This is a genomic window from Aeromonas sp. PrichA-15 (assembly GCF_017939245.1).
Classification (GTDB): Bacteria; Pseudomonadota; Gammaproteobacteria; order Enterobacterales; family Aeromonadaceae; genus Aeromonas; species Aeromonas caviae.
In genome coordinates, this window is sequence record NZ_JAGKRH010000072.1 from 1 (window position 1) to 42904 (window position 42904).

37 protein-coding genes, 2 pseudogenes and 1 riboswitch are annotated in these 42904 nt (G+C 62.2%); of the genes and pseudogenes, 22 read left to right on the forward strand and 17 right to left on the reverse strand.

Features of this window, described 5'->3' with window-relative positions; translation table 11 throughout:
• The first annotated feature begins 236 nt into the window (after nt 1-236).
• The 3 genes from J9889_RS11500 (at nt 237) to J9889_RS11510 (ending at nt 4654) form a co-directional block, all read left to right on the forward strand.
• Entirely contained in the window at nt 237-2384 is a 2148-nt protein-coding gene (locus J9889_RS11500) for an adenosylcobalamin-dependent ribonucleoside-diphosphate reductase (protein ID WP_010673143.1), read from the forward strand.
• A 9-nt stretch (nt 2385-2393) separates the two neighbouring features.
• Complete coding sequence (locus J9889_RS11505) at nt 2394-3077, forward strand: hypothetical protein (RefSeq protein ID WP_010673144.1); 684 nt, start codon at nt 2394-2396, stop codon at nt 3075-3077.
• Nucleotides 3078-3283: 206 nt separating this feature from the next.
• Nucleotides 3284-4654: a PhoH family protein gene (locus J9889_RS11510; RefSeq protein ID WP_201920663.1), complete on the forward strand. Its 1371-nt coding sequence runs from the start codon at nt 3284-3286 to the stop codon at nt 4652-4654.
• A 66-nt stretch (nt 4655-4720) separates the two neighbouring features.
• Here J9889_RS11510 and J9889_RS24090 read toward each other — a convergent pair.
• From J9889_RS24090 to thiB, 4 genes and pseudogenes are all read right to left on the reverse strand, one after another.
• Nucleotides 4721-4831 (reverse strand): annotated as a pseudogene (locus J9889_RS24090) (thiamine ABC transporter ATP-binding protein); the annotation flags it as partial.
• A gap of 43 nt (nt 4832-4874) precedes the next feature.
• Nucleotides 4875-5585, reverse strand: coding sequence for a thiamine ABC transporter ATP-binding protein (gene thiQ, locus J9889_RS11515; protein ID WP_049637131.1), 711 nt, complete (start codon nt 5583-5585; stop codon nt 4875-4877).
• Between the two features lie 141 nt (nt 5586-5726).
• Nucleotides 5727-7355: a thiamine/thiamine pyrophosphate ABC transporter permease gene (gene thiP / locus J9889_RS11520; protein WP_042016674.1), complete on the reverse strand. Its 1629-nt coding sequence runs from the start codon at nt 7353-7355 to the stop codon at nt 5727-5729.
• Nucleotides 7331-8311, reverse strand: a complete 981-nt coding sequence (gene thiB, locus J9889_RS11525; protein ID WP_210556736.1) for a thiamine ABC transporter substrate binding subunit — start codon at nt 8309-8311, stop codon at nt 7331-7333. The genes thiP and thiB overlap by 25 nt, the downstream gene beginning before the upstream one ends.
• Nucleotides 8312-8394: 83 nt before the next feature.
• Nucleotides 8395-8485, reverse strand: a riboswitch (TPP riboswitch).
• A 91-nt stretch (nt 8486-8576) separates the two neighbouring features.
• On the opposite strand from thiB, the gene J9889_RS11530 reads away from it, so the two are divergent.
• The gene (locus J9889_RS11530; protein WP_010673149.1) at nt 8577-8867 is read left to right on the forward strand and encodes a PilZ domain-containing protein; all 291 of its coding nucleotides are present in this window, start codon (nt 8577-8579) and stop codon (nt 8865-8867) included.
• 51 nt (nt 8868-8918) lie between these two features.
• Here the strand turns inward: J9889_RS11530 and J9889_RS11535 are convergent, their stop codons facing one another.
• The 5 genes from J9889_RS11535 to leuA all read right to left on the reverse strand — a co-directional run bounded on the left by J9889_RS11535 (nt 8919) and on the right by leuA (nt 14766).
• Nucleotides 8919-9848, reverse strand: a complete 930-nt coding sequence (locus J9889_RS11535) for a hypothetical protein (RefSeq protein ID WP_042016676.1) — start codon at nt 9846-9848, stop codon at nt 8919-8921.
• 112 nt (nt 9849-9960) lie between these two features.
• Nucleotides 9961-10560, reverse strand: coding sequence for a 3-isopropylmalate dehydratase small subunit (leuD, locus tag J9889_RS11540; RefSeq protein ID WP_210556737.1), 600 nt, complete (start codon nt 10558-10560; stop codon nt 9961-9963).
• A 16-nt stretch (nt 10561-10576) separates the two neighbouring features.
• On the reverse strand, nt 10577-11974 hold the full coding sequence (gene leuC, locus J9889_RS11545; protein ID WP_041211113.1) for a 3-isopropylmalate dehydratase large subunit: 1398 nt from the start codon (nt 11972-11974) through the stop codon (nt 10577-10579).
• Nucleotides 11975-12006: 32 nt separating this feature from the next.
• Nucleotides 12007-13092: a 3-isopropylmalate dehydrogenase gene (gene leuB, locus J9889_RS11550; protein WP_210556739.1), complete on the reverse strand. Its 1086-nt coding sequence runs from the start codon at nt 13090-13092 to the stop codon at nt 12007-12009.
• Between the two features lie 111 nt (nt 13093-13203).
• Nucleotides 13204-14766, reverse strand: a complete 1563-nt coding sequence (gene leuA, locus J9889_RS11555) for a 2-isopropylmalate synthase (RefSeq protein WP_010673154.1) — start codon at nt 14764-14766, stop codon at nt 13204-13206.
• A gap of 405 nt (nt 14767-15171) precedes the next feature.
• Between leuA and J9889_RS11560 the strand changes: the two genes are divergently transcribed.
• From J9889_RS11560 to ilvN, 6 genes are all read left to right on the forward strand, one after another.
• Nucleotides 15172-15795, forward strand: a complete 624-nt coding sequence (locus J9889_RS11560) for a TetR/AcrR family transcriptional regulator (protein WP_010673155.1) — start codon at nt 15172-15174, stop codon at nt 15793-15795.
• Between the two features lie 125 nt (nt 15796-15920).
• On the forward strand, nt 15921-16424 hold the full coding sequence (locus J9889_RS11565; protein ID WP_039041177.1) for a phosphatase PAP2 family protein: 504 nt from the start codon (nt 15921-15923) through the stop codon (nt 16422-16424).
• Nucleotides 16421-17530 carry an MJ1255/VC2487 family glycosyltransferase gene (locus J9889_RS11570; protein WP_210556741.1) on the forward strand — a complete coding sequence of 370 codons (1110 nt, stop codon included), beginning with the start codon at nt 16421-16423 and terminating at the stop codon, nt 17528-17530. Before J9889_RS11565 ends, J9889_RS11570 begins: the two co-directional genes overlap by 4 nt.
• Nucleotides 17531-17565: 35 nt before the next feature.
• The gene (locus J9889_RS11575) at nt 17566-17718 is read left to right on the forward strand and encodes a hypothetical protein (RefSeq protein WP_010673158.1); all 153 of its coding nucleotides are present in this window, start codon (nt 17566-17568) and stop codon (nt 17716-17718) included.
• 390 nt (nt 17719-18108) lie between these two features.
• The gene (locus tag J9889_RS11580) at nt 18109-19827 is read left to right on the forward strand and encodes an acetolactate synthase 3 large subunit (protein WP_010673159.1); all 1719 of its coding nucleotides are present in this window, start codon (nt 18109-18111) and stop codon (nt 19825-19827) included.
• Complete coding sequence (gene ilvN, locus J9889_RS11585) at nt 19827-20321, forward strand: acetolactate synthase small subunit (RefSeq protein WP_010673160.1); 495 nt, start codon at nt 19827-19829, stop codon at nt 20319-20321. Before J9889_RS11580 ends, ilvN begins: the two co-directional genes overlap by 1 nt.
• Nucleotides 20322-20800: 479 nt before the next feature.
• Here the strand turns inward: ilvN and pta are convergent, their stop codons facing one another.
• Together pta and J9889_RS11595 are read right to left on the reverse strand one after the other, a co-directional pair.
• Complete coding sequence (gene pta / locus J9889_RS11590; protein WP_041211116.1) at nt 20801-22954, reverse strand: phosphate acetyltransferase; 2154 nt, start codon at nt 22952-22954, stop codon at nt 20801-20803.
• Between the two features lie 71 nt (nt 22955-23025).
• Complete coding sequence (locus J9889_RS11595) at nt 23026-24228, reverse strand: acetate kinase (RefSeq protein ID WP_041211117.1); 1203 nt, start codon at nt 24226-24228, stop codon at nt 23026-23028.
• 301 nt (nt 24229-24529) lie between these two features.
• Here J9889_RS11595 and yfbV point away from each other — a divergent pair, with 301 nt between their 5' ends.
• Nucleotides 24530-24970 (forward strand): terminus macrodomain insulation protein YfbV, encoded by a 441-nt coding sequence (gene yfbV, locus J9889_RS11600; protein WP_039040944.1) that lies wholly within the window; start codon nt 24530-24532, stop codon nt 24968-24970.
• 52 nt (nt 24971-25022) lie between these two features.
• Here yfbV and J9889_RS11605 read toward each other — a convergent pair whose 3' ends face one another.
• The 3 genes from J9889_RS11605 to J9889_RS11615 all read right to left on the reverse strand — a co-directional run bounded on the left by J9889_RS11605 (nt 25023) and on the right by J9889_RS11615 (nt 26740).
• The gene (locus J9889_RS11605; protein ID WP_210556743.1) at nt 25023-25523 is read right to left on the reverse strand and encodes a YfbU family protein; all 501 of its coding nucleotides are present in this window, start codon (nt 25521-25523) and stop codon (nt 25023-25025) included.
• Between the two features lie 195 nt (nt 25524-25718).
• Nucleotides 25719-26183, reverse strand: coding sequence for a thioredoxin-dependent thiol peroxidase (gene bcp / locus J9889_RS11610; protein ID WP_201995996.1), 465 nt, complete (start codon nt 26181-26183; stop codon nt 25719-25721).
• 23 nt (nt 26184-26206) lie between these two features.
• Complete coding sequence (locus J9889_RS11615; RefSeq protein ID WP_010673166.1) at nt 26207-26740, reverse strand: ACT domain-containing protein; 534 nt, start codon at nt 26738-26740, stop codon at nt 26207-26209.
• 188 nt (nt 26741-26928) lie between these two features.
• Here J9889_RS11615 and dapA point away from each other — a divergent pair, with 188 nt between their 5' ends.
• The 3 genes from dapA (at nt 26929) to J9889_RS11630 (ending at nt 30200) form a co-directional block, all read left to right on the forward strand.
• Nucleotides 26929-27816, forward strand: coding sequence for a 4-hydroxy-tetrahydrodipicolinate synthase (dapA, locus tag J9889_RS11620; RefSeq protein ID WP_201995998.1), 888 nt, complete (start codon nt 26929-26931; stop codon nt 27814-27816).
• Nucleotides 27809-28927: an outer membrane protein assembly factor BamC gene (gene bamC / locus J9889_RS11625; protein ID WP_128273725.1), complete on the forward strand. Its 1119-nt coding sequence runs from the start codon at nt 27809-27811 to the stop codon at nt 28925-28927. The genes dapA and bamC overlap by 8 nt, the downstream gene beginning before the upstream one ends.
• A gap of 169 nt (nt 28928-29096) precedes the next feature.
• Nucleotides 29097-30200, forward strand: a complete 1104-nt coding sequence (locus J9889_RS11630) for a phosphoribosylaminoimidazolesuccinocarboxamide synthase (RefSeq protein WP_210556745.1) — start codon at nt 29097-29099, stop codon at nt 30198-30200.
• A gap of 123 nt (nt 30201-30323) precedes the next feature.
• Here the strand turns inward: J9889_RS11630 and J9889_RS11635 are convergent, their stop codons facing one another.
• Nucleotides 30324-30926 carry a short chain dehydrogenase gene (locus tag J9889_RS11635; protein ID WP_210556746.1) on the reverse strand — a complete coding sequence of 201 codons (603 nt, stop codon included), beginning with the start codon at nt 30924-30926 and terminating at the stop codon, nt 30324-30326.
• A 97-nt stretch (nt 30927-31023) separates the two neighbouring features.
• On the opposite strand from J9889_RS11635, the gene J9889_RS11640 reads away from it, so the two are divergent.
• From J9889_RS11640 to J9889_RS11655, 4 genes are all read left to right on the forward strand, one after another.
• The gene (locus J9889_RS11640; RefSeq protein WP_210556748.1) at nt 31024-31926 is read left to right on the forward strand and encodes a LysR family transcriptional regulator; all 903 of its coding nucleotides are present in this window, start codon (nt 31024-31026) and stop codon (nt 31924-31926) included.
• A 74-nt stretch (nt 31927-32000) separates the two neighbouring features.
• The gene (locus J9889_RS11645) at nt 32001-32624 is read left to right on the forward strand and encodes a DUF2057 domain-containing protein (protein ID WP_210556750.1); all 624 of its coding nucleotides are present in this window, start codon (nt 32001-32003) and stop codon (nt 32622-32624) included.
• Nucleotides 32625-32697: 73 nt separating this feature from the next.
• Entirely contained in the window at nt 32698-33144 is a 447-nt protein-coding gene (locus J9889_RS11650; RefSeq protein ID WP_048208798.1) for an HIT domain-containing protein, read from the forward strand.
• Nucleotides 33145-33262: 118 nt separating this feature from the next.
• Nucleotides 33263-33955, forward strand: a complete 693-nt coding sequence (locus J9889_RS11655; protein ID WP_029313837.1) for a DUF3334 family protein — start codon at nt 33263-33265, stop codon at nt 33953-33955.
• Between the two features lie 61 nt (nt 33956-34016).
• On the opposite strand, the gene J9889_RS11660 is transcribed toward J9889_RS11655, so the two are convergent.
• Nucleotides 34017-35015: a DUF2860 family protein gene (locus J9889_RS11660; protein ID WP_143238030.1), complete on the reverse strand. Its 999-nt coding sequence runs from the start codon at nt 35013-35015 to the stop codon at nt 34017-34019.
• Between the two features lie 202 nt (nt 35016-35217).
• Between J9889_RS11660 and arcB the strand changes: the two genes are divergently transcribed.
• The 4 genes from arcB to J9889_RS11680 all read left to right on the forward strand — a co-directional run bounded on the left by arcB (nt 35218) and on the right by J9889_RS11680 (nt 42784).
• On the forward strand, nt 35218-37530 hold the full coding sequence (gene arcB, locus J9889_RS11665) for an aerobic respiration two-component sensor histidine kinase ArcB (RefSeq protein ID WP_210556752.1): 2313 nt from the start codon (nt 35218-35220) through the stop codon (nt 37528-37530).
• Between the two features lie 29 nt (nt 37531-37559).
• Entirely contained in the window at nt 37560-38936 is a 1377-nt protein-coding gene (gene dgt, locus J9889_RS11670) for a dGTPase (RefSeq protein WP_210556755.1), read from the forward strand.
• Between the two features lie 293 nt (nt 38937-39229).
• Entirely contained in the window at nt 39230-39433 is a 204-nt protein-coding gene (locus tag J9889_RS11675) for a hypothetical protein (RefSeq protein ID WP_041211124.1), read from the forward strand.
• A gap of 144 nt (nt 39434-39577) precedes the next feature.
• Nucleotides 39578-42784, forward strand: coding sequence for a transporter substrate-binding domain-containing protein (locus tag J9889_RS11680; RefSeq protein WP_246878076.1), 3207 nt, complete (start codon nt 39578-39580; stop codon nt 42782-42784).
• A 4-nt stretch (nt 42785-42788) separates the two neighbouring features.
• On the opposite strand, the pseudogene J9889_RS11685 reads toward J9889_RS11680, so the two are convergent.
• Nucleotides 42789-42904: pseudogene (locus J9889_RS11685) on the reverse strand (ISAs1 family transposase); the annotation flags it as partial.

Here is a 42904-nt window from a genome sequence, read left to right on the forward strand (position 1 = left end):
AGTGTGCTAACGCCAGGAATCGCATGCGTTTCCTGGCGTTGGTTTCTGCCTTGGCGAGGGCCAAGAAATCGATTGGATCGGACATACTGAGTACAGTGAAACCAGAATAGAGCAATTAGATCACATCTTTAATCTGATTGGTATAAATCACAATATATAGTTTTTTAAATTCTTAAATTTACTACTGGTAGTATTCTTGTCACGATATTGCCCCATTCACAGGAGGTTGATTGACCATGGCTAAATCCATTCCGGTACTGGAGGGCGTCACCGCCAGCCGCCAGATCCCTCTGCAGGAGACGTCTCTCGAGATCTGGGACAGCAAGTATCGTCTCAAGAGCAAGGATGGCGCCCCCATCGACGGCTCCATCGACGAGACCTACCAGCGTGTCGCTCGCGCGCTGGCTGCGCAGGAGCGCGAACCCGACACCTGGTATGAACCCTTCCTGTGGGCCCTGCGCAATGGTGCCATTCCGGCGGGCCGTATCACTTCCAACGCCGGGGCGTTTGAGCACAAGCCGGCGACCTCCACCATCAACTGCACCGTCTCCGGCACCATTGAGGATTCGATGGACGATATCCTCGGCAAGGTGCACGAGGCGGGCCTGACCCTGAAGGCGGGTTGCGGCATCGGTTACGACTTCTCGACCCTGCGACCGCGCGGAGCCTTCGTCTCGGGAGCGGGAGCCTATACCTCCGGGCCGCTCTCCTTCATGGATATCTACGACAAGATGTGCTTTACCGTCTCCTCTGCCGGTGGCCGTCGTGGCGCCCAGATGGGCACCATGGATATCCGTCACCCCGATGTCGTCGAGTTCATCCAGGCCAAGCGGGAGGATGGTCGCCTGCGTCAATTCAACCTCTCCCTGCTCATCACGGAAGAGTTCGTCAGTGCGGTGAAGGAGGATGCCCCCTGGCAACTGATCTTCCCCTACACCGCCAAGGAGGTGGAGCAGGATGGCATCGCGCTGGATGACCCAGCGAGGGTGGTCTGGGCGGACTGGCCCAACAAGGAGGGTGTGGTGATCAACGAGCTGGGCCAGGTGGCCTGCAAGGTCTACAAGACCCTGCCCGCGCGCAAGCTGTGGAACGTCATCATGACCTCTACCTACGACTATGCGGAGCCCGGTTTCATCCTGATCGACAAGGTGAACCAGATGAACAACAACTGGTTCTGCGAAGAGATCCGTGCCACCAACCCTTGCGGTGAACAGCCTCTGCCGCCCTATGGGGCCTGCCTGCTGGGCTCGGTCAACCTGACCACCTTCGTGCGCGATCCCTTCACCGAGCAGGCCGCCTTCGACTGGCCCGCGTTTCGCAAGGTGGTGGCCATCTTCACCCGCATGCTCGACAACGTGGTGGAGATAAACCAGCTGCCGCTGGCCAAGCAGCGCGAGGAGATCACCGCCAAGCGTCGCCACGGCATGGGCTTCCTGGGGCTGGGCTCGACCCTCACCATGCTGCGCATCAAGTACGGCTCTGCGGCCTCCGTCGCCTTCACCGAACAGGTCTCCCAGGAGCTGGCGATGACCGGCTGGCAGGAGTCTCTGCGTCTGGCGAAGGAGAAGGGGCCGGCCCCCATCATGGAGCAGGAGTTCGAAGTCACCGGCAAGATGCTGCGTCTGCGCCCCGAAATGGCGGCAGATGGCATCAAGCTCGGCGACAAGGTGAAGGGCAAGGTGTTGCATGCCCGCTACAGCCGCTATATGCAGCAGGTGGCCGAGGTGGATCCCGCTCTGGTAGCCGAGCTGGCCGAGGTGGGCGGACGCTTCACCCACCACAGCAGCATAGCGCCGACCGGCACCATCTCCCTGTCGCTCGCCAACAACGCCAGCAACGGCATCGAGCCGAGCTTTGCCCACCACTACAGCCGCAATGTCATCAAACCGGGCAAGAAGAGCAAGGAGAGCGTGGATGTCTACTCCTTCGAGCTGCTGGCCTATCGCGAGCTGGTGAACCCGGCCGCCATGCCCTATGCCGAGGAGGAAGGTAGCCGCCTGCCGGATTACTTCATTACCGCGGACGACATCACGCCGACCGGGCACGTGGATATCCAGGCGGCGGCCCAGCGCTGGATCGACTCCTCCATCTCCAAGACCGCCAACGTGCCGACCGATTTTCCGTTCGAGCAGTTCAAGGATATCTACCTCTATGCCTCGGACTCCGGTCTCAAGGGCTGTACCACCTTCCGCTTCAACCCGGCCGCCTTCCAGGGCGTGCTGGTGAAGGAGAAGGATCTGGAGAACACAAGTTACGAGTTTACCTTGGAAGATGGCACCGTCATCACGGCGAAGGGGAACGAGGAGATCGAATACGATGGCGAGCTGCACACCGCCGCCAACCTTTATGACGCCTTGAAAGAAGGCTATTACGGCAAGTTCTGAGGACGAGACATGGTCAAGAAGATCGACAGAAAAATCGTCGCCTACAAGGTAAAAACCCGGGATGAGCCGCAAGATGCGCCGACGCCCCAGGATGACGTGGTGCACATGCATGAAACCGTGCTGCGCCCGGAACGGTTGATGGGCACCACCTACAAGCTGAAGACGCCGGAGCACGTCTCCGAGCACTCGCTGTTCATCACCATCAACGACATCATTCTTAACGAGGGCACGGTGCACGAGACCCGGCGCCCGTTCGAGATCTTCATCAACTCCAAGAGCCTGGAGCACTATCAGTGGATAGTGGCGCTGACCCGCATCATCTCGGCGGTGTTTCGCAAGGGAGGGGACGTCACCTTTCTGGTGGAGGAGTTGCGCTCCGTGTTCGATCCCAAGGGGGGCTACTGGAACAAGGGCAAGTACGTGCCTTCGCTCATCGCCGAAATTGGCAACGTGATCGAAACCCATCTCACCGAGATCGGCATGCTCAAGGTGCCTGGGCTGGACGAGCACCAGCAGGCGTTCCTGGCCGAGAAGCAGGCGCAATTGCAGGCACAGCAACAGGCAGAAGAGCAGCCGGCGGGCAGCGGTTTCCCACCCAGTGCCGCGCTCTGCTACAAGTGCCACACCAAGGCGCTGGTGCAAAAGGATGGCTGCATGACCTGTCTCAACTGCGGGGATTCCAAGTGCGGTTGAGGGGCTGATTGCCACCAAAGGCCGGCGACATGCCGGCCTTTTCGTTGCTGATTTTATATTCGAACGACGCCCATGATGGCAGCGATTTGTTGCGCACAGGTAAATTCGGGCGTAGCGTTGGGGGTAATAAAACTGTCACGGCCGTGTGGTTTCAATGACATCTGAGATTCACACACGTGGCACCTTCAGTGCCAAGGAGGATGCTTATGGACAACACGGACCGAAAGCTGTTTATCCTGGATACCAACGTTCTGCTTCACGAACCCCTCGCCATCTACTCCTTCAAAGAGCACGACGTGCTCATCCCCATGACGGTGCTCGAAGAGCTCGACAACATCAAGGATCGCCAGAAGGACGTCAGCCGTGATGCCCGCATCGCCATCCGTGCCCTGGAAGATGTCTTCCGCGATGCGACTCCGGAGCAGATAGTGCAAGGAGTGGCACTGGCCGGCGAGGCGAGCGGCCGTATCTCCATCTTCAGCGATCACCATCTGCCCCAGGATGCCGAGGTGTTCACCGACAAGGAGGCGGACAACCGCATCATCAACGCTGCCCTCTATCTGCAGAAGCACGAGATGAAGCGTCAGGTGGTGCTGGTCACCAAAGACATCAACATGCGCCTCAAGGCCAAGGGAGCAGGTCTTGCCCATGTGGAGGATTACCGCAGCGACCAGCTCATCGACGACATCCGCCTGCTCGCCAAGGGCTTCCAGGTGGTGCCCGGCAGCTTCTGGGAGCGGGTCGGCGAGTGCGACAGCGAGACCCATGGCCGCGACACAGTGCATGTGATCGACTCGAACCTGCTGGAGGGGGTGCACGTCAACCAGTACCTGCTGGACGAGGAGAACTTCTTTGCCGCGCGGGTACTGAGCCACGACGGCAACAAGATCTGCCTGAAAGATCTCGGCCGCGAGCGGCTGATGTCCCGCAAGGCCTGGGGGGTGCATCCCAAGAACGTCTATCAGGGCATGGCGCTGGATGCCCTGCTGGATCCGCACATCGACCTGGTGATCCTGACCGGCCCGGCGGGCTGCGGCAAGACCCTGCTTGCCATGGCGGCGGCGCTGGAGCTGGTGATCGAGAAGGGGATCTACGAGAAGGTGATCGTCACCCGCAATACCCCGGAAATTGCCGAGAGCATCGGCTTCCTGCCCGGGACCGAAGAAGAGAAGATGATGCCCTGGCTGGCGGCGGTGACCGACACCCTGGAGGTGCTGCACAAGCAGGACGAGAACATGAGCGGGTCGCTCAGCTACATCATGGAGAAGGCCAATATCCAGTTCAAATCGGTCAACTTCATGCGCGGGCGCAGCATCCAGAACACCTTCGTGCTGCTGGACGAGTGCCAGAACCTGACCGCGTCCCAGATCAAGACCATCATCACCCGCTGCGGGGAGGGGACCAAGATCGTCTGCTCTGGCAACCTGGCTCAGATCGACTCCAACTACCTGAGCCCGGTGACCTCGGGTCTGACCTACATCGTCGAGCGGTTCAAGGACTTCGACGGCAGTGCCAACATCTTCCTGAACGGGGTGGTGCGCAGCAGGCTGGCTTCGTTCGCCGAGGAAAATCTCTGATTTGACGGGATCTCTGCATGAGAAAGGGGAAGCCGGACGGCTTCCCCTTTTTTGATCCCGCCTATCTCATGCCTCTCTCGGTCGGCCCAGGTAGCGCAGCAGCCCGGGGTGATCGCTGCTGTGCAGGATATCCGGCTTGCCCTGCAAGGCGATGCGCCCCGCGTCGATGAAGGGCATCGTCCTAGGAACGACAGGGAGAGACCATCTGCTTGTCAGCCCTTCACTGTGGCGCCAGAGCGCGGCCCAGGTAGCGCAGCAGCCCGGGGTGATCGCTGCTGTGCAGGATATCCGGCTTGCCCTGCAAGGCGATGCGTCCCGCGTCGATGAAGAGCACCTGATCGGCGATGAGCTGGGCATCCTCGGGGTTGTGAGAGACCATCAGCACGGTGATGCCCTGCTCGCAGGCGAGGCGGGCGACCTCCGCCAGCATCTCCCGGCGCAGGGCCGGATCGAGGGCCGAGAAGGGCTCGTCCAGCAGCAGCAGCGGCCTGCCCCGCACCAGGGCGCGGGCCAGCCCCACCCGCTGCTGCTGGCCGCCGGAGAGCTGCTCCGGCAGGCGCGTCAGCATCTCCCCCAGGCCCACCTTGTCAGCGGCCTCCTGCACCTGCCTTTTCTGGGCCGGATTCAAGCGCAGGCCGGGATGCAGGCCGATGGCGATGTTGTCGAACACCGACAGGTGCAGGAAGAGGTTGTGATCCTGGAACAGGGTGGTGACCGGGCGCTCGGCGGGGCCCAGTGACAGCAGATCCTGGCCGTCGAAGGTGAGGGTGCCCGACTCCACCGGCACGAAGCCCGCGATCATGCCGAGCAGGGTGGACTTGCCGGCGCCGCTCGGACCGATGAGGGCGGTGATCTCCCCCTTGGGCAAGGTCGCACTGAAGGTCACCTGCCAGTCGGGATAACTGGTGACCAGTTCCTCAATTACCAGCATGTTTGGCTCCTGAATGTCGTTTTATAGAACAACAAGTAAGAAAAATTGATGGAAAGCAGCGTGAGTGACTGCTCCAAGTGGCGCCCCAGGGGCGTGCCCGGCCGGATCCTGGGGGCTGGGGGGCGGCAATGCCGCCGGGGATCAGTGATCCACATGTCTGCCTCCCAGTCCCCGCTCCACCAGCCAGAACAGGGAGAAGCAGAGGGTGAGCAGCAGCAGGGCGGTGGCGGCCGCCTCGGTCAGCCGGTAGCTACCGAGCTGCTGATAGAGCAGCCAGGGCAGGGTAGTGAGGGTCTGGCTGCCGAACATGGCGATGGCCCCGAGATCCCCAAGGGACAATATCATCGAGAGCGCCATGGCCAGGGCCAGCGGGCGGCGCAGCAGGGGCCACTCCACCAGGCGCAGGCGATGCAGGCCGCGCACCCCCAGGCTGTCCGCCAGCCGATCGTACTGGCGCACCACCAGTTGCATGGGGGCCGAGAGGGTGCGCAGCACATAGGGCAGCGCCATCAGGGCGTTGACCAGCACCACCAGCCAGGGGCCCAGGGCAAAGACGTCGGTGAAGGGCATGAACAGGATGAAGAGGCCGGTGGAGAGCACCACCGCCGGGATCATCAGGATCATGGAGCCGCTGGCCTCCCACAGGGCGGCGGCCCGCCGTTTGCGATCCCGCACCCTCAGATGCCGGCTGGTGAGCAGCAGCCCGGCGCCGAGCAAAGTGGCCAGGGAGCCCGCCGCCAGGGCTATGCCCAGGGACTGTCCCCCTGCCTGCCACAGCCGGGGTGAGCCGAGCGCCGCCAGCAGACCGGGGTTGAACCCGGCGACCACGATGGCCAGCAGGGGCGGCAGGAAGATGGCGAGCCCCATGGTCAGGGCAAGGCCATCTACCAGAGCGCTGCCCTTCTGGTGTCTGTCGGGACGCAGGCAGGGGCGACGGCTGGTGAGGCGACTCGCCGGGGTGGTCTGCAGCTTGTGTTGCAGCAGGAGCAGGGCCAGGGTCAGCAGTAGTTGCACCAGGGCGAGCCCGCCAGCGGTGGCGAGATCGAAGTCAAAGCGCAGCGCCTGGTAGACGGCCACCTCCAGTGTGGTGGACTTGGGGCCGCCCCCGAGCGCCAGCACTGTGGTGAAGCTGGTGAAGCAGAGCATGAAGATGAGGCTGGCGAGCCCCGGCAAGATGCCGCGGATGAGCGGCCACTCCAGCAGCCGGAAGATGTGGGAGGAGCGCATGCCGAGCTGGCTGGCGAGGCGCCAGGAGGACTCGGGGATGCTCTCTATGCTCTGCAGGATTAGGCGGGCGGCCAGCGGCATGTTGAAGAAGACATGGGCCAGCAGGATGCCGAACAGGCCATAGAGGTAGTTGCCGGGGTCCAGGCCCAGGCCGTGCAGCAGTTGCGGCAGCCAGCCCTGGCGACCGTGCACCGCCACCATGCCGAAGATGGCGATGATGACCGGCAACACCAGGGAGAGGCCGAACAGCTTGAGCAGCAGGCGGCGTCCGGTGAAACGGCGTCGCGCCAGGGCCCTGGCCACCGGGATGGCAAGCCCCAGGCTCAGCAGGGTGGAGAGCAGTGCCTGCCAGAGGCTGAAACCCAGCACGTGGCGCAGGTAGGGATCGCCTAGCAGGGCGCGGGGGGAGAGGGCCCCCGCCTGCCACAGCAGGGCGACCAGCGGCCCAATGGAGAGCAGCAGGATGACCAGGGTGGCTGCACTGCCGGGCAGCCACCAGAGGGTGCGACGACCTGAACTCACTGGGTGACGGCTTGCAGCCATTCGCGGATCCACCCCTTGCGGTTGGCGGCCACCTCGTCAGAGCTGAAGGTGAGTGGCTTAGCTACGGTGATCATCTGTTCGAACCCCTTGGGCAGCGCCACGTCTGTCACCGGATACATCCAGTTGCCGCCGGGGATCTCGTTCTGGAAGGCGGGGCTCACCATGAATTGCAGGAACTGGTCAGCCAGTTTGCCCTGTGTGGCGCCCTTGAGCTTGGCCGCTACTTCCACCTGGCGGTAGTGACCCTCCTCGAACGCGGCCGCCCGGTACTGGGGTTTGCTCTCGGCGATCAGGTGATAGGCGGGGGAGGTGGTGTAGGAGAGTACCATGTCCGCCTCGCCGTCGAGGAACATGCCGTAGGCCTCTGACCACCCCTTGGTGACGGTGACCGTCTTTTTGGCCAGTTGCGCCCAGGCGGTCGGTGCCTCATCCCCGTAGACCGACTTCATCCAGAGCATCAGCCCCTGACCCGGGGTGGAGGTGCGGGGATCCTGATAGATCACCTTGATATCGGGGCGCGCCACCAGCTCCTTCAGGCTCTTGGGGGGCTGCTTGAGCTTGTTGCTGTCATAGACGAAGGCGAAGTAGCCGTAGTCATAGGGGACAAAGGTGTCGTCCTGCCAGCCACCCGGCACCTTGAGGCCATCGAGCCTGGTGGAATGGGAGGCGAACAGGCCGCTCTGCTTGGCCTCGCTGATGAGGGCATCGTCCAGCCCCAGCACCATGTCGGCCTTGCTGTGCTGGCCTTCCAGCCGCAGCCGGTTGAGGATGGCGACGCCATCCTCGAGGGGCACCAGATTGAGGGTGCAGCCGCACTCCTTCTCGAAGGCCTGCTTGATCTTGGGACCGGGTCCCCATTCGGCGGCGAAGGAGCCGTAGGTGTAGACGGTGAGGGTGTCGGCGGCAAACGCCTGGGCAGAGAGCAGGCTGGTGGCGATCAGCAGCAGGGTCTTCATCAATGGCACTCCTGTGGGTATCGGGGTGCTCATCAATGGCACCTCGCGTGTGGTGAGCGCCGGCGGATGAGGGCACAAAAAACGCGCGCCATGCCTCAAATTCCTCCGCCAGCATTATCTGGATCAGGTTCACGGGTATAATCTCAGCGGTAAACCGCACCCCGTTTGAGCAACGCATCGCATTGTATTGGCGTTCCTGGGGGGAGGCCAGCACTATGTTTCACGGGCCGCATCGTGCGAGCCACCACCAAGGAGGAAGTCCCCAGTGATCACCAGCACCAAGGAAAGACGTGCCTTCCAGCGCATGGTCATCAATGCCCCCGTCACCCTGTTCCAGCATCAGCAGGTGCTGGAGGGGGTCTGCCGGGATCTCAGCGCCAACGGCATGGGCGTCGAGGTGAACAAGCACGAGTTCGATCTGGCCCAGCCCATCCGGGTGAGCCTGGCGACCAGCAGCAATCTTCTGCCTCCCTTCGAGGCCCAGGCTCGCATCGTGCGGGTGCTGGAGGAAGAAGACGGTCTCCTGCTGGCGCTGGAGTTTCTCTCCCTCACCTGAGACCCGGGCGCCCGTCCTCCTCGAGACAGGCCAGCCATGGGCTGGCCTGTCTCATTTCCCCTCATCCTGCACCGGCTGCACGCTCAACTGGCCGCTGTCGACCAGCGTCTTGCTGGTGGGCGCGAGCTGGCCCATGGGCAGCTGGGCCGGGCCGGTCGGCTCCATCAGGAGGTAGGTCTCCCCCGCCCGGCTCAAGGTGGCCTCCCCCGGTTTGGCTGGCAGGGCCACCCCCAGCAGGGCGTGTCCCGGCACGAACACCATGGCCTGCTTGAGATCGGGATACCCCTGGGCCAGCAGGGCGGCCATCAGGGTCACCTTGCTGTCGCAATCCCCCCGGTTCTGCTCCAGCACCTGGCGCGGGCTCAGAAACCCCTTGCCAGAGCGGCCCGACTGGCTGTCGAGCAGTTGATAAGGGATGGCCTGGATGAAGTCGAGCATGTGGGCCACCGTCTTTTGGCGCGCCTCGGTCTCGGTGGCCCCTTCCTGCTTGAGCTGCTCCATCAACGGGGCCAGCTCGTCCCGACTCTCCAGGGCGATGCGCACATGATCCTGCTTGATGGCGGGAGCGCCGTCGGGGGCAGTGAAGGGCTGGAAGTAGTGCTGCGTGAGCCAGGCGGCCTCCAGTTTGGCCTGCTCGGGCTTGACCCATTGGGAGGCTTCCCGCGCCTTGTCGGCGTTGCGGCTCTTGATGCTGAGGCTCATGGCGGGGCGAACGAGGGAGAACTGCACCTCGGGGAACGCCAGGGGGGCCTGTTGCAGCAGGCTTTGCAGTACGTCTTCCTGCATCCTGGCCGGACGGTAAGCGATGAGAGGGGGCAACTTGCCCGCCTCCAGCCGGTAGCTGAGCTGCTGCGCCTTGCCCTCTCTGTCCTGCCAGCCGACATTGAGCTGACCGCCACTGTTGGTGAAAGAGGTCTGTCCGCCCAGGGCCGGGAGGCTGAGCAGCAGGCAGAGCAATGAAAGGGCGCCCCTTGCGGACATAGGTGTCTCCTGTCGGACATGCAGAGGTGGCGGGCTTTGTACAGCGACCCGACAATAAAACAGGGAGCCTCGGCTCCCTGTTGATTCTACTCGCTTTCTTGTCGCAGGCTCGTCAAATCCAGCTTGGCTGCTTCGCCTCGAAGGCGCTGATGGCGGCCTCGTGCTGCAGGGTCAGACCGATGGCATCCAGCCCGTTGAGCAGACAGTAGCGACGGAACTCGTCGATTTCGAAGCCGAACGTGAGGCTGCCTGCACGCACCTGGTTGGCCTCCAGATCCACTTCGATCTCGATGCCCGGCTGGGCGGCGACCAGCTGGAACAGGGCGTCGACCTCCTCCTCCTTCAGACGAACCGGCACCATGCCGTTGTTGATGGCGTTGCCGTAGAAGATGTCGGCAAAGCTCGGGGCGATCATGGTCTTGAAGCCGTAGTCCGCCAGCGCCCAGGGGGCGTGCTCGCGACTCGAGCCGCAGCCGAAGTTCTCGCGGGCCAGCAGGATGCTGGCACCGGCGAATTGCGGCTTGTTCAGCACGAACGCCGGGTTGGGCTGCTCCCCTGCATCGTCCAGAAAGCGCCAGTCGTGGAACAGGTGCTTGCCAAAGCCGATGCGGTTCACCTTCTGCAGGAACTGCTTGGGAATGATGGCGTCGGTGTCGACGTTGGCGCTGTCGAGGGGAACGGCGAGCCCTTTATGCTGTTTGAAACCTGTCATCATGTTCTCCTTGTCGTTACAGCGCACGAATATCGGCGAAGCGGCCGGTGACGGCGGCGGCGGCGGCCATGGCCGGGCTCACCAGGTGGGTGCGACCGGCACGACCCTGACGCCCCTCGAAGTTGCGGTTGCTGGTGGAGGCGCAGCGCTCCCCCGGTTGCAGCCGGTCGTTGTTCATGGCCAGACACATGGAGCAGCCGGGCAAGCGCCACTCAAAGCCTGCCTCGATGAAGATCTTGTCCAGCCCCTCGGCCTCGGCCTGGGCCTTCACCTGCTCGGAGCCCGGCACCACCAGGGCCTGTACCCCTGCGGCGACCTTGCGGCCGCGGGCGATGGCGGCAGCCGCGCGCAGATCCTCGATGCGGCTGTTGGTGCACGAACCGATGAACACCTTGTCGATGGCCACGTCGGAGAGCTTCTGGCCCGGTTGCAGGTCCATGTAGGCGAGGGCCTTGCGGGCGGACTGCTGCTCCACCGGATCGGCGAAGGATTCCGGTGCAGGGATGGGCTCATTGACGGCAATCACCTGGCCCGGGTTGGTTCCCCAGGTCACTTGCGGGGCGATGTCGGCTGCGTCGAGCACCACTTCGGCGTCGAAGTGGGCACCTTCGTCGCTTTTGAGGGTCAGCCAGTAGGCGATGGCCTGTTCCAGCGCTTCCCCCTTGGGAGCGAACTCCTTGCCACGGATGTAGTCGATGGTGGTCTGGTCGGGAGCAATCATGCCCGCTTTGGCGCCGAGCTCGATGGCCATGTTGCACACCGTCATGCGCCCTTCCATGGTGAGCCCCTCGATGGCTTCACCGGCGAACTCCACCACGTAGCCGGTCCCGCCTGCATGACCCACCTTGCCGATGATGGCGAGCACCACGTCTTTGGCGCTGATGCCTGCGGCCAGCTTGCCGTTGACAGAGATACGCATGGTCCTGGCGCGGCCCTGTTTCAGGGTCTGGGTGGCCATCACGTGTTCCACTTCGGAGGTGCCGATACCGAATGCGAGCGACCCGAAGGCGCCGTGGGTGGCGGTGTGGGAGTCACCGCAGACGATGGTAGTGCCGGGCAATGTGATGCCGAGCTCCGGGCCCATCACGTGGACGATGCCCTGGTACTTGTGGTTCAAGTCATAGAGACGAACCCCGAACGCCTTGCAGTTGGCGGCGAGAGTCTCCATCTGGATGCGGGCCATCTCGCCGGAGGCGGCGATGTCCTTGGTGGTGGTGGAGACGTTGTGATCCATGGTGGCCCAGGTCAGATCCGGGCGACGCAGCTGGCGGTTCATGGCGCGCAGGCCGTCGAATGCCTGGGGGCTGGTCACTTCATGCACCAGATGACGGTCGATGTAGATGAGAGGGGTTTCCCCTTCCACTTCCCGCACCACGTGGGCGTCGAACACTTTCTGATAGAGGGTCTTGGACATTGCTCGGTTTCCTTGTTATCGATGCCGTGGGATCAGATGCGCGCGGCGATCTGGCTGCCCATGTCGGCCGTGCTCTGCACCGGGTGCGTGGCGCTGGCCTGATGCAGGTCGGCGGTGAAATAGCCTTCTGCCAGGGTCTGGGCTACGGCCTGCTCGATGGCCTGGGCGGCGGCTTCCTGGCCGAGACTGTAACGCAGCATCAGGGCGGCGGAGAGGATCTGGGCGATGGGATTCGCAATCCCCTTGCCGGCGATATCTGGGGCCGAGCCACCGGCCGGCTCGAACAGGCCGAAGCCGGATTCGTTCAGGCTGGCTGAGGGGAGCAGGCCCATGGAGCCGGTGATCATGGCGCACTCGTCGGAGAGGATGTCACCGAACAGGTTGGAGCAGAGCAGCACGTCGAACTGGGACGGATCCTTGATGAGCTGCATGGTGGCGTTGTCGATGTACATGTGGTTCAGGGCCACGTCCGGGTAGGACTTGGCGACCTCGGTCACCACCTCGCGCCACAGGATGGAGGAGGCGAGCACGTTGGCCTTGTCGATGGAGGTGACCCTGGCCTTGCGCACCCGGGCCGATTCAAACGCTATCTTGGCGATGCGCTCGATCTCGAAGCGTTGGTACACCTCGGTGTCGAAGGCCTTCTCGGTGGCGCCTTCCCCTTCACGCCCCTTGGGCTGGCCGAAATAGATGCCGCCGGTCAGCTCGCGCACGCAGGCGATGTCAAAACCGCGATCGGAGATGTCGGCACGCAGCGGGGAGAACTGCTCCAGACCGGTGTAGATGCGGGCCGGGCGCAGGTTGCAGAACAGTTTGAAGTGGGCACGCAGGGGCAGCAAGGCGCCGCGCTCCGGCTGATCGTTGGGCGGTAGGTGCTCCCACTTGGGGCCGCCCACCGATCCGAACAGCACCGCATCGGCCGCTTCACAGCCTGCAATGGTGCTCTGGGGCAGCGGTGTGCCGTGGTTGTCGATGGCGATGCCGCCGACGTCGTGACGGTCATAGTCGAGGGAGAAGCCGAATTTGGTCTGCACCTTTTCCAGTACCTTGACGGCCTCTGCCATCACTTCCGGGCCAATGCCGTCACCCGGCAATACTGCGATCCGATAACTGCTCATACTCTCTCCGTCTTGATAGTGTGATTCCGTTTCATCCGGGAGGCCGGTCCGGGCCACGGCCCTGGCCCCGGTCCTCCCCATGTCATGTTGTCATCTTGTCCGGCGGCGGGCTCAGACGGTTTCCGATTTGATGGTGTGGTTGCGCTCCATCTGCTCGGCGACCTGGTCCGCGCGCCAGATGCTGTTGATCACGTGGACCAGGGCCTGGGCCGAGGATTCGATGATGTCAGTGGCCAGCCCCATGCCGTGGAACTTGCGCCCCTTGTACTCGGCGACGATGTCCACTTGGCCGAGGGCGTTCTTGCCCTCGCCCTTGCCCTTGAGTTCGTATTTATCGATGCGGATCTCGTAGCCGGTGATACGGTTGATGCACTGGTAGACCGCATCCACCGGGCCGTTGCCGGTGGCGGCCTCGCACACCAGATCCTGGCCTACCTTGAGCTTGACCGAGGCGGTGGCGAGCACCGAGCTGCCGCTCTGCACGCCGAGGTACTCCAGCTTGAAGTGCTCAGGCTCCTCGTGGATCTGGCTGAAGAAGGCGAGGGCCTCCAGGTCGTAGTCGAACACCTGGCCCTTCTTGTCGGCCAGGGTGAGGAACTTGGCGTAGAGATCGTCGAGGTCGTAGCTGCTCTCGGCGTAGCCCATGGACTCCATCCGGTGCTTGATGACGTGGCGGCCGGAGCGGGAGGTCATGTTGAGGTTGTTCTGGGTGAGACCGATGCTCTCGGGGGTGATGATTTCATAGGTGTTCTTCGCCTTGAGCACGCCATCCTGATGGATGCCTGAGCTGTGGGAGAAGGCGTTGGCGCCGACGATGGCCTTGTTGGGCTGCACCGGCATGTTGCAGATTTGACTGACGAGGGTGCTGGTGCGGTGGATCTCGCTGTGGCGGATGTTGGTGTGTACCCCGAGCAGGTCGGCGCGGGTCTTCAGGATCATCGCGACCTCTTCCAGAGAGCAGTTGCCAGCACGCTCGCCGATGCCGTTGATGGTGCACTCGATCTGGCGGGCCCCCATCTGCACGGCACTGATGGAGTTGGCCACCGAGAGGCCCAGATCGTCGTGGCAGTGCACCGAGATGATGGCCTTGTCGATGTTGGGTACCCGGTTGAACAGGGTGTGGATGATGCCGGAGAATTCGGTCGGCACCGTGTAGCCCACGGTGTCAGGAATGTTGATGGTGCGGGCGCCGGCCTTGATGGCGGCTTCCACCATGCGGCACAGGTTGTCTATCGGGGTGCGGCCCGCATCTTCGCAGGAGAACTCCACGTCATCGGTGTAGCGCAAGGCGTGCTTGATGGCGCCGACCCCCATCTCCAGCACGTCTTCGAAGCTCTTTTTCAGCTTGCTCTCCACGTGGATGGAGGAGGTGGAGATGAAGGTATGGATGCGAAACGCCTCTGCCACTTTCAAGGCTTCGCCGGCGGCATCGATGTCTTTTTGCAGGGCGCGAGCCAGGGCGCAGACCCGGCTGTTCTTGATGTGACGGGCGATGGTCTGAACCGATTGAAAATCGCCGGGGGAGGAGACGGGGAAACCCACTTCCATGATATCGACACCGAGCCGCTCCAGCGCCTGGGCGATCTGCAGCTTCTCCTTGACCGTCAAGCTGGCCGACAGCGCCTGCTCACCATCACGCAAGGTGGTGTCGAATATGATGACCCGATCTGACATGTGACTTCCCTCTTCCTAAGTTCGCTGCGTGCATCCTGCATGGCATAAAAAAACCCGTGCGGGGTGCACGGGTTTCTGTAAATTCCGGCTATGCCTTAGCCCGGCTACAAGGATCCCGCGCGAGGAGTCGCGATTAGGGAGAGCAGTAGTAGCGGAGCGGCAATACGCATGATGTCTCAATCCTTCCAGTCGATAACGCTACTACCAATAACGAGATTTTTATGCTGTGTCAACCGGAATGGACAGGTTCAATCCACTGGTTTATTTAATCGGATTGTAAAGGAGTGCAAATTCTCTTGTCCCATATTCGGTTCATGCCTGATTATCTGGTCATTCCTGCTGTACTCGATCACCCGCACAATCAGATCGACTTATCAGCCCTTGCTGAATTATCTGAGGTATTCCATGGAAAAACGCAGACCTGGCCGTCCAGTCGGACGTTCCGACATTCGTGACAAGCTGCTTGCCGCCGCACGCGAACGTTTTCTCAACACCCCCTACAGCAAGGTGACGACCCGCGAGATTGCCGAGCTGGCAGGCTCCAATCTGGCGATGATCCACTACTACTTTGGCAGCAAGGAAGGCCTCTACAAGGCGGTGCTGGGGGATGTGGCCGAGCCCCTTGAGCAAGCCTGGCACGACGAGAGCAGCAACCGCAGCCTGACCGATCTGCTCAATACCTACTATCAGGTGATGGCGCCCAACAGCGAGCTGACCTCCGCCATCTCCAGCGCATTGTCCACTGAAAAGAGCCCGGGGCGTGATTTTGTGCTGAGCCGCCTGCTGGATCGCCAACTTCCCCAGTTCGATGCCCTGCTCGAATCCATGCGCTCCAACGGCCAGCTGGCGGACAACCTGGACCCCGAGATGCTGAAGATCTCCTTCCTCAGCATGATGTGGCAGCCGTTCGTGATGAAGGATCTCTACGAGCAGGTGTTTGGTCTGACGGTGGACGAGCACTTCATGAGCCGCCTCGCGGCCCACAACTGCCGCCTGATGGAAAACGGCCTGCGCGGTGCCCTGAACTGACTTTTTCGGGATGACGGATGAAAAAGGGCCCCTGGGCCCTTTTTTTCATCAATCTGTTATCTGGGCGTCAACGAAGTGTCATGCCGCCCTCCTAGTCTGCACTCAGGATGCAAGGGAGGGCCGTGATGAACAAGATCCAGCAATGGGACCTGCGGGTGTGCCGTGTCTGCCTGCTCCACCCCTACAATCAGCCGCAGGCCAGGATAAGCCGGCTTGTCTCCCGTACCGGTGACGGCCCCCTCTATGCCGTGGCGGCCTGCCTGCTCTGGTGGCAGGGGAGCGCCGGGCAGGAAGCGGTCAGGGTGGCGCTCTGGGCGTTTGCCCTCGAGTTGCCGCTCTACCTGCTGCTCAAGAATGCCCTCAAACGCCAGCGCCCGGCAGGGCTGCCTGTCTTCATCACCCCGTCGGATCGTTACAGCCTGCCCTCGGGCCATACCGCGGCCGCCTTTCTGATGGCGACCGTACTGGCCGCCAGTTTCCCGCTCTGGGCACCGCTGCTGTTTGTCTGGGCCGCGCTGGTGGGGGCGTCCCGCCTGCTGCTCGGGGTGCATTATCTGAGTGATCTGGTGGCCGGGGCGCTGCTTGGCGGTGGTTGCGCCCTCTGGGCGCTGGGTTGGAGCCAGGGATGAGGATACTGTTCGGCGTTCAGGGGACCGGCAACGGCCACATCAGTCGTAGCCGGACCCTGGCGCGCGCATTGAAGGGCAGGGGCGTGGCGGTGGACTATCTGTTCAGCGGGCGCGCCGCCGACGGCTACTTCGAGATGGGGGAGTTCGGGGATTATCGCACCTTCCCCGGTATCACTTTCGTCAGCCATCAGGGGCGCATCTCGGGCTGGCGCACCCTCAAGGGACTCTCTCCCCTGCGTTTCTGGCAAGATCTGCGTGCCCTCGATTGTCGCGAGTACGATCTGGTCATCAGCGACTTCGAGCCGCTCAGTGCCCATGCTGCTCGCCGCTGGGGCAAACCCAGCCTCACCATCAGCCATCAGGCGAGCTTCGACTGGCCGATCCCGCGCTGGGGGGAGAGCGGCTTCAACCGCCAGCTGATGCGCCATTTTGCGCCGGTACGCCAGTCCCTGGGGCTGCACTGGTTCCATTTCGGCCAGCCCCTGCTGCCTCCCATCGTCGATCCCCTCGAGCCGGTGCCGGACAACCAGCAGATCCTGGTCTATCTGCCATTCGAGCAGACAGAGACGATCGCGGCCCTGTTGTCGCGTTTCAGCCAGCAGTCGTTCATCTGCTTCCATCCCGAGGTGCGCAAGCGTAGCGAGTGGCGCAACATCCGCTTTGAACCTCAGGCCAGAGAGGGGTTCAAGCTGGCGCTGGCAGGTTGTCGCGGGGTCATCAGCAATGCGGGATTCGAGCTTGCCTCCGAGGCGCTCTCCCTTGGCAAGAAGCTGCTGGTCAAACCCCTGGGTGGCCAGTTCGAGCAGTTGACCAACGGCAGGACCCTGGAGCTGATGGGGCTGGCCCAGTTGATGGACAGCCTGGATGCCAATGCGGTGCGAAGCTGGCTGGAGGCCCCTTCTCCTGGCAGGGTACGCTATCCCGATGTGGCAGGAGAGCTGGCCGACTGGTTGCTGGCCGGGGCCGGGGAGGAGGTGGGGGCGCTCTCCCGCCGCCTCTGGGGCAGGACTCTCTTTCCGGAGGAGGTGTGTGACAGCCTGGGGGAGCTTGCCAGCCGTACCGGCCAGGAGCGTCCCTGGTTATCCCAACTCAGCGCCTTTGACTAAACTGAGTCGATCCCACCACGGAGAGGACGGACACCATGCGCTTTACCAATGAAAACGGCGACACCATGACCCTGGCAGACAATCTCACCCTGCATGAGCTGCTCGACATGGGTGTCAGCATTTCGGTCTGCGAAGAGACGGATCCGGATCAGCAGATCTGGCTGGCAGAACCCGAAGACGAGCAGTGAAACCAGCCAGTTTTTGACGGCCCACCCCCTCGGGGTGGGCCGTTTATTTTGTTCCTGACCGACGCGGGCAGCATGATCCGCTGGTTGTTCCCCCCAGGGCCCCTCTTTGTTGCCCGTCTGGTGGCCAAGTCACTGAATGTTAATAGCTGTTTGAAATTTATGACTGTTATGGCCAGACAAAGCCGTGGACAAGCGTTCACGGGCGGGTTAAGTTGGTTTTTCACCCGCTTTTCGGGTGAATGATGGAAAACCCCTATTTTTCTACTATCGACGGCTCCGAACTCGCCTGATCTGCCTGCAGACAACAACAAGACTCGGATCGGCGCTGCCGGGAAGCAGCGGACTGTCGATAGCTTTCGCTTAACGGAGCAAAGCCTGGAGGGCTTTATCATGGAGATGTTATCAGGCGCCCAGATGGTGGTTAGAGCGCTGGAGGATCAGGGAGTGGAACACGTTTTCGGCTACCCTGGTGGCTCAGTGCTCGACATCTATGACGCTCTCTTCGAAAACGGCAAGATGGAGCATGTCCTGGTGCGGCATGAGCAGGCCGCAGTGCACATGGCGGACGGTTACGCCCGCTCCACCGGCAAGGTGGGCACTGTGCTGGTGACCTCGGGTCCCGGCGCCACCAACTGCATCACGGGGATCGCCACCGCCTACATGGATTCCATTCCCCTGGTGATCCTGTCCGGCCAGGTGCCGACCAGCATGATCGGGGAGGATGCGTTCCAGGAGACCGACATGATCGGCATCTCCCGCCCGGTGGTGAAGCACAGCTTCCTGTGCAAGAAAGCCAGCGACATTCCCGAGGCCATCAAGAAGGCCTATTACATTGCCGCCAGTGGCCGCCCGGGGCCCGTGGTGGTGGATCTGCCCAAAGACGTGCAGAATCCGAAAGAGAAGTTCCCCTATCAGTATCCCGAGTCCGTTTCCCTGCGCTCCTACAATCCGACCAAGGCCGGGCACAAGGGCCAGATCAAGCGGGCTGCCAAGCTGCTGACCGAGGCGAGCCGCCCGGTCATGTACGTGGGTGGCGGCGCCATCAACGCCAATGCGGATCACCTGGTGACCAAGCTGGCGGAGCTGCTGAACCTGCCGGTGACTACCACGCTCATGGGGCTGGGCGCCTTCTCCGGCACCCATCCGCAGTTTATCGGTATGTTGGGGATGCACGGTACCTTCGAAGCGAACAAGAGCATGCACAACGCGGATCTCATCTTCGCAGTGGGTGCCCGCTTCGATGATCGCGTGACCAACAACGTAGCCAAGTTCTGCCCCAACGCTACCATAGTCCACATCGACATCGACCCCACCTCCATCTCCAAGACGGTACAGGCCCACGTGCCCATCGTCGGCTCGGTGGAAACCGTGCTGGAACAGATGCTGGAAGTGATCCGCGAGTGCGGCTTTGACAACGACAAGCAGGCGCTGGCGGACTGGTGGGAGCAGATCAACCAGTGGCGCTCCCGCAACTGCCTGGCCTACGAGACCCACCCCACCCTGATCAAGCCGCAGCAGGTCATCGAGACTCTCTACAAGGTGACCAAGGGGGAGGCGTTCGTCGCCTCCGACGTGGGTCAGCACCAGATGTTTGCCGCCCTCTACTACCCGTTTGCCAAACCGCGCCAGTGGATCAACTCCGGCGGTCTCGGCACCATGGGCTTTGGCATTCCCGCCGCCATGGGCGCCCAGTTTGCCAACCCGGAAGCCGTGGTCTGCTGCGTCACCGGCGACGGCTCGGTGCAGATGAACATCCAGGAGCTCTCTACCTGCATGCAGTACGGGGTGCCCATCAAGATCATCTCCATCAACAACCGTGCGCTGGGCATGGTCAAGCAGTGGCAGAAGATGTTCTACGGTGGCCGCCACAGCCACTCCTACATGGAATCCCTGCCTGACTTCGTCAAGCTGGCGGAAGCCTATGGCCACGTCGGCATCGCGGTGAGCGATCCGGCGGAGCTGGAGAGCGCCATGGAGAAGGCCTTTGCCATGAAGGACAGACTGGTGTTCATGGACATCTCGGTCGATCCGGACGAGCACGTCTATCCGATGCAGATCAAATTTGGCGCCATGGACGAGATGTGGCTGAGCAAGACGGAGAGAACCTGATGAGACATATAATTTCCGTTCTGCTGGAGAACGAATCCGGTGCCCTGAGCCGTGTGGTGGGCCTCTTCTCCCAGCGCGGCTACAACATCGAGACCCTGACGGTGGCCCCTACCGAGGATCCCACCCTGTCCCGCATGACTATCGTCACCATGGGGGATGAGCGGGTGCTGGAGCAGATCCAGAAGCAGCTGCACAAGCTGGTGGACGTGCTCAAGGTGTGTGACCTGAGCGAGGGTGAGCACATCGAGCGGGAGATCGCGCTGGTCAAGGCGCGCGCCGCCGGTGGTGCCCGTGACGAACTGAAGCGGCTGGCGGACATCTTCCGTGGCCAGATCGTCGACGTCACCCCCGAGCTCTACACGGTGCAGCTCGTCGGGACCAGCGAAAAGCTGGACGCCTTCATCAAGACGGCTGCCCAGACCAACGAGATCATCGAAGTGGTGCGCTCCGGTGTCTGCGGCATCTCCCGGGCGGACAAATCCCTGCGTCCCTGATGTGGCCGGATGTGAAAATAGCTGTTCAAGGGCTCTTCGGAGCCCTTTTTCGTGTCTGGCAGCGTTGCGGGCAAGTGGGGGGGGCCGGTAGGGATGATGGCCACAGCATCAGGAGGTTATCAAGGGGGTGAAAGAGAAGATGAGAGGGAGGGCCTTCACCTGTCATTTTCTTTCAAATGATCGGTAAACTATCCACAAAAGCTGTGGAAAACTCTGTAGATTAGCGGTGTGTCTGGCGTTAGTCTCATGATCTTAAAGGGATATTTCAATTTGATCCTGGCTGGATCGCATTTGTGCAATCCCCTGGCGAGGGTGTGAGCGTTTGCTTATCCCTCGTGCCTTGCCAAGGGCGGAACGCGGATCTGTTCGTGGATCCGGACGGGATCCCGATCTGATCTTGCGGATCAACATTTCTGGGCGCGAGCCATAAAAAAACCCGCCTCTCGGCGGGTTTTTCATTGCATCGGACTGCGGGTCGATTACTCGGCCTGGGCTGCCTGGATGCCGGTCAGGGCGATGGTGTAGACGATGTCGTCCACCAGGGCGCCGCGAGAGAGGTCGTTGACCGGCTTGCGCATGCCTTGCAGCATGGGGCCGATGGAGACCAGCTCGGCGGAGCGCTGTACCGCCTTGTAGGTGGTGTTGCCGGTGTTCAGATCCGGGAAGACGAACACGGTGGCCTTGCCGGCAACCGGGGAGTTCGGTGCCTTGGACTTGGCGACGTTCTCCATGATGGCCGCATCGTACTGCAGCGGGCCGTCGATGATGAGGTCGGGACGCTTGGCCTTGGCCAGCTCGGTCGCTTCACGCACTTTCTCCACATCCGCGCCGGCGCCGGAGGTGCCGGTGGAGTAGGAGATCATGGCCACGCGCGGCTCGATGCCGAAGGCGGCAGCGGAGTCGGCGGACTGGATGGCGATCTCGGCCAGTTGCTCGGCGGTGGGATCCGGGTTGATGGCGCAGTCACCGTAGACCAGCACCTGATCCGGCAGCAGCATGAAGAAGATGGAGGAGATCAGGGAAGAGCCCGGGGCGGTCTTGATGATCTGCATCGGCGGACGGATGGTGTTGGCAGTGGTGTGCACGGCGCCGGATACCAGACCGTCGACCTCGTTGCGCTCCAGCATCATGGTACCCAGTACCACGTTGTCTTCCAGCTGCTCGCGGGCAACCACTTCGGTCATGCCCTTGTTCTTGCGCAGCTCGACCAGACGAGCCACATAGCGCTCGCGTACGGCAACGGGATCGATGATCTCGACGCGGTCGGTCAGGATCACGCCCTGCTGTTCAGCGACGCGGCGGATCTCGTCCGGGTTGCCCAGCAGCACCGGACGGGCGATACCGCGCTCGGCACAGATGGCGGCCGCCTTGATGGTGCGCGGCTCTTCCCCTTCCGGCAGCACGACGCGCTTGTTGGCCTGACGGGCCAGCTCGGTCAGCTGATAGCGGAAGGCCGGCGGGCTCAGGCGACGGGAGCGGGTGGACTTGGCGGAGAGAGACTCGATCCAGTGCTTGTCGATGTGACCAGCAACGTAGTCCTGCACCAGCTCGATACGCTCGCGGTCATCTTCCGGGATGTCGACGTTGAAGTTCTGCAGGCTGACGGCGGTCTGCCAGGTGTTGGTGCCGGTGATCATGATCGGCAGACCGGTGGCCATAGCCTGTTGGCACAGGGCCATCACCTGGGGTTCCGGGTGGTAGTTGCCGGTCAGCAGCAAGGCACCCAGCTTGACGCCGTTCATGGCGGAGAGGCAGGCGGAGACGATGACGTCGGAGCGGTCGCCGGAAGTCACCAGCAGGCTGCCTGGACGGAAGTGCTCGATCATGTTGTGGATGGAGCGGGCGCAGAAGGTCACGGTCTGCAGGCGGCGGCTTTCCAGCTCACCCTTGTTGATGATCTTGGCGGCCAAGTGCTTGGCGAGATCCTTGGCGCGTGGTGCGATCAGCTGGGTGTTCCAGGGAATGCAGCCGAGGATGCGTAGCGGACTCTTGCCGAAGACCTGCAGCACTTCCAGGTTGTGGCCGGTATCGGCGCCGTGGTGGTGCGCTTCGAACATCTCGGTCAGGTCGGGACGGGTCACGCCGTGCTCGTCAACCGGGGCACCCACCTTGTTGATGACGCAGCCCACGATGCGCGGGTTGTTGACGCCACCGAAGTTGGAGCAGGCCAGCTCGATGCGCTCTTTGAGCTTCTGGCTGGAGTCGTTGCCCGGATGGGTCACGAACACCATGTCGGCGTCCAGCGCCTTGGCGACGTCGTAGTTCAGCTTGTTGGCAAAGGGTTGCTTGTCGGTCGGAACCAGGCCCTCGATCACCACCACTTCGGCACCGCTGGTCTTCACGTGCTCTTCGAAGCGGGCCACGATCTCTTCCAGCAGGATGTCGGTGTTGCTGGAGGTGATCATGTTCTCGGCGTAGGAGAGGGCGAACGGCTCGGGCGGGTTGATGTTGGCAGCGGCGCGGATCACGGCGGTGGAGCGCTCGGTACCGGTTTCACCCGGACGCGGCTGGGCGACCGGTTTGAAGAAGCTGACATTGACACCGTGACGTTCCATGGCGCGAACGACGCCAAGACTCACGGAGGTTACGCCGACACCAGTGCCGACCGGGATGAGCATAATAGTGCGTGCCACTTATTACCCCTTGTTCATTTTTTGGGATCAGGAAAAGGCCGCCCTGGGGGCGGCCTTGCTCTACAGCTAATTTATGCGCCGACCAGTTCCAGCGCGTCGTGGGCGATGACCCACTCTTCGTTGGTCGGGATAACCAGGGCCTTGGTGGAACCAGCCTTGGTGATCTCGCCGCCCTTGCCGAAGCGAGCCTTCAGGTTGGCGTCGTGGTCGACGTCAAAGCCCAGCAGGCCCAGCTTGTTCAGGGTGATCTCACGGATCGGGGCGGAGTTCTCGCCGATGCCGCCGGTGAAGACCACGGCATCCAGACGACCGTCCATGGCGGCGGCGTAGGCACCGATGTACTTGGCCAGACGGTAGCAGTACACGTCCATGGCGCGCTTGGCTTCTTCCTTGCTGTCGTAGTTGTCTTCAACGAAACGGCAGTCGGAGGTGACTTCGGTCAGACCCTGCAGGCCGGATTCCTTGGTCAGCATGGTGTTGATCTCGGCAACGCTCATGCCCAGCTTGTCGTGCAGGAAGAAGATGATAGCCGGATCGATGTCACCGGAACGGGTACCCATCACCAGGCCTTCCAGCGGGGTCAGGCCCATGGAGGTGTCGACGGACTGGCCGTTCTTGATGGCGCAGACGGAGCCGCCGTTGCCCAGGTGGCAGTTGATGATGTTGAGCTCTTCCACCGGCTTGTTCAGCTGCTTGGCCGCTTCCAGGCTGATGTAGTAGTGGCTGGTGCCGTGGGCGCCGTAGCGACGGATGCCGTTCTCTTTGTAGAGCTTGTACGGCAGGGCGTACAGGAAGGCTTCTTCCGGCATGGTCTGGTGGAAGGCGGTGTCGAACACGGCGACGTTCTTCTCGGCCAGTTCCGGGAAGACCTTCAGGGCGGCACGGATACCGATCAGGTGAGCCGGGTTGTGCAGCGGTGCGTAAGGAATGGCGGCTTCGATGCCGGCAATGACGTCATCACAGATGCGAACGGAGGAGGTGAAACGCTCGCCGCCGTGTACCACGCGGTGGCCGATGGCGATCAGGTTCTTGGACAGTTCCGGGTTGAGCGGCAGGATCTTGTGAACGATGAAGTCCAGCGCTTCCTGGTGAGCGGCACCGGCACCCAGATCAGCGTTGCCTTTCTCGCCGTTCAGCTTCCACTTGATGCGGGCGTCGTCGAGGTTGAAGCATTCGGCCAGGCCGGACAGCAGGTCATCACCGGTGATTGCGTCAATGACAGCAAACTTCAGGGACGAGCTGCCACAGTTAAGAACAAGAACCAGCTTACTCATGAATAAATCCTATCGCAGATTGGGTTGGGTTGGAGGATGCGCCGGACGCGGTGCGTCCAAAAACTATCAACTTATCCTTATGAGGGTTGGCAATCTGTTGCTTGCCCCTTGTATAGTGATACAAGACCCGAAATTCAGACGTCCCTGACTGGTCAGTGGCCGTGCCCCAGCGTAAAAATGGGCGTACAAAGGATAACCTGATTGTTGAAAAATAACAAAGTCATCCTCAACCTTTGTTATTGCCTCTCAAATATTGTCGAGGTTTTGCCGTTAATGCGTTCGAAAAGAGCTCGGAGGTAGCATGAGCATGAACATTTTTGGAACTAAATTACAGCAAGGCCGTCATTATATGACTCTTTGGCCGCGCCGTCCCGAGCTTAATTCCATGTTCCCGGAGAATCGGGTGATCAGGGCCACCGAATTCGCCCTCAAGGTGATCCCGGCACTGGCGGTGCTCAGCGTCATGGTGCAGTTCCAGTTTGGCGAGCTTCATTACTGGCCCTCCGTGATGGCGTCCGTGCTCTTCCTGCTCAGCCTGCCGCTGCAAGGGTACTACTGGCTCGGCCAGCGCGCCGATACCCGGCTGCCCCCCTCCCTCGCCACTTGGTATCGGGAGATAAACGGCAAGATGAACGAGCAGGGCGGTCAACGTCAGCTGGTGGCCCGTCCCCGCTACGAAGAGCTGGCCGATACCCTCAACGCCGCCTTCAAGCAGCTGGACAAATCCTTCCTCTACGAATGACTTTCCGGAGTCAGACTGACGACAAAGGCGCCCTCAGGCGCCTTTTTCACATTCAGGCGGCCAGCACCTTGCTGATCTCCTGGATGGAGAGCTTGTACTGACGGGGGCACTGACGCCAGACCGCCAGCATGCGCTGGTACTTGTCCCGCATGGCGATGTCGCTGGAGAGCTCATCGCAGGGGCAGGGCAGTTCGGGGAAGCGCTTGTCCACTTCCAGCAGGAAGCAGACGTAATCCACCAGTTCCCGCTCCTGGCTGCGGCTGTAGCCGTTGAAGGCAAGGCGGCTCTCGTTGACATCGGCCCGGGCGCTGGCATCCAGGTTGCCCCAGGAGATGGCCAGTGCATGGTGCAGCTCCAGAGTGTCCAGCACCTCCTGGCAGGTGGCGAGATCCAGATGGCCGAAGCTCTTCTCCAGCTCGAGGATCTGCAGGCAGTAGCCGCGCTCGACGATGGTGCTGGCACGCTGGTAAAACGCCGCCTTTTCCGGATTGAGTTTGGCCAGGATCTCGTACTGGTTGCTCAGGATCAGGCGTTCGGTGTGGCTCATGTTCATGGGCTGTCTCGCTGGAAAATGAATCTGGGGTCACGTTAACCCATATCCAGGATGAATTTTTTGATCTGAGAGGGGAGGTTGGCGAGAAAAGGGGGGGAAGAGGCGCCCTGGTGAGCCGCCAGAGAGTGGGGCTGATGCCGTGGTGAAACGAGCAGGGCCCGCCATGGCGAGCCCTGCAACAATGCCGCTGGCGGCTTAGCCCTTGACGAGGTCGAGCACCACCTGATGGTGATCGCTGGTCTTGAACTTGTCGAAGCGATGGGCAACCTTGCCTTCTTCGTCGATGAGGAAACTCAGGCGATGGATGCCGTCATACTCCTTGCCCATGAACTTCTTCGGGCCCCAGACGCCAAAGGCATCGGCCACCGCGTGATCCTCATCGGCCAGCAGGCGGAAGTTGAGGTTGTCGCGCGCCTCGAACTTTTTCAGGCGCTTGGCGCTGTCCGGGCTGATGCCGAGCACCACCACATTGAGGGCAGCCAGCTCGCTATTGACGTCGCGCAGACCGCAGGCCTGGGTGGTGCAACCCGGGGTCATCGCCTTGGGGTAGAAATAGATCAGCACCTTCTTGCCGCGCAGGTCGGCGAGGCGAACCTGATTGCCGTCCTGATCGGAGAGGGTGAAATCGGGGGCCTGGGTACCAGCTTCTAGTGGTGACATGGGGTCTCCTCGGATAAACGCCGTCAGGCGTACTTGTGATTGACGATGAATTCGAACGACTCGGCGCCCAGTCCACGACAGAAATCGGCGAAGGCTGTCTTCGAGCCAGGCTCTTCTCCCTGCTTGGAGAGATTCAACTGAAAGTTCGCCTTGAGCAGGTTGAAGGGCTGCTGTTCCAGGGTGATGGTCTGCATGGCCTGGATGTCCCAGCCGTGATCGCTGAAGAACTGGGTGCACTGACTTACGATGCCCGGCTGATCCCGGATCAGCACCTCTGCGCTGGCGCTGATGTCATATTGCAGGGAGTGGTGGCGCTCGGTGCGTTTCATCATGGTGATGAGATCCCACTCCTGGCTGCGCAGTGGGAGGCTGATTTCCAGTTGCATCAGGCTGTTCCAGTCACCGGACAGGAGCATGATGAAGGTGAATTCGTTGCCGAAGATGCCAAGACGGCTGTCGACAATGTTGCAACCGCAGCCACTGACGTGACGGGTCACCTCATTGACGATGCCAGGCCTGTCCGTGCCGATGGCCGTTACGACCAGGTAGTGAGTCATAAATCGTCTCTCGTCCATTATTGAGAATGCGTTGACCGCGGGTGCCGGCACCCTGCCGGGAGGCCTCTTGTGCGCTCGTGCATTCATACGTTTTGTGCCGGATGGTAACACGGCTTGTCCCGTGCCTCCCTTGTTTTTCAAAAGGGGCAGCTTTACCATTACGCCCCTGAAAATCGGGAGAATTATCCATGTTACGCGGTAGTATTGTTGCGCTCGTTACCCCCATGCTGCCTTCGGGCGACATCGATTGGGTCAGTCTGGCAGCGCTGGTGGAATATCATGTGGATGCCGGGACCAGCGCCATCGTCGCCGTGGGAACCACGGGAGAGTCGGTCACCCTGAGCGAGCAGGAACATATCGCCGTGGTTGAGAAGACGGTGGAATACGCCGCCGGACGCATTCCCGTCATCGCGGGCTGCGGATCCAACAATACTGCTCACGCCATCGCCCTCTCCCAGCGTTTCGCCACCATGGGCGTGGTGGCGGGTCTCTCGGTTACCCCCTATTACAACAAACCCACCCAGGAAGGCCTCTATCGTCACTATTGTGCGATCGCCGAGGCTAGTGGTCTGCCTCAAATTCTCTATAATGTGCCCGGTCGCACCTGCTGTGACCTCAAACCCGAGACGGTGGCCCGTCTGGCCAAGGTGCCCGGCATCATAGGTTTGAAAGAAGCGACTGGCGATCTTGGCCGTACCCCGCTGCTGCGCGAACTGTGCGGGCCGGATTTTGCGCTTTATAGTGGCGATGACGCCAGCGGATGTGATTTTATGCTGCAAGGGGGCGATGGTGTCATTTCGGTCACCACCAATATTGCGGCGCCCCAGATGGCCGACATGTGTCGTGCTGCCCTGGCCGGTGATGCCGGGCAGGCTCATGACATCAACAATCGATTGATGCCGTTGCATCAGACTCTGTTCTGTGAACCGAGTCCCATCCCGGTGAAATGGGCCTGTGCCCGGCTGGGATTGATGGCGACGGCGACCTTGCGTCTGCCCCTGACCGATCTCACCCCCGAGGGGGAAGCGGCGATGGCGCGAGCACTGACGACTGCGGAGTTGATGGCGAGTGTTTAAAGCAAATGGAAAGGGAAATGCAGTGCGCCTGGTACTGAGTGTCGCGACGGTGGCCGTGCTGGCTGCCTGCAGCTCACCCCAGGAACGCAAAATGGCCAACCGTGGCTTCGAGTATGAAGAGAGCCGCCTCGAAGGCCGCGCCTTCCTTGTGCCCGCCGGGTTGAGTACCCCCGCCTTTAACAGCAATTTCGACATTCCGGCCCTGCCCGAGAGCAGCCGTGAGGGTGCCCTCGGGGCCAAGGTGGACGTGCGTCCGCCCGCCCAGTTGCTCACCGTGGTGCCCGGCAGCCAGGTGGTGGCCAATGCCAGCGAGCCAACCGTCGCCTTCTATGCCCTCAGCACTTCCCAGAGCGTGGAGCGCGATACCTGGGCCTTCCTGATGAACTTCCTGGCCGAACACAAGGTCACCACCGAGAAGCTGGACCAGCAGGACGGCGTCTTGCAGACCGGCTGGTTTGACAACTCCGCGGTGCTCGATGGCTGGGCGGAAGATGACGATGACTTCAAGATCCGTCAGCGTTACCAGTTCACCCTGCGCAACGATGTGCAGCGTCACGCCATCAAGATGTCGGTACGGGTGCTGGATCACGAAGAGACCATCGACGGCGAGACCAGCACTGTGCTGACGCCGGCGGACGCCCAGCGTTATGCTACCCGCGCCCTGAACCAGTTCTCCCTCTATTACGACAAGCAGCTCAAGGCCCGTGAACAGCACAAGTCCAGCGATGGCATGGGGCTGGAGCTGGGTCTGGACAACAACGAGCTGAGCGCCTGGATTGCCGAAGGGTCGTTTGACCAGGTGTGGCGCCGCCTCAATCAGGTGCTGCCTGCCTATGGTTTCACCATCAAGGACACCCAGCAGTCCCTGGGCTGGATCGACGTGGAGTACGACGAGCCGGACAGCGAGTTCTGGAAGGCCAAGGGAGCGGAGCCCTTCAAGCTCGAGGAAGACAAGTATCGCTTCCAGCTCGGCGAGATGACGGGCGGCAAGACCTCCATCACCCTGTTCGACAAGGACAAGAAACCTGTCGCATCCGGTGTCATCTCCCAGATGTACATCAGCCTGTCCGAGGCCTTTGCCAAGGGCTTGGCCGATCATGGGGCGAAGTAAGCATGGAAACAGGGGCCTCGCGCCCCTGTTTTGTTATGTCCGGGTTGCCGCAAGGCCAACGTGCCGAGCCGGTTGCCCCGGGCCTGAGTACCTGATGATGTGAATCCCCCACAGACAGGGGTCTGGTGCCCCTGCCTAACTAGTCCCACAACAGGAAGTGTTATTAGCCATGAGTCTTGCAGATCAAGTATTGGCGGTGAACGACGATTTGCCGATCCGTACCGATAAACCTGTCCATTCCGGCAAAGTGCGCAGCGTCTACTGGTTGACCCCGGCAGACAGTGCCCGGCTCATTCGGGAGAAAGGCTATGATGTGCCGGCCGATACGCCCCTGGCCCTCATGGTGATCAGTGATCGCATCTCGGCTTTCGACTGCATCTGGCAAGGGGTGGGCGGTCTGAACGGCGTGCCGGGCAAGGGCGCGGCGCTCAATGCCATCTCCAGCCACTGGTTCAAGCTGTTCAAGGAGCAGGGGCTGGCGGACAGCCACATCCTGGACATCCCGCACCCCTTCGTCTGGATCGTGCAAAAAGCCCGTCCCGTGATGATCGAGGCCATTGCCCGCCAGTACATCACCGGCTCCATGTGGCGTGCCTACAAGGATGGTGAGCGGGAATTCTGCGGCATCACCCTGCCGGAAGGGCTCAAGAAGGATCAGAAGCTGCCCGAGATCCTCATCACCCCGTCCACCAAGGGGATCCTCAAGGGGCTGGATGGCGTGCCGGAAGCGGACGACGTCAACGTCTCCCGCGGCGACATCGAGCGCCACCATCAGGCCTTCGGCTTCCGCTCCCCGGCGGACATCGACCGCTACGAGGCGCTGCTCAAAGAGGGCTTCAACGTCATCAGCGAGGCGCTGGCTGCCCTGGATCAGGTCTTCGTCGACACCAAGTTCGAATTCGGTTACGTGACCGATGCCGCCGGTCGCGAGAAGCTCATCTACATGGATGAAGTGGGCACCCCCGACAGCTCCCGCATCTGGGACGGCGCAGCCCTTCGCGGCGGCGAGATCATCGAGAAGTCCAAAGAGGGCTTCCGCCAGTGGCTGCTGAACCACTTCCCGGATCCGGACATCCTGCTCAACAAGAACCGCATGCCCGAGCGCTTCGCCCTGGCCCGTGACAACAAGCTGCCCACCGAGGTGATGATGGATATCTCCCGCACCTATGTGGGGATCGCCGAGAAGATCATCGGTCAGCCGCTGGTACGCAGTACCAATCCGAAGCAGGAGATCATCGAGGTACTGCGGGAGCAGTACGGCCTGATCGACTGAGGCCGACCGCTTTTTTTGCCGCAGGCGCACAAACGTTTGCCGGTGGCAGGGGAGGCGCTTGCAACGCAGATGACAAAACGGGCCCCATGACGGGGCCCGTTTTCATTGGGTTGTCCGGAGCGCTCAGCCATTGACCCGGAAGATCTGACCGGTCTGTACCCCCAGTACCGATTTCTTGTAGGCCTGGGCCACCCGGGCGGCGGGTACCGGCACGAAGCCCGGGAAGAAGTCGGCATACTTGCCCATGGACTCTTCCAGCACGGTGGGGCTCACCACGTTGATGCGAATGCCCCTTGGCAGCTCGCAGGCGGCCCCTTTCACGAAGTGCTCGATGGCACCGTTGATGGTGGTGGCGCTCACCCCCCAGTGGATGGGCTCCTCGCTCAGAATGCCGCTGATGAGGGTGATGGAGCCACGGTCGCTCAGGTGGGCAATGGCGGCCCGGGTCAGGTTGATCTGGCCCATCAGCTTGCTCTGAAGCCCCACCTGCCACTGCTCGTCCGTCATCTCGGTCAGGGCATTGAAGGCGACGCTGCCGCTGGCGACCACCAGGGTATCGAAGGACCCGACCTGCTCGAAGAGCGCTCTGATGGAGGCGGGGTCGCGCATGTCCACTCTGGCATCCCCCTGGCTGTGACCGACCCGGATCACCTGGTGATCCTGGGCAAGCAGTTCGCTGACGGCGGCGCCAATGGTGCCGGAGGCACCCACAATCACAATCTTCATATCTATCGCTCCTGGTTGAGATGAGTTGATGATAGCGGGATAAAAAGGGAGGAAAAGCGCTTATGATGAACCCATTGTTTCCATATTGGTGCTAATGATGGATATCACTCACCTGGCCAGTTTCTATGAAGTGGTGCAGCGGGGCAGTTTCTCCGCCGCTGCCGATGCCCTTGGGGTGAGCAAGGGGATGCTGAGCCGCCATGTCAGCGCCCTGGAGTCCGCCCTCAATGCCCAGCTGCTCCAGCGCACGACCCGCAGACTCAGCCTGACCGAGGCGGGGAGGGTGCTTCACCAGCAGGCCGGCGAGATCTTTGCCCTGGCCCGGGAGGCGGAGGAGGGGATCCGCGCCCTGACCGAGGAGGACTGCGGCCGCCTGCGCTTCACCTGCCCGGTCAGCACGGGGGACCGCATGGTGAGCGAGCTGCTCGCCCGTTTTGCCGAACTGTGCCCCGGCGCCCAGGTCGAGCTCAACTTCACCAATGCCATGATCGACATGAGCCAGGGGGAGAATGACATCGCTCTGCGGGCCATGGAGCTGATCCCCGACAACCTGGTGGCCCTGCCGCTCGGCAGGCTCAAGGATGTGGTGGTGGCAAGCCCCGCCCTGCTGGCGCGGGAGGGGATCCCCGCCACTCCCTATGAGCTGGGGGGGCGATCCTGCCTGCTGCAGGGCCACAACCCGGACTGGGAGCAGTGGCACTTTCGCCAGGGGGAAGAGGAGGCGCACATCCTGGTGCAGGGGCGAGTGCGGGCCAACCACTACAGCACCCTGCTGCAACTGGCCCGGGCGGGCATGGGCTTTGCCAAGTGTCCACTGATGCTGGTGGAGGCCAGCCTGGCCCGAGGGGAGCTGGTGGCCGTGCTGACGGAGTGGCAGACCGGCCTGCACCCGATCCATGTGCTGCACGCCCAGCAGCGCCGGGTGCCGCGCAAGATCCGGCTGTTCAAGCAGGTGCTGGCCCAGTGGTTTGCCGAGCGGCCCCATTATCTGCTGGGGTGAGCCTGCATCCCGTTATTTTTCTGTCATCTGGGGCTGCTACCCTGCGCCCTTCATCGCGAAAGGAGAGTCAGGGAATGAAGCGTCATCAGGGTTGGGCAGGGGTTGCGCTGCTGTGCTGCGGCGGTGTGCAGGCCGAGGTCAGGGTCGAGGTGCCTCGGGATTTCCAGATCCTGGCGGTGAGCGCCGGCAAGGTGCAGGACGAGCAGCACGCCGTGCTGGCCGACGGAGAGCAGCAACTGCTGGTGCGTTACGAGGGGGTGATCCCGAGTCGCAACAGCAGCGACAACGATCGCCAGGTTCGCTCCGAGCCCCAGGTGCTTCGCTATGAGGCCCGCGGGCAGTCGGTGCGCCTGCAGGCTCCCGTGCCTGCGGACGAGGCCGGGATGGAACGCTACGCCAGGGCCCCTGTCCTGGGCCTGGTGGCGGGGGGGCAGCCCCTCGAGGTGCGCCAGGATACGCTGGTGGTGCAAGGGATGCAGATCGGCATGGACTGGCATGCCAGGCTGATGGAGTACAACCGTGGCGAGGGGCCTGCCGTGCTCGCCGGTGCGGCGGATGTGACTGCGGCCGCCGTGGCGACGCCCCGGGCCTCCTCCGTGTCGGCCAGCGCCCTGGAAGGGCAGTTGCAACAGCTTTTCCTGCAGGCGGACCCCGCGCTTCGCAAGCGCTTCATCGGTTGGGCCGTGCCGCGCCTTTAAGTTTGCTCCCCGTTGCAGTAACGTGGGCACATCTTTGATTCCCGATGTGCCCATGTTGATCAGCGAGGCCCCCATGTTTGAATTGCACCCCCGCCTTCAGGCGGATACCCGGATACTCGGGGATCTGCCCCTGTGCCGCGTCCTGCTGGCCAAAGACAGCCAGTATCCCTGGCTGATTCTGGTGCCCCGGGTCGCCAACCTGCGGGAGATCCATCATCTGGCCCCCGAGCAGCAACAGCAGTTGATGCAGGAGTCCTGCGCCGTCGCCACCCTGATGGAGCGGGCACTCGGCCCGGACAAGATCAACGTGGCGGCCCTCGGCAATCTGGTGCCTCAGCTGCACCTGCACCACGTGGCCCGCTTCAGCTCGGATGCGGCCTGGCCCGGTCCCATCTGGGGTGCCTGTCCCGCCATTCCCTATGAGGAGCAGGCCTTGCAAGGGGCGGCTGCCAGTTGGCAAAGCCGTCTGGCTACCCTGGATGGATTTCAGCCATTTCTGACTGATAATCCAGTCAAGTGAGAGGTGGCTCGCGCTTTGGGCACCGGGATCACGCAATCTGTTAGCGTATCGCGCCGGTGCATGGTGACATGGGCGACACGAGTGACAGCCCCATTATTTCGATCAGCAGGAAGGTTCCATGATAGTGACAAGATCCGAGGATGATGCCGTATTGACCACAGAGGACGTACTGCTGAGCCTGTGCAATTCGGTGACGAGCGTATTGAGTGCGGCGACCCAGACCCAGGTGCGCTTCTCCGGCATGGTGCAGCGGATCAGCAAGACCTGCCTCAAGCCTGACATCGGCTGTTTCGTGCTGTTTGACGGCGGCTTCTCCGGGCTGGTGGTGATCAACTTCTCCGCCGCCGCGGCCATGGAGCTCTACCAGAGCTACATGCTGAGCATGGGGCTCTCCAAGGAGGATCTCGCCATCTCCCACACCTCGGACGAGGTGAGCAACGTCATGGGCGAGCTGATGAACCAGATCGTCGGCAGCTTCACCACCAAGGTGGGGCGCGAGCTGCAGACCCACATCACCCAGAACCAGCCCAAGATGCTGGCGCTCAACAAGCAGGTGATGCTGAGCGTCGACACCAACCTCGACAATCCCGAGACCCGCCGGGTGACCTTCTTCACCGCCAGCAACAACATCTTCTATCTGGAGCTGGCCATGGACAAGACGGAGTTTATCCGGATCCATGATGGCGGCGTGCAGGAGGAGGTGGATCCCGACGAGCTGATCGCCCAGGCCAAGCAGTCAGCCAAACCGGCACCGGCGGCCGCGCCGGCGAGCAACGAGCACGACGATCTGCTGGATTCCCTCGGCATCTGATGGTCGAGGGTTGTGCAAATGAAGAGGCCACCCCGGGGGTGGCCTCCTTGCTTGGGGCGGGTCAGAAGTTGTAAAGCAGCCCGGTACTGAATCGAAGCGCCTCGGCATCGTAGAAGTCGATGTCGGAGTCGGCGCTGGAGTAGGCCGCGGTGAAGGTGGCGGCAAGGGGTTTGATGCCGAACAGGTTGTGCCAGAAGAAGGTGCCATTGAGGGCGAACTCGCTGGCATCGGCGCGCTGGCCGAACAGGGGATTCGCCTCGTCATACTTGCGCTTGCCGGCGTAGAGGTTGCTCACGATGGACCACTGGGAGGCGCGCTTGGCATAGGTCAGCTGCAGACCGGTATTCTTGAAGCTCTCCGCACTCCCGTCCAGGCGGGCCTCCTTGTAGAGGAAGGCGGGCTCCAGCAACTGGTCGCCGCCGAAGTGGTACTGGTAGGAGACAGCCAGGTCGTGGACCTTGCCGTTGCGGCTCAGCATGGAGGCGTAGTGGGTGCCGTGGGTCAGGTCATATTGCTGGCCACTGCGCTCCTCGTCGAGCTCCACTTCCCGGCTGGTCAGGGTGGCGTAGACGTTGCTGCCCCAGATCCTGTCCCAGGCAAAGCGCACCCCTTTCGAGGTGAGATCGGTGGCGCTGCGATCCACGCCGGTGGCGAAGGGATCGTTCCACACTTCCACCGGCATGAGGTTGAACACCAGGGAGGTGGCGACGATACCCTTGTCACCCATCTCCTGGCGCAGACCGAGTTGCTGGGTAAAGTCGAAGCGCACCGCGTCCTGGATGAGGTTGCCGAGGAAGACCTGGGTGCGGGTATCGGCGAAGGTGTAGCGTATATCGGCATTGAGCAGCGGGCTCAGACCGCTTTCGCGGCCGGGGGAGCCCAGATCATCGATACGGCTGTTGCTGTCGTCACCGGCATAGAAGTTGGACTTGTGGCTGCCGGCATTGACCCCGCCCAGCAGAAAACCGGACCAGCCGGTCTGGCGGGGGATCTCCCCCAGATCGGCGTGGGCGGTGGTGGCGACCAGCAGGCCAAGGCTCAACAGAACATGATTTCGCATCGGGTATGCTCCTGACATAACGAATGAGAAGGGTGACAGTGCGCCCCGGTATCCCGGTGGAACCGGTGCTGACTGAAGCATGGCAGGCATGCTACCCCAGCCGGAGTGTGACGTTAATCAATAATTGAATACGCGACGGACAAGAGTTCATGGCGCCGTACTGGTATCCTGTTTGCGCAAGAAAAGGGGAGAAAACAACGAGATGAAGCAGATCAAATCCTGGGCGCAATATTACGTCGACCTGATGACCAAGCTGGGACTGGTGCGCTTCAGCATGTTCCTGGCCACCGCCATCATAGTGCTGGCCGTGTCGATCCAGATGGGGGTGACCCTGTTTTTGCGCGGCACCGTGGACATCGTCGACCTGGTGCGCTCTGTCTTCTTCGGTCTGCTGGTGACCCCCTGGGCCGTCTATTTTCTCTCCATCGTGGTGGATCAGCTGGAGGACTCCCGCCAACGGCTGACCCGGATGGTGCGCAAGTTGCAAGACATGCGCGAGCGGGATCTCGAGCTCAACAGCCAGTTGCAGGAGAACATCAGCCGGCTCAACGCCCAGATCGCCGAGACCAACCGGGCCGAGACCCTGCGCCAGCAAGCCATCGAGGATCTCGAGAACGAAGTGTTCCAGCGGGAGAAGGCCCAGTTGCATCTGGGGGAGCGTACCGCCCTCTTGCGCTCCTTCATCGACTGCTCCCCCGATCTGGTCTATTACCGCAACGAGGACGAGCAGTTCTCCGGTTGCAACCGCGCCATGGAGGAGCTCACCGGCAAGGTGGAAGCGGAACTCATCGGCCTGACCCCGTTCGATGTCTACAAGCACGACATCGCCAGCAAGGTGGTGGAGACCGACAAGCAGGTCTTCGCCCAGAACGAGCCGCTCACCTATGAGCAGTGGCTGGAGTATCCCGATGGCCGCAAGGCCTACTTCGAGCTGCGCAAGGTGCCCTTCTTCGACCGCTTCGGCAAGCGGCTCGGCCTGCTCGGCTTTGGTCGCGACATCACCGAGCGCAAGCAGTACCAGGACAAGCTGGAGAAGGCGAGTCGGGACAAGACCACCTTCATTTCCACCATCAGCCACGAGCTGCGCACCCCGCTCAATGGCATCGTCGGCCTGAGCCGGATGTTGATGGATACGCCCCTCGATGCCAGACAGCAGCAGCAGCTCAAGACCATCCACCTGAGCGCGGTGACGCTCGGCAACATCTTCAACGACATCATCGATCTGGACAAGCTCGACCGTCGCCGGCTGGAGATTGCGCCGGCTCCGCTGGATTTGCCCGCCTTCCTCGACGAGCTGGAGACGCTGTCGCGCATCCAGGCGGAGCAGAAGGGGCTCTACCTGCACTTCGACCGGGACGGCGACATGCCCCAGTTCGTGATGGCGGACGGCACCCGGCTGCGTCAGGTGCTGTGGAACCTGGTGGGCAATGCGGTCAAGTTCACCGATGAAGGGGGCGTCACCATACGCTGTCTCGCCCACGCCGCTGATGAACCGGGCAAGCTGGCGCTGCACTTCGAGGTGGAAGACACCGGGGTGGGCATTCCCCGTGCCCAGCAGGAGAAGATCTTCGCCATGTACTATCAGGTGCAGGGCAAGAAGCACGCCACCGGCACCGGCATAGGTCTTGCGGTCTCCCGCCAGCTGGTGCAGGCCATGGGCGGTCAACTCTATGTGGACAGCGACCCGGGCGAAGGCGCCTGCTTCACCACCGAGCTGGAGGTGGACTGCGTCGAGCCCAAGGCCGCGGCCCCGGAGCCCGAGATGCCCTCCCTCGACATCCTGCTGGTGGAGGATGTGGAGCTCAACGTGACTGTGGCCTGCGCCCTGCTGAACAAGCTCGGCCATCAGGTCAAGGTGGCGCGGGATGGTGCAGAGGCGCTGGCCATGGCCAACCCGGATGATTTCGACTTGATCCTGCTCGACATCCAGCTGCCGGACATGACGGGGTTCGATGTGGCGGAGCAACTGCTCGCGCGCTACGGCGACAGCCTGCCCCCCATGGTGGCGCTCACCGCCAACGCCACCGGCGATCGCCAGTACTACCGGGATCACGGCATGCAGGATGTGATCAACAAGCCGCTGGGCTCCAAGGCGGTGCGGGAGGTGATAGGCCACCTGTTTGCGGATCTTGCCGGGGACGAGGCGGACGAGCAGGACGATGTCCACCATCAGGATGCCCTGCTGGATCTGCCCTTCCTCACCGATTACGCCAGCACGGTCGGCAAGCCGGTGCTGTTCTCCAGCGTCGAGCTGTTCGAGAAGATGATGCCGGACTACATGGCAGTACTCGACTCCAACATGATTGCCAGGGATCAGGCCGGTGTGGTGGAGGAGGCCCACAAGATCAAGGGGGCGGCGGGCTCCATCGGCCTGCGCCGGTTGCAGCAGACGGCCCAGCTTATCCAGAGCCCGGATCACCCCGCCTGGTGGGAGAACGTGGAAGACTGGATTGAAACCCTGCGCCGGGAATACCCGGGTGACATCGCCCGCCTGCGGCGCTGGCTGCTCTCGTAGACACGACGCCTCAGGCAAGGAGCCACGACATGTATGACCGTTTGATCCCCCCCGAGCGCATTCACCCCTGGGGAGACGAAGACCTGCTGGAGGCGACGGAGCAGGACCGCACCCGCATCGTGCAGGCGGCGCCGGTGCGTCGGTTGCAGCAGAAGACCCAGGTCTTCCCGCTCGATGTGAAAGCCTCGGTGCGCAGCCGCCTCACCCATTCGCTGGAGGTGCAGGAGACCGGTCGCCAGATCAGTCGCCGCATCCTGGCGGCGCTGCCGGACGGAGTGGTGTGCGAGGGGGCCTTCATCAATCTGGTGGAGATGTCCTGCCTGTTGCACGATGTCGGCAACCCGCCGTTTGGCCATTTCGGCGAGCAGGTGATGAGTCAGTGGCTTGCCCAGGAGCTGGACGGCCTCTTCGCCCGTGCCCACGACCAGTTGCCGAGCCCCCAATGGGCAACCCTTCGCCAAGATCTGCTGGTGTTTGACGGCAATGCCCAGAGCCTGCGACTGGTGCACAGCCTCCATGAGCTGAACCTCACCCTGGGGCTGCTGGCGGCGCTGTGCAAATACCCGCAGCAGCCCCTGCCGGGCCTGCACCATCCACAGGGCTATGGTCAGCACCACGGCTGGACCAGCAAGCGCGGCATCTTCTTCAGCGAACAACCCCTCTATCGTGCCCTCGGCCAGAGCCTGGGGCTGGCCGAGGGGTGCCGTCATCCGCTGGTCTACATCATGGAGGCGGCGGACGACATCTCCTACTGCATCGCCGATCTCGAGGATGCAGTGGACAGGCGCATCCTCACCCAGAGCGAGCTGCTGGCAGCCCTGCGCGAGACGGACGAGGGCGGTTACATGGCCGACCTGCTCGATGAGGCGCTTGCCTCCGGTCGGGGGTTCTTCCCCCATTTTCGCCAGCATCTGACCCGGGATCTGGTGGCGCTGGCCGCCCATACCTATGTGGCCGAGCACGATCAGATCCTGAGCGGGGCCTATCCCCAGGCGCTGCTGCACGGTCAGGCTCCGGCAGCCCGGGTACTCGATACCCTCAAGCGGGTGGCTCGCGAGCTGGTGTTCATGCGCCCGGAGGTGGAGGCGCTGGAGCTGGAAGGCTATGCCGCCCTGCGCGGGGTGCTCTCCACCTACGCCTGCCTGCTGGCCCTGCCTGCCAGCCAGTTCGAGCGGCTGCTCGCAGGCAACGGCGGGAGCGAGCTCTTCTTCGCCCGGCGGTTGTTCCACCGCCTCTCTGCCCGCCACCTCAAGGCGTACCGACTGGCGGTGGCGAGCCGGGATCCCCGTTTCGAAAAGGAGAGCGAGCAGGAGTGGTACTACCGGGTGCGGCTGCTGCTCGATTATGTGAGCGGCATGACGGATACCTATGCGCTGGAGGAGTTCCGGCTGTTTTCAGGGATTTGACTGAACCTCTTTTTGGCCGCATTCCACCCATATGGGTGGGAGAGATATTGCGTAAAATTCGGTGTTTTTTTACACTGCGGCAACTTGTTCAACTTTCACACGGTAAGGAGACGACCATGCAACATTCCATGTTCAACGTTGCGTTCGATCGCTGCTCTGGCAGCGCGAAGACTCGTGCTCTTTATTTGCCGCGTGGAGGGGACAGGTAACACCTGCTTTTCTCATCACCCGCGGTTGTCCCGCAGGGTGATCACCTCTCTCCGGGGGAACCGCACGTTCAACTGGAGAATATTATGTCTATCGAACTCGCCCTGCTGCGCCACGTAGAGACCCTGGTTCAAAAAAGGATCACCCGGCTGGAGCGTCGCGTCAGCTACCTGCATCTTTCACCTGCCCTGCTCAAAGACATCGGGCTGGAAGGCAAGGAAGTGCAGATCGCCCACATCCGTGAGCGGGAGTTTCAAACCGGTTTCCGGCTCGGGAACCGAATAACCTGATGGGAGGGGGCCCGGCCCCCGACCTAGTGGATGGCAGGCCTGGGCCTGCCATTTTTCTTTCCTGATGAGCATTGTCTCAATTTAGTTGTCGCACATTGCGCCAAACACTCTATGATCCCCCTCCGTTTCGTATGGGAGTTGATAATGTTCCGCCGCTGCTGTCGTCTCATCCTGCTATGTGGTCTGGCTTTCTGGAGCCTGATGGTTGCGGCTGCGCCGGCGCAACTGGACCAGAGCAACTTCACCCTGGACGAACTGCACTGGCTTGCCACCCATGATGAACTGGTTGTCGGCATGCCTTCGGCGGCCTGGCCACCCTATGTCTATACCGATGGGCGCGGCAATTTCACCGGCCCCCTGGATGAGTTCGCCTCCCAGATTGCAGCCAGGCTGGGAGTGAGCCTTCGCTACCGTGCCTATGCCAACAATGCGGCGGTCCAGCAGGCCTTGCTGGATGGCAAGGTCGACATGTTGATCGGGGTGGCACCGAGCCCGACCCGCACCCTGCAGATGCAATTTACCTCCGAGCTGATGGCACTGCCCCGGGCCGTGCTGCTGACGGGGGGGCGGGAGAGCCTCTCCCTGGAGGAGGCCTATGGGGTGCGCTGGGTCTGCGTCTTCGGTGTCAGCGCCTGCGATGAGCTGCTGCGCCTTGGGATCTCGAACCTGATCACGGCCGACAGCCGGGACGAGGCGATCTTCATGCTCAAGGAGGGCAAGGCGGATGCCTACCTGGCCGAGCTGCCCATGCTGAACAGGCTGCAAGCCATGGCGGGCATGGCGCTGGCCAGGATCGACTGGATGAGGGATACCTCCCTCGCCATGGCCGTGGCGCCCAGGAATGATGTCTTGCAGGGATTGCTGGAGCGGGCCCTCGAGGATATCTCTCCCCTCGAGCGTCGCGCCATTCTGGAGGCGGGGGATATCCTCGACTATGCCCTGGTGAAAAGGAGCAGGGAGATCGTCTTCAATCCGCAGGAGCAGGCGTGGTTGCAAGCACATCCGGTCATCCGCTACGGGGTTGCCCCGGATTGGCCCGGGATGAGCGAGGTGGACGACAGGGGGCGGCTCAAGGGGCTCATTGCCGATCTGCTGACACTGATGAGCCAGCGTGCCGGGCTCCAGTTCACCCTGGTGCCGACCCGGAGCTGGGCCCAGAGCATGGCGCTCTTCCAGGATCGCAAGCTGGATCTCATCCCGGCCATGACTCCCACCGCGGAGCGTCAGCAGTTTGCCCGCTTTACCCCCAACTACGCGTCGATCAACCGGGTGGTCGTGGCGAGGCAGGGGATGGCCGAGCTCACCGCCGCCAGGGCACTGAAAGGGCACAGGGTGGGCATGGTGGGGGGCTCGGTGGAGCAGGTCTTGCTGAACGAGGTGGGGGCCATCGCCGTGCCGGTGGCCAGCGATGCCGAATTGCTGCCCCTGCTGGACCAGCAGAAGGTCGACTATGTGCTGATGAGCACCACCACCCTGGAGCAGTCGCTGCAAAAGGGATTCAGCGACCGCTACCAGGTGGTCTTCTCCGGCAGCGACCTGCGGGTACCCATCGCCATGGCGACCCAGTTGCAGGACCCCATGCTGCAGCAGATCCTCACCAAGGTGTTGATCGCCATTCCCCCCGACGAGCTCTCCGCCCTGGAGAAAAAGTGGCTCTCCCTGACCATACAGACGGGACTGGATCCGAAGACGGTGCTGCTCTGGTCCTCCCTTGGCGGCGGCATCTTCCTGCTCTGCCTCTTGCTGTTCATGGGCTGGAACCGGACGCTGCGCCGCCAGATCAGCCAGCGGCGGGAGGCCGAGCGGCGGCTCGAGGAGCAGCTGGTGTTTGTCCAGATGATGCTGGATGCCCTGCCCAACCAGGTGGTGCTGACCAACGAGCGCTATGAAGTGGCAATGACGAACCGGGCGTATCGGCAGATGTTCCTCGGCGGGGAGAATCTGACGGGCTCCTATGAGCGGTTGCTCCAGGATCGATTGCCCGAGTCGATCCGCGCCAGGGTGATGGAGGAGGATGCCAGCGTCTGGGAGAGCGGAGAGGAGCTTCATGGCCGGGGCGAGATCCGGTTTGATGACGACCGCCTGCACCAGATGATCTACACCAAGCGGCTCTTTGCGGGGCCCGATGACAAGCGGCTCGGGATCCTGACCGTGCTGACCGACGTGACCGAGCTGGAGCAGGCGCGGTTTGCGGCCCAGGAGGCGCAGACCCGGCTGACCCAGATCACCGACAGCATGCCGGGTCTGGTCTATCAGTATCACTGGCTTGGACCGGGCAAGGGGCACTTCCTCTACACCTCGCAAGGGGTCAGGGAGATGGTGGGGGTGGAAGAGGACCTGGTCGGCATGGCGGTCACCGGTGCCTCCATCCTGGGGCTGACAGGCAAGGCGCACCAGGACTTCGTGGCCACGGTGGATCGTCATGCCCTGAGCATGCAGCCGCTGGATCTCGAGGTGGAGATCCGGCGCCAGGGGGAGGCGGGCTATTTGCAGATCCGTGGTCACTTCGTTCACCAGGAGGGGCTTGAAGGGGTCATATTGAACGGCGTGGTGCAGGACATCACCAAGCTCAAGCGCCAGGAGCTGGAGCTGCGCCAGGCCAGGCGGGTGGCGGAGGAGGCGACCCAGGCGCGCAGCCGCTTCCTCGCCACCATGAGTCATGAGCTTCGCACTCCCATCTCCGGCATGCACGGCATGCTGGAGCTGCTGCAAATGAGCCCGCTGGATGACGATCAGCGCTACATGTTGCGCAATATCTCGACCTCCACCAACCACCTGCTCTATCTGGTGAACGACATCCTGGACTTCTCCAAGATGGAAGCCGGGCAGTTGCAACTGCATCCCCATCACTGCCGCCTGACCTCGGTGATTTGCGATGTCATCCGGGGACATGCGGCCCTGGCCTATGGCAAGGGACTCATTGTGACGCTGCGGTGGGGGAAGACGGTGCCGGATCTGGCCTGCATCGACGGGATCAGGGTGGGGCAGGTGATCTCCAATCTGTTGAACAACGCGGTGAAGTTCACCGAGGCAGGGGCGATCGCCATCCAGGTGGATTATGAAGACGACCGGCTGGCCTTCCGGATCCGGGATACCGGGATAGGCATCGCCCTGGAGCAGCAGCGCACCCTCTTCATCCCGTTCAAGCAGGTGGAGTCCGACACCAACCGCCGGTTTGGCGGCACCGGGCTCGGGCTTGCCATCTGTCATCAACTCACCCAGAAAATGGGGGGGAGCCTGACCCTGGAGAGTACCCCCGGAATGGGCACCTGCGTGACTTTCACGTTGCCTCTGGCCGAGTGCCAGTGGGAAGCGCCCCCCCTGACCCAGGGCGGGAGCACACTTTGTTGATATTTTAACCAAAGAATAACTGAGCCCGATAGTCGTCATTCCAGCCGGCTCTTTTTAGCTTGTTTCTCTGACTTCGAGCACCACAATTGCTCTGTTTTACGATATTCAATACGAACCGCC

Excerpts from the sequence above, each read along its gene's own strand:
- J9889_RS11500 (WP_010673143.1), top strand. The coding sequence starts at position 237 with ATGGCTAAATCCATTCCGGTACTGGAGGGCGTCACCGCCAGCCGCCAG.
- J9889_RS11505 (WP_010673144.1), top strand. The coding sequence starts at position 2,394 with ATGGTCAAGAAGATCGACAGAAAAATCGTCGCCTACAAGGTAAAAACC.
- J9889_RS11510 (WP_201920663.1), top strand. The coding sequence starts at position 3,284 with ATGGACAACACGGACCGAAAGCTGTTTATCCTGGATACCAACGTTCTG.
- thiQ (WP_049637131.1), bottom strand. The coding sequence starts at position 5,585 with ATGCTGGTAATTGAGGAACTGGTCACCAGTTATCCCGACTGGCAGGTG.
- thiP (WP_042016674.1), bottom strand. The coding sequence starts at position 7,355 with ATGGCTGCAAGCCGTCACCCAGTGAGTTCAGGTCGTCGCACCCTCTGG.
- thiB (WP_210556736.1), bottom strand. The coding sequence starts at position 8,311 with ATGAAGACCCTGCTGCTGATCGCCACCAGCCTGCTCTCTGCCCAGGCG.
- J9889_RS11535 (WP_042016676.1), bottom strand. The coding sequence starts at position 9,848 with ATGTCCGCAAGGGGCGCCCTTTCATTGCTCTGCCTGCTGCTCAGCCTC.
- leuD (WP_210556737.1), bottom strand. The coding sequence starts at position 10,560 with ATGACAGGTTTCAAACAGCATAAAGGGCTCGCCGTTCCCCTCGACAGC.
- leuC (WP_041211113.1), bottom strand. The coding sequence starts at position 11,974 with ATGTCCAAGACCCTCTATCAGAAAGTGTTCGACGCCCACGTGGTGCGG.
- leuB (WP_210556739.1), bottom strand. The coding sequence starts at position 13,092 with ATGAGCAGTTATCGGATCGCAGTATTGCCGGGTGACGGCATTGGCCCG.
- leuA (WP_010673154.1), bottom strand. The coding sequence starts at position 14,766 with ATGTCAGATCGGGTCATCATATTCGACACCACCTTGCGTGATGGTGAG.
- J9889_RS11560 (WP_010673155.1), top strand. The coding sequence starts at position 15,172 with ATGGAAAAACGCAGACCTGGCCGTCCAGTCGGACGTTCCGACATTCGT.
- J9889_RS11565 (WP_039041177.1), top strand. The coding sequence starts at position 15,921 with ATGAACAAGATCCAGCAATGGGACCTGCGGGTGTGCCGTGTCTGCCTG.
- J9889_RS11570 (WP_210556741.1), top strand. The coding sequence starts at position 16,421 with ATGAGGATACTGTTCGGCGTTCAGGGGACCGGCAACGGCCACATCAGT.
- J9889_RS11575 (WP_010673158.1), top strand. The coding sequence starts at position 17,566 with ATGCGCTTTACCAATGAAAACGGCGACACCATGACCCTGGCAGACAAT.
- J9889_RS11580 (WP_010673159.1), top strand. The coding sequence starts at position 18,109 with ATGGAGATGTTATCAGGCGCCCAGATGGTGGTTAGAGCGCTGGAGGAT.
- ilvN (WP_010673160.1), top strand. The coding sequence starts at position 19,827 with ATGAGACATATAATTTCCGTTCTGCTGGAGAACGAATCCGGTGCCCTG.
- J9889_RS11595 (WP_041211117.1), bottom strand. The coding sequence starts at position 24,228 with ATGAGTAAGCTGGTTCTTGTTCTTAACTGTGGCAGCTCGTCCCTGAAG.
- yfbV (WP_039040944.1), top strand. The coding sequence starts at position 24,530 with ATGAGCATGAACATTTTTGGAACTAAATTACAGCAAGGCCGTCATTAT.
- J9889_RS11605 (WP_210556743.1), bottom strand. The coding sequence starts at position 25,523 with ATGAACATGAGCCACACCGAACGCCTGATCCTGAGCAACCAGTACGAG.
- bcp (WP_201995996.1), bottom strand. The coding sequence starts at position 26,183 with ATGTCACCACTAGAAGCTGGTACCCAGGCCCCCGATTTCACCCTCTCC.
- J9889_RS11615 (WP_010673166.1), bottom strand. The coding sequence starts at position 26,740 with ATGACTCACTACCTGGTCGTAACGGCCATCGGCACGGACAGGCCTGGC.
- dapA (WP_201995998.1), top strand. The coding sequence starts at position 26,929 with ATGTTACGCGGTAGTATTGTTGCGCTCGTTACCCCCATGCTGCCTTCG.
- J9889_RS11630 (WP_210556745.1), top strand. The coding sequence starts at position 29,097 with ATGAGTCTTGCAGATCAAGTATTGGCGGTGAACGACGATTTGCCGATC.
- J9889_RS11635 (WP_210556746.1), bottom strand. The coding sequence starts at position 30,926 with ATGAAGATTGTGATTGTGGGTGCCTCCGGCACCATTGGCGCCGCCGTC.
- J9889_RS11640 (WP_210556748.1), top strand. The coding sequence starts at position 31,024 with ATGGATATCACTCACCTGGCCAGTTTCTATGAAGTGGTGCAGCGGGGC.
- J9889_RS11645 (WP_210556750.1), top strand. The coding sequence starts at position 32,001 with ATGAAGCGTCATCAGGGTTGGGCAGGGGTTGCGCTGCTGTGCTGCGGC.
- J9889_RS11650 (WP_048208798.1), top strand. The coding sequence starts at position 32,698 with ATGTTTGAATTGCACCCCCGCCTTCAGGCGGATACCCGGATACTCGGG.
- J9889_RS11655 (WP_029313837.1), top strand. The coding sequence starts at position 33,263 with ATGATAGTGACAAGATCCGAGGATGATGCCGTATTGACCACAGAGGAC.
- J9889_RS11660 (WP_143238030.1), bottom strand. The coding sequence starts at position 35,015 with ATGCGAAATCATGTTCTGTTGAGCCTTGGCCTGCTGGTCGCCACCACC.
- arcB (WP_210556752.1), top strand. The coding sequence starts at position 35,218 with ATGAAGCAGATCAAATCCTGGGCGCAATATTACGTCGACCTGATGACC.
- dgt (WP_210556755.1), top strand. The coding sequence starts at position 37,560 with ATGTATGACCGTTTGATCCCCCCCGAGCGCATTCACCCCTGGGGAGAC.
- J9889_RS11675 (WP_041211124.1), top strand. The coding sequence starts at position 39,230 with ATGTCTATCGAACTCGCCCTGCTGCGCCACGTAGAGACCCTGGTTCAA.
- J9889_RS11680 (WP_246878076.1), top strand. The coding sequence starts at position 39,578 with ATGTTCCGCCGCTGCTGTCGTCTCATCCTGCTATGTGGTCTGGCTTTC.